At 68.5% G+C, this 57,187-nt stretch carries 49 protein-coding genes (2 of these 49 running past the window's edge); 30 read left to right on the top strand and 19 right to left on the bottom strand.

What is annotated here, in order from left to right; genetic code table 11:
* Together BKY59_RS01995 and BKY59_RS01990 are read right to left on the bottom strand one after the other, a co-directional pair.
* Window positions 1-794: the 5' portion of a bifunctional riboflavin kinase/FAD synthetase gene (locus BKY59_RS01995; RefSeq protein WP_076068413.1), read on the bottom strand. It extends 136 nt beyond the left edge of the window; only the first 794 of its 930 coding nucleotides appear in the window; its start codon is at window positions 792-794; its stop codon lies beyond the left edge, outside the window.
* A 66-nt stretch (window positions 795-860) separates the two neighbouring features.
* Window positions 861-1,376 carry a dihydrofolate reductase gene (locus tag BKY59_RS01990; RefSeq protein ID WP_076068412.1) on the bottom strand — a complete coding sequence of 172 codons (516 nt, stop codon included), beginning with the start codon at window positions 1,374-1,376 and terminating at the stop codon, window positions 861-863.
* Window positions 1,377-1,466: 90 nt separating this feature from the next.
* Between BKY59_RS01990 and BKY59_RS01985 the strand changes: the two genes are divergently transcribed.
* The 4 genes from BKY59_RS01985 to BKY59_RS01970 all read left to right on the top strand — a co-directional run bounded on the left by BKY59_RS01985 (window position 1,467) and on the right by BKY59_RS01970 (window position 3,935).
* On the top strand, window positions 1,467-1,715 hold the full coding sequence (locus BKY59_RS01985; protein WP_076068411.1) for an exodeoxyribonuclease VII small subunit: 249 nt from the start codon (window positions 1,467-1,469) through the stop codon (window positions 1,713-1,715).
* A complete protein-coding gene (locus BKY59_RS01980; protein WP_076068410.1) occupies window positions 1,705-2,628 on the top strand; it encodes a polyprenyl synthetase family protein in 924 nt (307 codons plus the stop codon). The genes BKY59_RS01985 and BKY59_RS01980 overlap by 11 nt, the downstream gene beginning before the upstream one ends.
* Before the next feature lie 19 nt (window positions 2,629-2,647).
* Window positions 2,648-3,151, top strand: coding sequence for a pantetheine-phosphate adenylyltransferase (coaD, locus tag BKY59_RS01975; protein ID WP_076068409.1), 504 nt, complete (start codon window positions 2,648-2,650; stop codon window positions 3,149-3,151).
* Between the two features lie 79 nt (window positions 3,152-3,230).
* Window positions 3,231-3,935 (top strand): peptidylprolyl isomerase, encoded by a 705-nt coding sequence (locus BKY59_RS01970; RefSeq protein ID WP_076068443.1) that lies wholly within the window; start codon window positions 3,231-3,233, stop codon window positions 3,933-3,935.
* A gap of 294 nt (window positions 3,936-4,229) precedes the next feature.
* On the opposite strand, the gene BKY59_RS01965 is transcribed toward BKY59_RS01970, so the two are convergent.
* From BKY59_RS01965 to BKY59_RS01940, 6 genes are all read right to left on the bottom strand, one after another.
* Complete coding sequence (locus BKY59_RS01965; RefSeq protein WP_240499920.1) at window positions 4,230-5,216, bottom strand: FAD:protein FMN transferase; 987 nt, start codon at window positions 5,214-5,216, stop codon at window positions 4,230-4,232.
* 9 nt (window positions 5,217-5,225) lie between these two features.
* Window positions 5,226-6,062 carry a DUF4198 domain-containing protein gene (locus tag BKY59_RS01960; RefSeq protein ID WP_076068408.1) on the bottom strand — a complete coding sequence of 279 codons (837 nt, stop codon included), beginning with the start codon at window positions 6,060-6,062 and terminating at the stop codon, window positions 5,226-5,228.
* Between the two features lie 15 nt (window positions 6,063-6,077).
* Window positions 6,078-6,557 (bottom strand): DUF2271 domain-containing protein, encoded by a 480-nt coding sequence (locus BKY59_RS01955; protein ID WP_076068407.1) that lies wholly within the window; start codon window positions 6,555-6,557, stop codon window positions 6,078-6,080.
* 11 nt (window positions 6,558-6,568) lie between these two features.
* Window positions 6,569-7,210, bottom strand: a complete 642-nt coding sequence (locus tag BKY59_RS01950; protein ID WP_076068406.1) for a PepSY-associated TM helix domain-containing protein — start codon at window positions 7,208-7,210, stop codon at window positions 6,569-6,571.
* Between the two features lie 355 nt (window positions 7,211-7,565).
* Window positions 7,566-8,366, bottom strand: a complete 801-nt coding sequence (locus BKY59_RS01945; RefSeq protein ID WP_076068405.1) for an SDR family NAD(P)-dependent oxidoreductase — start codon at window positions 8,364-8,366, stop codon at window positions 7,566-7,568.
* Window positions 8,367-8,441: 75 nt separating this feature from the next.
* A complete protein-coding gene (locus tag BKY59_RS01940) occupies window positions 8,442-9,323 on the bottom strand; it encodes a LysR family transcriptional regulator (RefSeq protein ID WP_076068404.1) in 882 nt (293 codons plus the stop codon).
* Between the two features lie 98 nt (window positions 9,324-9,421).
* On the opposite strand from BKY59_RS01940, the gene BKY59_RS01935 reads away from it, so the two are divergent.
* Genes BKY59_RS01935 through BKY59_RS01915 form a run of 5 tightly spaced genes read left to right on the top strand, consistent with a single transcriptional unit; the run spans window position 9,422 to window position 15,437 of the window.
* Complete coding sequence (locus BKY59_RS01935; protein WP_076068403.1) at window positions 9,422-10,588, top strand: acyl-CoA dehydrogenase family protein; 1,167 nt, start codon at window positions 9,422-9,424, stop codon at window positions 10,586-10,588.
* A complete protein-coding gene (locus BKY59_RS01930) occupies window positions 10,585-12,186 on the top strand; it encodes a carboxyl transferase domain-containing protein (RefSeq protein ID WP_076068402.1) in 1,602 nt (533 codons plus the stop codon). The genes BKY59_RS01935 and BKY59_RS01930 overlap by 4 nt, the downstream gene beginning before the upstream one ends.
* Before the next feature lie 4 nt (window positions 12,187-12,190).
* Window positions 12,191-14,143 (top strand): acetyl/propionyl/methylcrotonyl-CoA carboxylase subunit alpha, encoded by a 1,953-nt coding sequence (locus BKY59_RS01925; RefSeq protein ID WP_076068401.1) that lies wholly within the window; start codon window positions 12,191-12,193, stop codon window positions 14,141-14,143.
* On the top strand, window positions 14,143-14,595 hold the full coding sequence (locus tag BKY59_RS01920) for a MaoC family dehydratase (RefSeq protein ID WP_076068400.1): 453 nt from the start codon (window positions 14,143-14,145) through the stop codon (window positions 14,593-14,595). The genes BKY59_RS01925 and BKY59_RS01920 overlap by 1 nt, the downstream gene beginning before the upstream one ends.
* The gene (locus tag BKY59_RS01915; protein ID WP_076068399.1) at window positions 14,592-15,437 is read left to right on the top strand and encodes an HpcH/HpaI aldolase/citrate lyase family protein; all 846 of its coding nucleotides are present in this window, start codon (window positions 14,592-14,594) and stop codon (window positions 15,435-15,437) included. The genes BKY59_RS01920 and BKY59_RS01915 overlap by 4 nt, the downstream gene beginning before the upstream one ends.
* Window positions 15,438-15,707: 270 nt before the next feature.
* On the opposite strand, the gene arsC is transcribed toward BKY59_RS01915, so the two are convergent.
* Window positions 15,708-16,151 carry an arsenate reductase (glutaredoxin) gene (arsC, locus tag BKY59_RS01910; RefSeq protein WP_076068398.1) on the bottom strand — a complete coding sequence of 148 codons (444 nt, stop codon included), beginning with the start codon at window positions 16,149-16,151 and terminating at the stop codon, window positions 15,708-15,710.
* Between the two features lie 258 nt (window positions 16,152-16,409).
* Here arsC and BKY59_RS01905 point away from each other — a divergent pair, with 258 nt between their 5' ends.
* The 6 genes from BKY59_RS01905 to BKY59_RS01880 are packed head-to-tail and all read left to right on the top strand — an operon-like array spanning window position 16,410 to window position 22,287.
* Entirely contained in the window at window positions 16,410-19,232 is a 2,823-nt protein-coding gene (locus tag BKY59_RS01905) for a monovalent cation/H+ antiporter subunit A (protein WP_076068397.1), read from the top strand.
* On the top strand, window positions 19,232-19,588 hold the full coding sequence (locus tag BKY59_RS01900) for a Na+/H+ antiporter subunit C (protein WP_076068396.1): 357 nt from the start codon (window positions 19,232-19,234) through the stop codon (window positions 19,586-19,588). Before BKY59_RS01905 ends, BKY59_RS01900 begins: the two co-directional genes overlap by 1 nt.
* Window positions 19,585-21,102 carry a monovalent cation/H+ antiporter subunit D gene (locus BKY59_RS01895; RefSeq protein ID WP_076068395.1) on the top strand — a complete coding sequence of 506 codons (1,518 nt, stop codon included), beginning with the start codon at window positions 19,585-19,587 and terminating at the stop codon, window positions 21,100-21,102. The genes BKY59_RS01900 and BKY59_RS01895 overlap by 4 nt, the downstream gene beginning before the upstream one ends.
* The gene (locus BKY59_RS01890) at window positions 21,099-21,590 is read left to right on the top strand and encodes a Na+/H+ antiporter subunit E (protein WP_076068394.1); all 492 of its coding nucleotides are present in this window, start codon (window positions 21,099-21,101) and stop codon (window positions 21,588-21,590) included. Before BKY59_RS01895 ends, BKY59_RS01890 begins: the two co-directional genes overlap by 4 nt.
* Window positions 21,587-21,856 carry a K+/H+ antiporter subunit F gene (locus BKY59_RS01885; protein WP_076068393.1) on the top strand — a complete coding sequence of 90 codons (270 nt, stop codon included), beginning with the start codon at window positions 21,587-21,589 and terminating at the stop codon, window positions 21,854-21,856. Before BKY59_RS01890 ends, BKY59_RS01885 begins: the two co-directional genes overlap by 4 nt.
* Entirely contained in the window at window positions 21,853-22,287 is a 435-nt protein-coding gene (locus BKY59_RS01880) for a Na+/H+ antiporter subunit G (protein ID WP_076068392.1), read from the top strand. The genes BKY59_RS01885 and BKY59_RS01880 overlap by 4 nt, the downstream gene beginning before the upstream one ends.
* Before the next feature lie 240 nt (window positions 22,288-22,527).
* On the opposite strand, the gene BKY59_RS01875 is transcribed toward BKY59_RS01880, so the two are convergent.
* The gene (locus BKY59_RS01875; protein WP_083671823.1) at window positions 22,528-25,008 is read right to left on the bottom strand and encodes a glycoside hydrolase family 2 TIM barrel-domain containing protein; all 2,481 of its coding nucleotides are present in this window, start codon (window positions 25,006-25,008) and stop codon (window positions 22,528-22,530) included.
* A gap of 437 nt (window positions 25,009-25,445) precedes the next feature.
* On the opposite strand from BKY59_RS01875, the gene BKY59_RS01870 reads away from it, so the two are divergent.
* On the top strand, window positions 25,446-27,011 hold the full coding sequence (locus BKY59_RS01870) for a pectate lyase family protein (RefSeq protein WP_240499919.1): 1,566 nt from the start codon (window positions 25,446-25,448) through the stop codon (window positions 27,009-27,011).
* A gap of 44 nt (window positions 27,012-27,055) precedes the next feature.
* Here the strand turns inward: BKY59_RS01870 and BKY59_RS01865 are convergent, their stop codons facing one another.
* Window positions 27,056-27,904, bottom strand: a complete 849-nt coding sequence (locus BKY59_RS01865; protein WP_076068391.1) for an IclR family transcriptional regulator — start codon at window positions 27,902-27,904, stop codon at window positions 27,056-27,058.
* 214 nt (window positions 27,905-28,118) lie between these two features.
* On the opposite strand from BKY59_RS01865, the gene ribB reads away from it, so the two are divergent.
* The 7 genes from ribB to BKY59_RS01830 all read left to right on the top strand — a co-directional run bounded on the left by ribB (window position 28,119) and on the right by BKY59_RS01830 (window position 37,731).
* On the top strand, window positions 28,119-29,243 hold the full coding sequence (ribB, locus tag BKY59_RS01860; RefSeq protein ID WP_076068390.1) for a 3,4-dihydroxy-2-butanone-4-phosphate synthase: 1,125 nt from the start codon (window positions 28,119-28,121) through the stop codon (window positions 29,241-29,243).
* 379 nt (window positions 29,244-29,622) lie between these two features.
* The gene (locus BKY59_RS01855) at window positions 29,623-30,465 is read left to right on the top strand and encodes a TorF family putative porin (protein WP_076068439.1); all 843 of its coding nucleotides are present in this window, start codon (window positions 29,623-29,625) and stop codon (window positions 30,463-30,465) included.
* A 116-nt stretch (window positions 30,466-30,581) separates the two neighbouring features.
* Entirely contained in the window at window positions 30,582-30,671 is a 90-nt protein-coding gene (gene kdpF, locus BKY59_RS01850) for a K(+)-transporting ATPase subunit F (RefSeq protein ID WP_076068438.1), read from the top strand.
* Window positions 30,672-30,687: 16 nt separating this feature from the next.
* Window positions 30,688-32,391, top strand: a complete 1,704-nt coding sequence (kdpA, locus tag BKY59_RS01845) for a potassium-transporting ATPase subunit KdpA (protein WP_076068389.1) — start codon at window positions 30,688-30,690, stop codon at window positions 32,389-32,391.
* A gap of 14 nt (window positions 32,392-32,405) precedes the next feature.
* A complete protein-coding gene (gene kdpB / locus BKY59_RS01840) occupies window positions 32,406-34,442 on the top strand; it encodes a potassium-transporting ATPase subunit KdpB (protein ID WP_076068388.1) in 2,037 nt (678 codons plus the stop codon).
* 11 nt (window positions 34,443-34,453) lie between these two features.
* Window positions 34,454-35,047 carry a potassium-transporting ATPase subunit KdpC gene (kdpC, locus tag BKY59_RS01835; RefSeq protein ID WP_076068387.1) on the top strand — a complete coding sequence of 198 codons (594 nt, stop codon included), beginning with the start codon at window positions 34,454-34,456 and terminating at the stop codon, window positions 35,045-35,047.
* Entirely contained in the window at window positions 35,044-37,731 is a 2,688-nt protein-coding gene (locus tag BKY59_RS01830) for a sensor histidine kinase (RefSeq protein WP_076068386.1), read from the top strand. The genes kdpC and BKY59_RS01830 overlap by 4 nt, the downstream gene beginning before the upstream one ends.
* A 266-nt stretch (window positions 37,732-37,997) precedes the next feature.
* On the opposite strand, the gene BKY59_RS01825 is transcribed toward BKY59_RS01830, so the two are convergent.
* Both BKY59_RS01825 and BKY59_RS01820 read right to left on the bottom strand, forming a co-directional pair.
* Window positions 37,998-39,089 carry a glycosyltransferase family 4 protein gene (locus BKY59_RS01825; RefSeq protein WP_076068385.1) on the bottom strand — a complete coding sequence of 364 codons (1,092 nt, stop codon included), beginning with the start codon at window positions 39,087-39,089 and terminating at the stop codon, window positions 37,998-38,000.
* Entirely contained in the window at window positions 39,086-39,991 is a 906-nt protein-coding gene (locus BKY59_RS01820) for a UDP-2,3-diacylglucosamine diphosphatase (protein ID WP_076068437.1), read from the bottom strand. The genes BKY59_RS01825 and BKY59_RS01820 overlap by 4 nt, the downstream gene beginning before the upstream one ends.
* 258 nt (window positions 39,992-40,249) lie before the next feature.
* Between BKY59_RS01820 and BKY59_RS01815 the strand changes: the two genes are divergently transcribed.
* Both BKY59_RS01815 and BKY59_RS01810 read left to right on the top strand, forming a co-directional pair.
* The gene (locus tag BKY59_RS01815; RefSeq protein WP_076068384.1) at window positions 40,250-40,909 is read left to right on the top strand and encodes a class I SAM-dependent methyltransferase; all 660 of its coding nucleotides are present in this window, start codon (window positions 40,250-40,252) and stop codon (window positions 40,907-40,909) included.
* A gap of 22 nt (window positions 40,910-40,931) precedes the next feature.
* Entirely contained in the window at window positions 40,932-41,543 is a 612-nt protein-coding gene (locus BKY59_RS01810) for a hypothetical protein (protein ID WP_076068383.1), read from the top strand.
* A 69-nt stretch (window positions 41,544-41,612) separates the two neighbouring features.
* Here BKY59_RS01810 and BKY59_RS01805 read toward each other — a convergent pair whose 3' ends face one another.
* Window positions 41,613-43,274, bottom strand: coding sequence for an aminotransferase class III-fold pyridoxal phosphate-dependent enzyme (locus tag BKY59_RS01805; protein ID WP_083671822.1), 1,662 nt, complete (start codon window positions 43,272-43,274; stop codon window positions 41,613-41,615).
* Window positions 43,275-43,309: 35 nt separating this feature from the next.
* On the opposite strand from BKY59_RS01805, the gene asd reads away from it, so the two are divergent.
* Complete coding sequence (gene asd / locus BKY59_RS01800) at window positions 43,310-44,221, top strand: archaetidylserine decarboxylase (RefSeq protein WP_076068435.1); 912 nt, start codon at window positions 43,310-43,312, stop codon at window positions 44,219-44,221.
* Window positions 44,222-44,471: 250 nt separating this feature from the next.
* Complete coding sequence (locus BKY59_RS01795; protein WP_076068434.1) at window positions 44,472-46,478, top strand: TonB-dependent receptor plug domain-containing protein; 2,007 nt, start codon at window positions 44,472-44,474, stop codon at window positions 46,476-46,478.
* Window positions 46,479-46,637: 159 nt separating this feature from the next.
* Here the strand turns inward: BKY59_RS01795 and BKY59_RS01790 are convergent, their stop codons facing one another.
* Window positions 46,638-47,558, bottom strand: a complete 921-nt coding sequence (locus BKY59_RS01790; protein ID WP_240499917.1) for a LysR family transcriptional regulator — start codon at window positions 47,556-47,558, stop codon at window positions 46,638-46,640.
* Between the two features lie 122 nt (window positions 47,559-47,680).
* On the opposite strand from BKY59_RS01790, the gene BKY59_RS01785 reads away from it, so the two are divergent.
* A complete protein-coding gene (locus BKY59_RS01785) occupies window positions 47,681-49,813 on the top strand; it encodes a malate synthase G (RefSeq protein ID WP_076068381.1) in 2,133 nt (710 codons plus the stop codon).
* Window positions 49,813-50,337: a gamma carbonic anhydrase family protein gene (locus BKY59_RS01780; protein ID WP_076068380.1), complete on the top strand. Its 525-nt coding sequence runs from the start codon at window positions 49,813-49,815 to the stop codon at window positions 50,335-50,337. Before BKY59_RS01785 ends, BKY59_RS01780 begins: the two co-directional genes overlap by 1 nt.
* Window positions 50,338-50,513: 176 nt before the next feature.
* On the opposite strand, the gene BKY59_RS01775 is transcribed toward BKY59_RS01780, so the two are convergent.
* Complete coding sequence (locus BKY59_RS01775; protein ID WP_083671821.1) at window positions 50,514-52,088, bottom strand: S10 family peptidase; 1,575 nt, start codon at window positions 52,086-52,088, stop codon at window positions 50,514-50,516.
* A 32-nt stretch (window positions 52,089-52,120) separates the two neighbouring features.
* Window positions 52,121-53,905: a DUF885 domain-containing protein gene (locus BKY59_RS01770; protein WP_076068379.1), complete on the bottom strand. Its 1,785-nt coding sequence runs from the start codon at window positions 53,903-53,905 to the stop codon at window positions 52,121-52,123.
* 197 nt (window positions 53,906-54,102) lie between these two features.
* On the opposite strand from BKY59_RS01770, the gene BKY59_RS01765 reads away from it, so the two are divergent.
* On the top strand, window positions 54,103-55,506 hold the full coding sequence (locus BKY59_RS01765; RefSeq protein WP_076068433.1) for an amino acid permease: 1,404 nt from the start codon (window positions 54,103-54,105) through the stop codon (window positions 55,504-55,506).
* Between the two features lie 169 nt (window positions 55,507-55,675).
* Here the strand turns inward: BKY59_RS01765 and BKY59_RS01760 are convergent, their stop codons facing one another.
* Together BKY59_RS01760 and BKY59_RS01755 are read right to left on the bottom strand one after the other, a co-directional pair.
* Window positions 55,676-56,803, bottom strand: coding sequence for an alpha/beta fold hydrolase (locus BKY59_RS01760; protein WP_076068378.1), 1,128 nt, complete (start codon window positions 56,801-56,803; stop codon window positions 55,676-55,678).
* A 124-nt stretch (window positions 56,804-56,927) separates the two neighbouring features.
* Window positions 56,928-57,187, bottom strand: the 3' portion of a protein-coding gene (locus BKY59_RS01755; RefSeq protein ID WP_076068377.1) for a YciE/YciF ferroxidase family protein. Its footprint extends 256 nt past the window's final position; 260 of the gene's 516 nt are visible here — the last part of the coding sequence; its start codon lies beyond the right edge, outside the window — the gene reads right to left on this strand; the stop codon is at window positions 56,928-56,930.

Below are 57,187 nucleotides of genomic sequence, written 5' to 3'. Positions count from 1 at the left end.
TCGCCGGTGAAATCGAAGAAATGCGGTTCGAGCAGTTCCTTGGGCGGCGTGAACTGCGGGCGGATGCCGAGGTTGGCGACCCCGTCCAGCACGCGTCCGTCGGGCAAGTGGCCGCGGACCGCGTAGATCCCGTAGGCGGGGCGCAGATATTTGCCCATGTCGAGGTTGGCGGTGGGGTAGCCGATCGTGCGGCCGACCTTGTCGCCGTGCTGAACGACGCCCTCGATCGCGTAGGGGCGGGTCAGCAGCCGCGCGGCATCCCGTGGCCGCCCGGCGCGGAGCGCATCGCGGATGCGGCTGGACGAGATCGGGCCGCCGTCGTCCGCGACAGGGCCAACCGCCTCGCTGCGCAGGCCGGCGGCCGCGGCGCGTTCGGCCAGGATGGTGGCGTCGCCCGAGCGGCCCGCGCCGAAGGTGAAGTCGGCACCCGTCACGACGCAGGCCGCGCCGACCCGGTCGCGCAGCCAGTCGGCGATGAAATCCTGCGCGGTGACGGCGGCGAGCGCGGCGTCGAACCCGAATATCAGCATCGCGTCCGCGCCGGCGTCGGCAAACAGTCGCTGACGCTGATCGAGAGTGGTGAGGCGGAACGGTTCGGCCGTGGGGCGGAAGTAGCGGACCGGATGCGGATCGAAGGTGGCGACGATCAGCGGCCGGCCTTCCGCCGTCGCGATGGCGCGCGCGCGGGCGACGACCGCCTGATGGCCGAGATGGAATCCGTCAAAATTGCCCAGCGCCACGACGCCGCCGCGATAGGGGGCGGGGATGAGTTGGTCGCTGGTCAGCCTCTGCATGACCGCGCGCTATAGGTAGCACCGGCGGCGGGGACAATGGTCGGGTGGTGGCAACGGCCCACGCGGTCAGCGATGACGCAGGTAGGTGGCGAAGGCGTAGGCCGGGTGCGCCCCCTCGGCCGGATGTTCGGTGCGCGCATCCTCCCGCCAGATCGCCGGATCGGGCAGCGGGACGAAAGTGTCGGCGGCGGGTGTGGCGTGAACGTGGGTCAGCTCGATCCGGTCGGCGAGCGGTTCGAACAGCGTATGGATCTCGGCCCCGCCGATCACCGACAGTCGGTCGTCCTGGCCCGCGGCGGCCAGTGCATCTGCAACGGTCGCGACCGGTTCGGCACCCGGCGACCCCCAACCCCGGTCGCGGGTCAGCACGATATGGCGCCGGTGGGGCAGGAGGCCGGGCAGGCTGTCGAACGTGCGGCGGCCCATGACCATCGGCGTGCCGGCGGTTACGCGCTTGAAATGCCGCAGGTCGGCCGGCAGGTGCCAGGGCAGCGTGCCGTCGCGCCCGATCGCGCCGTTGGAGGCGCGTGCGAGGACGAGGGTGATGTATGGGCGACTGGGCGGTGCGGGGCGGTCGGTCATTCCCCGCGACCCTATGCGGGCGCGAAAGCCGCCGCAAGTCCGCGCGAGAGCCCGCTTGACCGCGTGCCGCCCATCGCCAATACGACCGGAATGGCGGAACAGACGGACAGCATCGGCGACCTTTCGTTCGAGGACGCATTGAAGCGACTGGAAGCGATCGTGCAACGGCTGGAAGGCGGCGAGGCGTCGCTGGACGAGTCGATCCGGCTGTACGGCGAGGGCGACGCGTTGAAGCAGCAGTGCGAGGCGCGGTTGCAATCGGCGCAGGCCAGGATCGAGCGGATCGTGGCGGGCGCGGACGGCAAACCGACGGGAACGGCGCCGTTCGATGGTGACTGAGGCCGCCAACGACAGGTCGGCAGACATCCTGCCCGCTGCGATCGCCGCGGTCTCGGCGGAGATCGACGCCTTCTTCGATACCCTGCTGGCGGTGCCGGACGACGGGCGGGCGCGATTGTACCAGGCGATGCGGCATGCCGCGATCGGCGGGGGCAAGCGCTTGCGGCCGTTGCTGGTGTCCGCCACCTGCGCGCTGTTCAACGTGGACCGCGAACGCGCGATCCGGGTGGGTGCGGCGATCGAGTGCATCCACGTCTATTCCCTGATCCACGACGACATGCCGTGCATGGATGACGACGACATGCGGCGCGGCAAGCCCACGGTCCACAAGGCCTATGACGAGGCGACCGCGGTGCTGGCGGGTGATTCGCTGCACGCGCTGGCGTTCGAGCTGCTGGCCGATCCGCTGACCCATCCTGACCCGTTCGTGCAGGTCGAACTGATCGCCGAGCTGGCGCGGGCGAGCGGTCCGGCCGGCATGGCGGGCGGGCAGATGATGGACCTGGCGGCCGAGACGGCGGGCGCGGCGTTCGACCTGGCCGCGGTGACCCGGTTGCAGCAGCTGAAGACCGGCGCGCTGATCGGGTTCTGCCTGGAGGCAGGCGCGATCATGGGGCGCGTCCGGCCGGAGGGGCGGACCGGCCTGCGCGGCTATGCGCATGATATCGGGCTGGCGTTCCAGATCGTCGACGACCTGCTGGATGCGGAAGGCGATGCCGCCGCGGTGGGCAAGGCGGTGGGCAAGGATGCGGGGGCCGGCAAGGCGACGTTCGTGTCGCTGATGGGCGCGCCCCGGGCGCGTGCGCAGGCCGCGATGCTGGTCGATCAGGCGATCCGGCACCTGCACCTGTTCGGCGCGGAGGCGGACCTGCTGCGCGCGATCGCGCGGTTCGTTCTGGACCGTGACCGGTGATGGCCGGGGGGATGCAGCGATGACGCGTGTCGGGGTCTATCCGGGCACGTTCGACCCGATCACGCTGGGCCATATGGACATCATCCGCCGCGGCGCGAAGCTGGTCGACCGGTTCGTGGTGGGGGTGACGACCAACCCGTCCAAATCGCCGATGTTCACGATCGAGGAACGGCTGGCCAGCGTCAGGCGCGAGGTGGCGACGGTGCGCGGCGACATCGAGGTCGTGGCGTTCGACTCGCTGCTGATGGATTTCGCGGAGAAGATGGGGGCCAGCGTCATCGTCCGCGGCCTGCGCGCCGTCGCCGATTTTGAATATGAGTATCAGATGGCCGGCATGAACCAGCAGATCAACAATCGCGTCGAAACGGTGTTCCTGATGGCGGATGTCGCACTGCAACCGATCGCGTCGCGGCTGGTGAAGGAGATCGCGCTATACGGTGGCGAGGTCGGCAAGTTCGTGCCGCCGGCGGTGAACCTGGAGATCCGCGGACGCGTGGACGCGATCGGCCGCAAGGGCAGCTGATCTTCGGGCTTTGACATTCAGGCTTTGGACAGCCGGGCACCGGTAGGGCACGGCCGAATTTTCGGGATACGGGATGACGATGCGTAACAGGTTCCTTCTCGCCGCGATGGCCGGGCTGCTCTGTTCGGGCGGCGCGCTGGCGCAGGCGCGGCCCGAGCAGACGGAGGCGACCGTACCCAAGGCGTTGCCCAAGATCCCGCAGGCGACCCCGGTCGAGGCGTTCCTGCCGCCGCCGCTGACCGCGGAGAACACGTTCAACCTGGACCTGTCGACCGGCGGCCGCGTCGTGATCCAGCTGCGGCCCGACAAGGCGCCGGTGAACGTGGCGCGCGTGAAGACGCTGGCGCAGCAGGGTTTCTACAACGGCCTGCCGTTCCACCGGGTGATCGACGGGTTCATGGCGCAGGGCGGCGACCCCAAGGGCGACGGCACGGGCGGATCGCCGCTGCCGGACCTGAAGGCGGAATTCAACGACATGCCGCACGTCCGCGGCGAAGTGTCTATGGCGCGCAGCCAGCAACCGAACAGCGCGAACAGCCAGTTCTTCATCATGCTGGCCCCGAACCTGGGGTTGGACGGCAACTACACCGCGATCGGGCGGGTAGTGTCCGGCATGGAATATGTCGACCTGATCGAAAAGGGCGAGCCGCCGGCCAACCCGTCGCGGATCGTCCGCGCGACGCTGGGCGCGCCGTTCGTGGCTTCGGCGGAGCCTGCAGCTGCGCCCGCGCCGGTCGCGGTGCCTGCGGCGGAACCGGTGCCGGTGCCGCCCGCCGGGAACTGAGTTCGGACGGGGTTGGCCGGATCAACCTTGCGCCGGGGCCAACCTGGCTGTCATCCTGGACTTGATCCGGGATCCCGCTTCGTCTGTGCCGTTGCAAGGTCGTTAGACCCCGGATCAAGTCCGGGGTGACGGGTAGACGCCGGGGTCCCAAATCGATCTACTTCCCGTCCATGCCGAGCGTAGTCGGGCACTTCCACGAGCGTAGCCGAGGGGCGCGGTTGGCCGTCTCGGCTGCGCTCGACGGGTCCCTCGACTTCGCTCGGGATGGACGGTTCTTGTCGAAGTCATCGTGCTTTAGATGCCGACGCCGTCGTCCAGCATGGCCGCCAGCGCCGGGCTCAGATACTCGGTCGTCCCGCCCTCATTGAACGTAACGATCCGTGCGGCCAGACCCTGCTCGCGCGCGAAGGCAATTCCCGCCTCCGCACCCAGCACGGTCAGCGCAGTGGCGAAGGCGTCTGCCGCGGCGGCGCGGGGGTGGAGGACGCTGACCGAGACGACCGCGTTGGCGACCGGGCGACCGGTGCGCGGGTCGAGCGTGTGGGGACCGCGGACATAATCGCCCGATGTCGCCACCGCGAGGCCGTGCAGGGCGACGCGCAACGGGGCGGCGGCCGTGCCGGGCGGTATCTCCAGATCCACCCACCAGGGTTCACCGTCCGGGCGGATGCCGCGGCCGACCAGCTCGCCGCCGACCTCGATCAGGCAATCGCGCAAGCCCAGCCCGGCCAGCAGATCGGCGACCGCATCGGCGGCATGGCCCTTGGCGATGCCCGACAGGTCGAGCGCAAGCCCGCCGGGTTGGCGCAATCGCCGGCTGCCAGGGTCGAATTGCAGATGTTTCCAGGTGGACACGGCAAGGGCCGCGGCGATCAGGTCCGGGGTCGGCGGCGGGGTGGGGCCGGGCGGTCCGTATCCCCACAGGTCAACCAGCCGGCCCATGGCGGGATCGAACGCGCCGCCGCTTGCCGCCGCGATCGTCAGACCGGTCGCCATCACGCCGGCGAAGTCGGGCGGCAATGCGAGCCAGCGGCCGGCGGGGGCGGCGTTGAAGCGGCAGAGCAGCGAGGACGGGTCCCAATGGCTCATCTCGGCAACCAGCCCGGCCAGCCTTGCGACGATCTTTTCCTCGACAGCGGCGGGGTCGGTCGTGCGAGGACAGGCGAACAGTATGCGCCAGCCGGTGCCCATCGTCGCGCCGGTCAGCGTCACGACGGGAATGGCGGAGTCGCGCCGGTCGAACGCGTCCGGCACGATCAGCAGGGGCAGCGCAATCCGCATGTGGGCGGATCAGGGCGTCAGCACTTCGAGCGTGGTGGTGTAGGACAGCCGGCGTTCGGTGGCGCGGGGCGTCGTGGTCTTCGCATCGGTCAGGTTCGCATTCAACCAGTACATGCCCGCGGTCGGCCAGGTCACCGCCACGACGCCGTCCGCGCCGGTGGTCAGTTCCATGCCGCCTTCGGCATCGCGATACCGCTTGCCGCCGGGGATCACGCTGATCTTCAGCCCGGCGGCGGGCCTGCCGTCCACCAGGAAACGGAACCGCGCGGCCTGGCCGGCGACCAGTTCGTCGGGATGGGTGACGGGGGCAAATTCCAGCCCCTTGCCCGTCGTGGCAAATACCGTTGTCGTAGGCGCGCCGGCGGTGACGAAGATCTCGTTTCGGCCGGCCACCTCGGTCAGCTTCACGTCGGTGGCGTTGGCGGGAATGTCCGCGACGGTCAGCGGGGCGGGCGCGCCGGGTAGCGGCGGACCGCGCCGGCCGATGCGCTTTTCGACGCCGCCGACCTTGAAACTGCCCATCACGGCGGCGTTCTGCGACCCGATCTTCCAGGTGCCGGGCTTGTCGAGCCTGACGTCGAAGACCGACCGATAGCGCCCGGTCGCGCCGTTCTGAAGCTGGCCGGCGGTGCCGTCGGGCTGCCACACCTTCATGTTTTCCAGCCGGCCGGGCTGATGATCGAAGAAGAACAGGTCGTTCGACACGGCCGCATCGACCGTCACCCAGCTGTCGGTGCCGGAAAAGACCGTGCCGGACGGGAGCAGCCACATCCGGTGCGCGGACAGCGTGGCGGGGAGCGACAGCAGGGCTGCGGCGGCGAGCAGGCGGCGGGCGAGGCTATGCATCAGGGTCGCTCCAGATCAGCGGGCGGAAAGGGTGACGGCGCCGAGTTCGGTCTTGCCGGTGGCCTGCGCGGCGCCGTTCGGCACCGTCACCGGCACGGTCACGAGTTCACGCCCGCCGGTTTCGCGCGCGGCCTCCACGTTCAGGACATAGGCGCCCGGTTTCAGGTCGGTCGGCAGCGTAAGGATGTAGCGGCCGGGCGCGCGGGTGGCACCACTGACGCCGTTGGCGGGCAGCGCCAGGCTGCGGCCGCCCTTGCGCCACCAGGCGCGCAGGTCGGACAGCCATTTGGTGCCGGGCTCGTTGCCGCCCTTCCTGACATCGTACCACACGGCCAGCGTGCGGGCGGCACCCCCGCCGGCGGGTTCCAGCCAGATCGCCATGTAGGGCTTGTGATATTCGGCGACGGGGAGCCGCGGGATGGTGACGCTGATCGTGCCCGCGGTGGCGGGGGCCGCAACGACCCCGGCGACGAGCAGGAATGACGATGGACGCATGACGGGACCCCTCAATGGACGAACAGGATGGCAATGACGACCGGGACGGCAAGCCCGGCCGCGACGATCGGCCAGGTCAGCCGACGGTGCCGCGCATGGAGTTGCAGCAGCAGCAGGCCGGTCAGCGTGAACAGGATGCAGGCGGCGGCGAAGATATCGATGAACCAGAACCATGTGGCGCCGGCGTTGCGGCCCTTGTGCAGGTCGTTCAGGTAGGAGATCCAGCCGCGATCGGTGGTTTCCGCGCTGATCCGGCCGCTGGCGCGATCGATGCTGACCCACGCGTCGCCGCCCGGCCGCGGCATCGCGACATAGACGTCGCCCTCCGACCATTCGGCCGGGCGACCGGCGGGATTGAGCCCGACCGCGTGATCGACCGCGGCCGCGACCGGTGGCGGCAGGGGCGCGTCGGCAGCAGGGGCGGCGGGCAGCGCGGCGCGCAGCGGTGCGGGCAGGACGCCTGTGCTGGTCATCACAACGGGCTTTGCGGCGATCGACCCCGCATGGTTCAGCGTGATGCCCGTGATCGAAAACAGTAGCATCGCGACCAGTGACACGGCCGCACTGACCCAGTGCCAGCTGTGCAGCTGTTTCAGCCACCAGCCGCGCCACTTGCGCTTGGCCTTGAGCGGACGGGCGGGGGCAGGCTGGATGACGGATACCTCGGGCGGAGCGGCTTATGCTCTAAGGCCGCTAATGCGAGGCATTGTCAACTCCTCACCGTCCGATCCAGTGAATCAGATCTGTCGTAATCAAGTTTCACAGACGCTGCTTTCGCGTCATCCGTCGTCGTCCTGACGAAGGTCAGGAAGCATTATCACTCCGGCTGTGGCTGGCCTCGCGGGAGTGATAATGGATCCCGGATCAAGTCCGGGATGACGACGGCAAGGGCGGAAATGGTCGAAACCGACCCTCACCGATCATGCCCCGGCTCAGGTCATACGCGGTTCGTTCGAACCGAACCGAACATGTGCTGCCAACCAGCCCCGGGGCATGCTGGTCCGAGCCCTACATCAGCGTGTCGATCACCCCGCCGTCCACGCGGAGGGCGGCACCGGTGGTCGCGGATGCCTGGTTCGACGCGACGTAGACGATCATGTTGGCGACCTCATCGACCGTGGCGGCGCGGCGGATGATCGAACTCGGCCGGTGGTTGTTGACGAACTCGGCGGCGACGTCGGCGATCGGCAAGCCAGTCCGCGCGCGTTCTTCCTCGAGCATCGCCTCCACCCCTTCGGACAGCGTCGGGCCGGGCAGGACGGCGTTCACCGTGACGCCGGTGCCCGCCATCCGCTTCGCCAGGCCGCGGGCCAGCGCCACGTCAGCGGTCTTGCTGACACCGTAGTGGATCATTTCGACGGGGATGTTGAACGCCGATTCGGACGCCAGCATGATGAAGCGTCCCCAGCCCTTGGATTCCATGCCCGGCAGATAGGCGCGTGCCAGCCGGACGCCGGCCATGACATTGACCTGCCAGTGCCGGTCCCATGTCGCGTCGTCGGTATCGAAAAAGTCGGCGGGTTGGAAGATGCCGAGGTTGCTGACCACGATGTCGGCCGCCGGGATCGCCTTGACCAGCCGGTCGTGCCCGTCGCTGGTCGCCAGATCGGCCGCCACCCCGCGCACGTCGCCGCCCGGGCCACCCGGTTCGCCCTTCAGCCGCGCGACGGCGGCCTCCACCTTCTGAAGGGTGCGGCCGTTGATGACGACGCCGGCCCCCGCGTCGCGCAGACCGGCGGCGATGGCATAGCCGATCCCCTCCGTCGAACCGGTTACGATCGCGGTCTTGCCGGTCAGGTCGATATGCATGGGTCAGTCCGATCATGGTCGTTCGGGCAGGCAACGCACCGGATCGTCAATCGGCTGCCTCCTGTCGCGATCGGGTCAGGCCAGCCCGTGATCCGTCTCGGCATGGGCCGAGCGGATCGCGGTGCCGAACAGCCGGAAGCCCTCGCTGTCCGCCAGTCGCGACGCGGCGGCGGGGGCGACCATGAATCCCATCCTGCGGCAAAGATCGAACCCGGCGAGTGCGGGCATCGCAATACCCGGATCGGCGAAGCAGCGCGGCATGACGGTGACGCCCAGTCCAGCACGGATATAGGCGACCGCACGGTCGTCGCTGGTGGTGCGGGCGGCCATGAACGGGCGGACGCCGCGCAGCGTGAAGAAACGGCTGACGTCGGCCAATGCCTCGCACTGGCGGCGCACGATCATCGGTTCGGCGGCGATATCCTGCGCATCGACCATGGTGCGGTCGGCGAGCGGGTGATCGGCGGCCATCGCCACGGCGTAGGATTCGGTGAACAGCGGGTCGGCATCGTCGTCCAGACGGCAGAGCAGGGCGTCCAGCGCGCCGCGTTCGAGCCGCGGCCGCAGATCGCGCGCGCGGCCCTCGACGATCTCCAGCCGGTCGGGTGTGCCCGCGGCGCGTGCCGCACGGAGCGCCCGTTCGATCCAGCGCGACGGCAGCGTGGGCACGATGCCCAGCCGGACGTGGCGGACGGCGGCGGTGTCGCGCACCGACCGTTCGGCGGCGGCGAATTCCGCCTCGATCCGCCGGGCATGGCCCGCGAAGCGCGTGCCGGCGGCGGTCAGTTCGACCCGCCGGTTGGTCCGGTGGAACAGCGGGCAGCCGAGCAGCGATTCCAGCTTGGCGATGCCGACCGACAGCGTGGGTTGCGACACGCGGACATGCAGCGCGGCGCGCGTGAAATTGCCCTGATCGAGGACGGCCAGGAAATAGCGCAGCAGGTAGCGATCGATCATAGACCGGACCTATGCCATGCATCGCGTGGTTTCAATTTCTGCGCGGACGGCCGAAGTGCTAGACCGACGGAAAATAGAACAATGTCCGGAGAGGCCGCATGGCACCTGATTTCGACTTCGCACTCGGTGAGACCGCGGACATGATCCGCGAAACGACGCAGCGTTTTGCCGCCGAACAGATTGCGCCGCTGGCAGCAAGGATCGATGCGGACGACTGGTTCCCGCAAGAGTTGTGGCCCGCCATGGGTGCGCTCGGCCTGCACGGCATCACGGTGGCGGAGGCGGACGGCGGGCTGGGGCTCGGTTATCTGGAACATGTCGTCGCGGTGGAGGAAGTGTCGCGCGCGTCGGCATCGGTTGGCCTCAGCTACGGCGCGCACAGCAACCTGTGCGTCAACCAGATCAGCCGGTGGGGCAATGCGGCGCAGAAGGCGAAATATCTGCCCAAGCTGATTTCCGGCGAGCATGTCGGGAGCCTGGCGATGTCGGAGGTTTCGGCCGGGTCCGATGTGGTCTCGATGAAGCTGCGCGCGCGCAAGACCGATGGCGGCTATGTGCTGGACGGGACGAAGTTCTGGATCACCAACGCGGCCTATGCCGACACGCTGGTCGTTTATGCCAAGACGGGCGAGGGGAGCCGCGGCATCACGGCGTTCCTGATCGAGCGCGACATGGCCGGCTTCAGCATCGGGCAGAAGATCGACAAGATGGGCATGCGTGGATCGCCGACCGCGGAGCTGGTGTTCAACGGATGCGAAGTGCCGGCCGACGCGGTGATGGGGCCGGAGAATGGCGGCGTCGGCGTGCTGATGTCGGGGCTGGATTACGAGCGCGCGGTGCTGGCCGGGATCCAGCTGGGCATCATGCAGGCGTGCCTGGACGTGGTGATCCCCTATGTTCGCGAGCGGCAGCAGTTCGGGCAGGCGATCGGCCAATTCCAGCTGATCCAGGCGAAGGTGGCCGACATGTATGTCGCGCTCAATTCGGCGCGGGCCTATGTCTATGCGGTGGCGCGGAGCTGCGACGCGGGGCGCACGACGCGGTTCGATGCGGCCGGTGCGATCCTGCTGGCGAGCGAGAATGCGGTGAAGGTGTCGCTGGAATCGATCCAGGCGCTGGGCGGGGCGGGCTATACCAAGGACTGGCCGGTCGAGCGTTATATGCGCGACGCCAAGCTGCTCGACATCGGGGCGGGCACGAACGAGATCCGGCGGATGCTGATCGGTCGCGAACTGATCGGGGCGCCGCCGAAGGTGATGCAGTGAGCGCACCGGTCCTGACTTCCGCGCTCTCGCCGGAGACCGAAGGGTTTCGCGCGAACGCGGCGCATAACCGGGCGCTGGTCGAGCGGCTGCGCGGCGATGTCGCGAAGGCGGCGCTGGGCGGGAGTGCGGCGGCGCGGGAGCGGCATGCGGGGCGGGGCAAGCTGTTGCCGCGTGACCGGGTGGAGCGGTTGCTCGATCCGGGATCGCCGTTTCTGGAGATCGGCCAGCTCGCCGCGAACGGATTGTATGACGATGCGGTGCCGGGCGCGGGGGTGATCGCGGGCATCGGGCGCGTCGCGGGGCGGCAGTGCATGATCCTGTGCAACGATGCTACGGTGAAGGGCGGGACCTACTATCCGCTGACCGTGAAGAAGCATCTGCGCGCGCAGGAGATCGCGCAGGAGAACCGGTTGCCGTGCCTTTACCTGGTCGACAGCGGCGGCGCGAACCTGCCGCATCAGGCGGAGGTGTTTCCGGACCGCGAGCATTTCGGGCGGATCTTCTTCAACCAGGCGCAGATGTCGGCGCTCGGCATCCCGCAGATCGCGTGCGTGATGGGGAGTTGCACCGCGGGCGGGGCCTATGTGCCGGCGATGTCGGACGAGACGGTGATCGTACGCGGGCAGGGGACGATCTTCCTGGCCGGGCCACCGCTGGTCAAGGCGGCGACGGGCGAGGTGATCTCAGCCGAGGAGCTGGGCGGGGCGGATACGCATGGCCGGCGGTCGGGCGTGGTCGATCATGTCGCGGAGGATGACGATCACGCGCTGGCGATCGTGCGCGATATCGTGTCGATGCTGCCGCCGCAGGTGCCGGCGCCGGTGAACGTAGCCGAGCCGCGGCCGCCGGCGTTCGATGCGAAGGAGCTGTACGGGATCGTGCCGGCCGACGTGCGGGCGCCCTACGATGTGCGCGAGGTGATCGCGCGGATCGTCGATGCGTCCGAGTTTCACGAGTTCAAGGCGCTGTACGGGACGAGCCTCGTCTGCGGGTTCGCGCATGTTCATGGGATGCCCGTCGCGATCCTCGCGAACAACGGTGTGCTGTTCAGCGAGAGTGCGCAGAAGGGCGCGCATTTCATCGAACTGGCCTGCCAGCGGCGGATCCCGCTGCTGTTCCTGCAGAATATCTCCGGCTTCATGGTCGGCGGGCGGTACGAAGCGGAGGGGATCGCCAAGCATGGCGCGAAGCTGGTCACCGCGGTCGCGACCGCGACCGTGCCGAAGATCACGATCCTGATCGGCGGCAGCTTCGGCGCGGGGAATTACGGGATGTGCGGGCGTGCGTACGGGCCGCGCTTCCTGTTCAGCTGGCCGAACAGTCGGATCAGCGTGATGGGCGGCGAGCAGGCGGCGTCGGTGCTGGCGACCGTCCACCGCGATGCGGACAACTGGACCGCGGAAGAGGCGGAGGCGTTCAAGGCGCCGGTCCGTGCAAAGTACGAGGACGAGGGCAACCCGTGGTACGCGACCGCACGGCTGTGGGACGACGGAATCATCGATCCGGCGCAGACCCGCGACGTGCTGGGCCTAGCGCTGGCCGCGACGTTGAATGCCCCGATTCCCGAACGCACCGCGTTCGGCGTGTTCAGGATGTAGCCGCATGATCGCATCGCTTCTGATCGCCAATCGCGGCGAGATTGCCTGCCGGATCATCCGGACCGCACGGGCGCTGGGGATCCGCACGGTTGCCGTCTTCTCGGAAGCCGACGCGCAGGCGCTGCATGTCGCGCAGGCCGACGAGGCCGTGCATATCGGCGCATCGCCGGCGCGGGAGAGCTATCTGGTCGGCGAGCGGATCATTGCCGCGGCACTGTCGACGGGGGCGGAGGCGATCCACCCCGGCTACGGTTTCCTGTCGGAGAATGCCGATTTCGCGGAAGCCGTGATCGAGGCCGGGCTGGTCTGGGTCGGGCCGCGACCGGACAGCATCCGCGCGATGGGGCTGAAGGATGCCGCCAAGCAGCGCATGATTGCGGCGGGCGTGCCGGTGACGCCGGGCTATCTGGGTGCGGACCAGACGCCGGCGCGGTTGCGGGCGGAGGCCGATGCGGTCGGCTATCCGGTGCTCATCAAGGCGGTGGCGGGGGGCGGTGGCAAGGGGATGCGGCGCGTGGACGAGCCGGCCGCGTTCGACGATGCGCTCGCCTCCTGCCAGCGCGAAGCGGCGGCGGCATTCGGCAATACCGACGTGCTGATCGAGAAGTACATCCTGTCGCCACGCCATATCGAGGTGCAGGTGTTCGGCGACACGCATGGCGACGTCGTCCACCTGTTCGAGCGCGACTGTTCGTTGCAGCGGCGGCACCAGAAGGTGATCGAGGAAGCGCCCGCGCCGGGCATGGATGCCGAGACGCGCGCGGCGATCTGCGACGCGGCGGTGCGTGCGGCCAAGGCGGTCGAGTATGTCGGGGCGGGGACAATCGAGTTCATCGCGGACGCGAGCGAGGGGCTTCGGGCGGACCGGATCTGGTTCATGGAGATGAATACGCGGTTGCAGGTCGAACATCCGGTGACCGAGGAGATCACCGGTGTCGACCTGGTCGAATGGCAGCTGCGCGTGGCAAGCGGGGAGCGGTTGCCGAAGCGCCAGGACCAGCTGGCCATCAATGGTTGGGCGATCGAGGCGCGGTTATATGCCGAGGACCCGGCGACGGGGTTCCTGCCCAGCATCGGTCGGCTCGACTATCTCGATCTGCCGAACTTCCATCGCGGTCGGAAGGCCCGGATCGAGACAGGCGTCCGCCAGGGCGATACCGTGTCGACATATTACGACCCGATGATCGCCAAGCTGGTGACGCATGCGCCGACGCGGGCGCAGGCAATCGACAATCTGGAGCGGATGACGGCACGAACCCGCTGCTGGCCTGTGAAGACCAATGCGGGTTTCCTGACGCTGGCGCTGCGGAATGCGCGGTTCGCAGCCGGGCAGATCGACACCGGGCTGATCGCCGCCGAGGGGGCGGCGCTGATTCCCGTTGCCCAGCCGTCCGACGCAGTACTGCAGGTCGTTGCGCGATCCGTTTTCGAGGATGGCACCGGCGGCAGCGGGCCCGGTCGTCGTCATGCCGGGCGGCACGCCGACCATAACGGGCGGGGGGGACAGGGCTTCCGACTCAATCGCGATGCCGCGCCCACGGTGGTGCGGCTTGCGGAAGGGGGGAAGGCGCATGACGTGCTGCTCGCCGAACGCCAGGGTGCGGGCGAGCACGGTCTGGGTGGCGGCGGGCCGAAGGCGGTGCGGATCGACGCCGGGTGGGCCGTGACGGAGGACGGCGTCACCCGACTATTCACGGCGTATCGGCCGGGCGGACCACAAGGCATCGGCGCGAGCGACGGGGCGATCCTGTCACCCATGCCGGGGCGGATCATCGCGGTGGACGTGGCCGAAGGGATGGCGGTGACGAAGGGGCAGAAGCTGGTGACGCTGGAGGCGATGAAGATGGAGCATGGTCTGACTGCGCCGTTCGATGGCGTCGTCACCGCGCTCCATGCGGTCGACGGCGGGCAGGTGAGCGAGGGCATGCTGCTCGTGCAGATCGAGAAGGACGACTGATGGCCGGGCGCTGGTATGACGAATGGCAGGTGGGCGACCGGATCGCGCACGAGATCCGCCGGACGGTGACCGAGACCGACAATCTGCTGTTTTCGACGATGACGCATAATCCGCAGCCGTTGCATCTGGATGCGGAGGCCGCGAGGGCAAGCGAGTTCGGGCAGATCGTCGTCAACGGCACCTTCACCTTCGCGCTGATGGTCGGCCTGTCGGTCGGCGATACGACGCTGGGCACGCTCGTCGCCAATCTGGGCTATGACGCGCTGGTGATGCCCAAGCCGGTGTTCATCGGCGATACGATGCGCGCCGAGACGGTGGTGACCGCGCTGAAGGACAGCCGGTCGCGGCCCGAGGCGGGGATCGTGACATTCACGCACGAACTGACCAACCAGCGCGACGAGGTCGTCTGCCGCTGCCTGCGGACCGCGCTGCTGCGGCGGCGGCCGGCATGAGGTTGCGGTCGCTGCTGTTCGTGCCGGGCGACCGGCCGGAACGGTTCGCGAAGGCGGCGGCGAGCGGGGCGGATGCGATCATCCTGGACCTGGAGGATTCGGTTTCGGCGGCGCGCAAGGCGCTGGCGCGCGGGGCGGTGGCGGACTGGCTGGCGGGGCCGGCGGACGGACCGCGCGACGTGGTGCGGATGGTGCGGATCAACCCGCTAGATGCCGGAACGCTGGACGCGGACCTGATGGTCGCGCGGCACGCCGACGCGATCATGGTGCCGAAAGTTACCGGGCCGGCCGAAATCCTGTCGCTGGTGCGTGCGGTCGGGGCGGATTGCCCGCCGATCCTGCCGATCGCAACGGAGGTTCCGGCCGCGATCTTCACGCTGGGCGAATATGCTTCGGTTGCGGAACGGCTGTGCGGACTGACCTGGGGGGCGGAGGACCTGCCCGCCGCGATCGGGGCCGCGACCAGTCGGGAACCGGACGGATCCTATACCGCGCCCTACCAGATGGTCCGCGCACTGCTGCTGTTCGGGGCGCATGCCGCGGGGGTGACGGCGATCGAGACCGTCTATCCCGCGATCGGCGACGGCGCCGGCCTGGCGGCCTATGCGGCGCGGGGATACCGCGATGGTTTTACGGGCATGATGGCGATCCACCCGGCGCAGGTGCCGGTCATCAACGCGGCCTTCACACCCGACGCCGAAACGGTCGCGCGGGCGCGGGCGGTGGTCGACGCCTTTGCCGCGCAACCCGGCGTCGGCGCGTTGCAGCTGGACGGACGGATGATCGACGCGCCGCACCTGCGCCAGGCAATGGCGACGCTGAACAATGTCGACCCGGCCTGAGCGCCGCGACTCGGGCAACCTGTGTCCTGTAACAATGTTATCGAATGGATTTCCGGCTGCATCCTGCCGCACGAGCGTGCGCTGCGGCAGTGATCGCGGGGTCTCGACCCGGACGATCTGGTGCGGGACGCTCAGCGATCCCGGCCGATGCGGATGCCCTTCCGCGCCGGGAGGTGCAGCCATGGGGAGGTCGCGCGCGATGACGTTGGCGTAAGATCATGGCCGGGCGGACGTCGGGCTGCGCGGTTCCACCCGAAGCCGTAGGCGGCATCAGGCGACGCGTCTGCCCGACGCATCGACGACCGGTTCGCCGTCCTCCTTGGCGAACGCGTCCCGTTGCGGTTCGGGCAGCAGGTCGAGGACCGTCTCCGACGGCCGGCACAGCTTCACGCCGAGCGGCGCGACGACGAGCGGGCGGTTGATGAGGATCGGGTGGTCCAGCATCGCATCGAGCAGCGCATCGTCGGAGAGCGCGGCGTCGTCCAGGCCCAGTTCGGCGAAGGGCGTTCCCTTCTCGCGCAGCAGATCGCGGGGCGCCATGCCGGCCCGGCGGATCAGATCGACAAGCAGCGCGCGCGACGGGGGCGTCTTGAGATATTCGACGACGTGCGGTTCAATGCCGGCGTTGCGGATCAGGCCCAGCACGTTGCGCGACGTGCCGCATGCGGGGTTGTGATAGACAATGATATCGACGGTCTGGGGTCGGAACGTCATGGGACCTGCTTTCGGCAACCGGGTGCGGGCAAGCCGTCCATGCCAAGCCTTTCGACTGCCGGCAAGCTGGCGCGCAGATTGGACTGCGGCCCTTCCGGCTTCGCACGGGATGGACGGTTCCGAACCCAATCATCGGGTTGGCGTACCCGGTATTTCGTGCGTCTTCGGAGGATATCGTACCGTGGCGACGGTCGATGACGGGTCGCTATTCCGGCGCGTGATGGAGTACGGGTCGGCTGTGCCGAGAGACCAGATTTGATGATCCTGTTCGTCCTGACGATCTTGCCGTTCCTGGCCGCCGGGGCGCTGGCGGCCTGCGCGCGCGCGGGGCGCGGGGTGCAGTTCGCGATCGCGATCGGGACGAGCGTCGCCGGGTTCGTACTGTTGGCGGCGGCGGCACCGACCGTGCTGGCGGGTACGGTGATCGTGAACAGGATCGCCTGGATCCCGGCGATCGGGCTCGATCTCGGCCTGTGGCTCGATCCGCTCGGCCTGCTGTTCGCGGGGCTGATCCTGGGGATCGGGTCGCTCGTCACGGTCTATGCGCAGGGGTATCTGGCAAAGGATGAGGCGACCGGACGGTTCCTTGCCTGCCTGATGCTGTTCCAGGGGGCGATGGTCGGGATCGCACTGTCGAACAATGTGCTGCTGATGCTGCTGTTCTGGGAGATGACCAGCCTGTCGTCGTTCCTGCTGATCGGGTTCTGGCGCGACCGGGCCGATGCGCGGCAGGGCGCGCGGATGGCGCTGGCGGTGACCGGCGGCGGGGGGCTGGCGCTGATCGCGGGGCTGCTGCTGCTGGGGCAGGCGGCGGGATCTTATGAACTGGCGACGATCCTGATGCGGGCCGATATCGTGCAGGCGTCGCCGCTCTATCCCGCCATTCTCTTGCTCGTGCTGCTGGGTGCCTTTACCAAATCGGCGCAGTTTCCGTTCCATTTCTGGTTGCCGCACGCGATGGCCGCGCCGACCCCGGTCAGCGCGTACCTCCATTCCGCCACGATGGTGAAGGCGGGTGTGTTCCTGCTGGCGCGGCTGTGGCCGGTGCTGGCGGGGAGCGACTATTGGTTCTACCTCGTCACGACGACCGGGCTGGTCACGATGCTGTTCGGCGCGGGGGTCGCGCTGTTCCGCCACGACCTGAAGGCGATCCTGGCCTATTCGACGATCAGCCAGCTGGGGCTGATGGTCATGCTGCTGGGGTTCGGGACGGGTGCTGCGGCGACCGCGGCGCTTTTCCACATGCTGAACCACGCCGCGTTCAAGGCCGCGCTGTTCATGAATGCCGGTATCGTGGATCATGAGACGGGCACGCGCGATCTCCGCCGGCTGGGCGGGCTCGCCGCGCTTATGCCGGTGACCGCGACGTTCGGCACGCTGGCGGCGGCGGCGATGGCGGGGCTGCCGCCGCTCGGCGGGTTCATCTCGAAGGAGATGATGCTGGAGGAGAGCGCACACATCGCCTTTGCGGGGCAGGCGTTGCTCGTGCCGGTGCTGGCGACGCTGGCCGCGACGCTGTCGGTGGCCTATTCGCTGCGTTATGCGCTCGCCCTGTTCTGTGGACCGACGCGGACGGGTGCCGTGGCGCGGCCGCACGATCCGGGACTGGCGATGCTCGGGCCACCGGTGGTGCTGGTCGCGATCGCGATCCTGCTGGGGCTGTTGCCGATGACGATCGCGGGGCCGCTGGTGACGGCGGCGGGCGGGGCGGTGACCGGCGGCACCGCGCCTGTGCTCCATCTCGCGCTGTGGCACGGCGTCAATCCCGCGCTGGCGATGAGCATCACCGCAGTCGTGGCCGGGGCGCTGCTGCTGTGGCGGCATCGTGCGCTGGCGGCGATACTGCCGGCCGGTGGCCTGCCGGACGCGAAGCGGATGTTCGATGCCACGATGGCCGCCGTCGTCACGCACGTGCGGCGCGCTATGCTGGCGGTGCATGTCGCCTCGCTGCAACGCTATCTGTTCATGCTGTTCGCGGTGGCGGTGCTGCTGGGGATCGACGGCACGATGACGCCCGGCGGCATGGCTACCGGCACGCGGACCACGCTGCCGGCATCGCCGGTCGCGATCGTCGCGTGGTTCGCGCTGATCGCGGCCACGCTGGCGGTCGTCGTCGCGCACCGGCACCGGTTCCTGGTGCTGGTGTTCATCAGCGTCATCGGGCTCGTCATGGCGTTGCTGTTCGTCCGGCTGTCCGCCCCGGACCTGGCGCTGACCCAGATCGCGGTGGAAGTGGTGACGATCCTGCTGCTGCTGCTCGCGCTGCACCTGTTGCCCAAGACGCCGCGACGGCTGTCCGGCACGCCCCGCCGGCTGCGCGACGGGGCGCTGGGCATCGTGGCCGGCATCGGTACGGGATGGACGGCATGGGCGATCATGACCCGCCCGGTGCGGGATTCCGTCTCCGCCTATCACTGGGCCAACAGCTATTCCGGGGGCGGCGGCACCAATGTGGTGAACGTGACGCTGGTCGATTTCCGTGCATTCGACACGATGGGGGAGATCATCGTGCTGGGCATTGCCGGGCTGGCGATCTACGCGCTGCTCGAACCGGCCGCGCGGGGGGCCGCCGGCCGCCGGTTGCGCGCGTGGCGCAAGGACATGCCGCATTCGCCCGAGCGCCACCCGATGATGTTCGTGATGGCGACGCGGCTGCTGCTGCCGCTGGGGTTGCTGGTCGGGATATACATCTTCCTGCGCGGGCATAATCAGCCGGGAGGCGGCTTCGTCGCCGCGCTGCTGTTCGCAATTGCGATCCTGTTGCAATATCTCGCGTCCGGGTTCGACTGGACCGACGAGCGGCGACGGATCGGCGAGCATCCGCTGATCGCGTCGGGCGTGCTGATCGCGGTCGCGACGGGGCTGGGGTCGCTGGCGTTCGGTGCGCCGTTCCTGTCGAGCAGCTTCGGCTATTTCCACCTGCCGCTGATCGGCGAGTTCGAACTGGCGACCGCCATGCTGTTCGACACCGGCGTCGCCTGCGTCGTGATGGGGGCCGTGATGATGGCGTTGCAGCAGCTGAGCCATGTCGCGCAACGCGCGGCCCGCGCCAGCGATCGGCATGACGAGGATGCCGCATGATGAGCCTCGAATTCCTGATCGCCAGCGCGATCGGCGTGTTGACGGCGGGCGGCGTGTATCTCGCGCTGCGTGGGCGGACGTTCCAGGTCGTGCTGGGGCTGACCTTGCTGTCCTATGCGGTGAACCTGTTCCTGTTCGCGATCGGCCGGCTGGTGGTCGATCGGCCGCCGCTGTTCGCGAAAGGCGTGACCGACCATGCCGATCCGCTGCCGCAGGCGCTGGTGCTGACCGCGATCGTCATCACGTTCGGCATGACGGCGCTGGTGGTGGTCCTGTCGCTGCGCAGTTTCCTGGAAAGCGGGTCGGACCAGGTGGACGGGATCGCCGACGGTCGCGACGAAGGGGACGCGGCGTGACCGCGCTCGATCATCTGGTGATCGCGCCGATCGTGATCCCGACGATCGTCGCGCCGCTCGCCCTGCTGGCGATGCGGCGGCGGAGGCGCGTTGGCGTGGCGCTGTCGCTGGCGGGATGTGTCGCGATGCTGGGCGCCGCACTCGCGCTGTTCGGGGTGGCGCAGGACGATGCGATCCGCGCCTATCCGCTGGGCGGCTGGCCCGCGCCGTTCGGCATCGTGCTGGTGATCGACCGGCTGACGGCGATCATGCTGGTGCTGGCGGCCGCACTGGCGCTGGTCGTGATGGTGCATGCGGTGGTCACAGCGATGGACCGCAAGGGCTGGCATTTCCACCCGCTGTTCCATTTCCAGCTACTGGGGTTGAACGGCGCGTTCCTGACCGGCGACCTGTTCAACCTGTTCGTGTTCTTCGAAGTGCTGCTGATCGCGTCCTACGGCCTGATGCTACATGGGCAGGGGGCGGCCCGGCTGAAGGCGGGGGTCGGCTATGTGATCGTCAACATCGTCGGATCGGCGCTGTTCCTGATCGCGCTGGGGCTGCTCTACGGCCTGACGGGTACGCTCAACATGGCCGACCTGGCGCGGCGGGTGGCGGCGTTGGGAATGGCGGATCAGGGGTTGGTGCGGATCGCCGGGCTGCTGTTGCTGACCGTGTTCGCGCTGAAGGCCGCCGTCGTGCCGCTGCATCTGTGGTTGCCGCGCACCTATACCGCGACGGCGCCGGTGGTGGCGGCACTGTTCGCGATCATGACGAAGGTCGGGGTCTATGCGATGATCCGGACCGTGCCGCTGATCTTCGGTGCGGGCGCGGGGGCCGCCGCCTGGGTGCCGGCGCCCTGGCTGATGCCCGCCGCCGTCCTGACCGCGATCGTCGGCTTTGCCGGCGTGCTGGCCGCGCGGGGGATGCGCGAACAGGCGGCGTTCGGGTTGCTGGGATCGACGGGTACGCTGCTGCTAGCGGTCGCGTGCTGGACGGAGGCCACGACGGCGGCGGCGCTGTTCTACCTGGTGCATGCGACGCTGGCAGGGGCGGCGCTGTTCCTGATGGCGGATGTAACGCAGCGGCGGCGCGGCCCCTATGCCGACGCGGCCGTCGCCGGCCCGCGTTTCGCCGGGCAACAGGCGGCGGGCCTGCTGTTCCTGGCCGCCGCGATCGCCGCGGTCGGCCTGCCGCCGCTGTCCGGCTTCGTCGGCAAGCTGTTCATCCTGCAGGCCGTGGCCGGGACGCCCTATTGGTGGATCCTGTGGGCGACGGTGCTGGGGACGACGCTGATCGGCGTGATCGGGTTCGCGCGGAGCGGCAGCGCGATCTATTGGAAGGCGGACGGCGCGGATCCGGTCGCCGGCCCCGTGCGGTCGCGGGCCGACTTCGCCGCGCCGCTCGCGCTGGTGGCCCTGCTGGGCGTCCTGACATTGGGTGGCGGCTGGGCCACGGCGCAGGCGCAGGCGGCGGCGGCGCAGCTGTTCGCGCCGCACCGCTACAGCCTGGCCGTGCTGGGTCCGGCGCGATGATGCGGTGGCTGCTGCCCCATCCGGCCTTGTCGGCGATGCTGCTGGTCGTCTGGCTGCTGATGGCCAATGCGGTGACCGTCGGCGGGGTCGTGCTGGGGGCGGTGGTGGGCGTGGTCCTGCCCAAATTCACCGAACCGTTCTGGCCGGATCGGCCGCGCGTGCGGTTCGGCCGCGCGCTGGCCGGATATGTCTGCATCGTGCTGTACGATATCGTCGTCGCGAATTTTCAAGTCGCCCGGCTGATCCTGTTCCGGCGCAACCGCGACCTGCGATCCCGCTGGCTGACCATCCCGATCGCGCTGACCACGCCGGAGGCGGTGACCGTCCTGGCCGGCACGATCAGCCTGACGCCGGGCACGGTATCGGCGGACATATCGGCAGATGGCCGGCACCTGCTGGTCCATGCGCTGGACGTGGCCGACCCCGACGCGGAAGTCGCGCGGATCAAGGCGCGGTACGAAGCACGGCTGCTGCGGGTGTTCGCATGACCGAATGGGCGCTCCGCATCGCATCGGTCGCGGTCGCGATCGCGCTGCTGTGCAACGGCTGGCGGCTGTTCCGCGGGCCGACGCCGGGCGACCGGATCATCGCGATCGACACGATGGTCATCAACGTCATCGCGCTGATCGTGCTGATCGGCATGCTGGGCGGCAACACGACCTATTTCGAGGCGGCGCTGCTGCTGGCGATGGTCGGGTTCGTCAGCACCATCGCCTATTGCAAGTTCATCCTGCGCGGGGACATCGTCGAATGAACGGGATGGTCGACGGCATGCTGGCCGGGCTAATCCTGCTGGGCGGGGCGTTCGTGCTGATCGGCAGCTGGGGACTGGTCCGCCTGCCGACGACCATGGAGCGGCTGCATGGGCCGACCAAGGCGACGACGCTGGGGCTGGGGTCGCTGCTGCTTGCGTCGGTCGGCTATGCGCTGGCGCGACATGGGATCTGGAGCGCGCACGAACTGCTGATCGCGCTGTTCCTGTTCATCACCGCGCCGATATCGGCCAACATGATCGCCAAGGTCCACCTGCATCGCGCGCGCACCGACCCGTCGCACGAGCCGACCGGCATCGCGGGACCACCGCCGGGTATCGGCGAAGGGGACTGGGCGACGTTCGCCGGGGCGCGGGGTGAGACGGAGGCGGGCGAGGTCGTCAGCGTGGTCGAGGAGGATGACGCCCGATAACGCATCAGGTTGGGACCGGCGACGGAGCGGGGGGCGCTTATTATTCCGACGTGGGGGAGACATGTGCTGCCTTCTCCACCGTCATCCCAGCGGACGCTGTGGTCCATTATCACTACAGTTTCGGTCGGACACGGCCGTAGTGATAATGGATCCTGACTTCCGTCAGGATGACGGTCGTGAGGGGCGTAATCGTCGTGACGGTCGTGATGGTCGTGGCGACACAAGTCACAACTGAGGCAGTCAGCGCGTCGCGGTCAGCTGCACGGTTCCCGGCAGCAGGCCATCGGCGGTAGCGATGACGTCGAACCGCCCCGTTCCGGCACCGCGGACCAGGGCGACCGCGACGCCGTCCTGGACGGCGCGGTCGGGCGTGGGGAAGGGCGTGTGGTCGGTCGAGGAGGCGTTGTCGGTCGCGACCAGCGATCCGGCACCGGTAACCTTGAAGTGGAGCCGGTGGGTCGCGTCGGGCACCGTGACGCCGCCCGCATCCACCACCCGCGCGCGGACATAGGTCAGGTCGTCGAACGCCGAACCCACCGTCGGCTGATCCGCCACCAGATCGATCCGTACCGGCCTGCCCGCGGTCCGCAGGCTGTCGGACACGCCCGCCCCCCCCGCATCGCGGCACAGCGCGCGCACCGTACCGGGCACGTAGCGGACGCTCCAGCGGCGGGGCGAGGCATCCCGGTTGATCGGCAGCGTGCCGAGCGATCGGTCGTTGAGGAAGGCCTCGACCCGCTGGCAGTTGCTGTAGACCTCGATCGTCTCGTCATGGGGCCGGCGGTCCTGGGGCGTCCAGTCGTCGAACAACGCGACCTTCGGCCTGGGCGTGGCGACGGCGATCATGGTCGGCAGCGCCGGCTGGTTCGGGCCGCCCGCGCCGTCGGTCGCCGGGCCGGCCGCTGTCGGATCGGCATTGCGGACGACGTGGACCACCGGGCGATCCGACCACCAGCTTTCGCGTTCCATGCCGGTGATCTTCTGCCGGCCGGTGCGGTCGAGCAGCCCCGACGGGCTCTGGATATTCGGCCAGCCGGATCGGTTAGCCTCGCCCAGATAATCGATGCCGGTCCACAGGAACATGCCGGAAAAGGGCGCATAGTCGCGCACCGGCAGCCAGTTCGAGCGGTTATGCGCATTTTCGGTGCCGACGATGCTGCGTTTCGGGTTCTGCCGGCTGGCGGCGATCAGTTCGTTCTCGCGGTAGTTCTGGCCGACGACGTCCAGCATGTCGGCCAGGCCATTCTCATAGTCCTTTGTCACGTTGGGGCGGAACAGCGCCAGGGTGACCGGGCGGGACGGATCGGTGGCATGCACGATGTCGAGGATGCTGCGCAGGGCCGCCTTCGCCTGCACCGGATAGGCGGTGTCGTGGATCTCGTTGCCGGCGCTCCACAGGATGATGCTGGGATGGTTGCGGTCGCGCCGCACCATGTCGAGCGTATCGCGCTTGTGCCAGTCACCGAAGAACAGATGGTAATCCTCCGGTGTCTTCGCGACGTTCCACTGATCGAACAGTTCGTCCATCACGAGCAGGCCGAGCTGATCGGCAAGATCGAGAAATTCGGGGGCGGGGACGTTGTGCGCGGTCCGGATCGCGTTGACGCCCTGTGATTTCAGCGCCGTCAGCCGTTGTCGCCAGACGGCCAGCGGAACCGCCGCGCCGACCGCGCCGCCGTCCTGATGCAGGGCCACGCCCTTCAGCTTCAGGTTGCGGCCGTTGAGCCAGAAACCGGTTGCGGGATCGAACCGCGCCGCGCGGATGCCGAACGGCACGACCTCATCGTCCAGGACGGTTCCGTCGGCGGCCAGCACGCGGACGGTGGCGCGGTACAGTGCGGGATCGCTGATGTCCCAGCGGCGCGGGCTGGCGATCGCGACGTCCGCCGGCACGGTCAGAGCGCGGCCGGCGGCGATGCTGGTGGCCGGCGTAACATGGCGCGCGACTTCGCGTCCGTCCGGGTCGGTCACCGCCACTTCGATCCTGACCGCCATCGGCATGGAAGCATCGTTACGCACGTCGATCGCCATCGCCGCGGTCGCGCGAACCGCGGTGATCGTCGGCGTGCGGACATAGGCGCCGCCCTGCGGAATGTGGACGTCGCCCGTTTCGATCAGGCGGACGTGGCGATAGAGGCCGGACCCGGTGTACCAGCGCGACGAGGGTGCCGCCGATGTATCGGCACGCACCGCGACCATGTTGCGCGCGTCCGCCCGAAGGTGGCGCGTGATGTCGTAGCGCTGGCCGACATAGCCCATCGGGCGATAGCCGACATGGTGGCCGTTCACCCAGATGCCGCTGCGTTCCATGATGCCGTCGAATTCGATGAAGGTTCGCCGGCCTGCGCGCGGTTTCACGTCCAGCATGCGGCGGTACCAGGCGACGCCGCTGGGCAGGAAGCCGTTTTCGCCCGCCGCCTTCGCGTCCCGGCGGAACGGCCCGGCGATCGCCCAGTCGTGCGGGACGGACACCGGTTGCCAGGCGCGGTCGTCCAGGCCCGGCCGTTCGGCGCCCTCGGGATCGGCCTGCACGAAGCGCCAGCCGTCGGCGAGTGGCGTTACCGTCCGCGGGGCGGCGAAGGCGGTGCCGGTCAGCAGGAGGCTGGCGACCAGCGCCCCGACGGCGGCACGACAGGAGACGTGCAGACGTTCGTCCGGATAAGTCGCCTGCGGCCGGCCACGGCCGGGTCCGTTCCGCGACCTGCGGGGGGTGTGACGCATGCGCGGTTCCTCTCCATTCGATGCCCGTTGTCCGGGCTTTCCATGCGATCCGGGCTCATGACCGCGTCCGCCGATCAGCGGAGGTCATGCCCGGCTTGAGACACGGAGGAACATTCCAACATTCGCACGGCAGTTTCAATATGTGACCGGACGTTATCTTTGGGGCAATCGTCTTTTCCAGATGGGCAGTATTCGTCCCGACAGTCCTCGGTCGCTTTTGACCGGGCCGCGAACGTCGGCCACGAACATGAATATCGATCCGCACGATGCCCCAGCTGGACAGGCGACGCTGTGCCGGGCCGGCGACCAACTACTTCGTTCCGGTCGAACGACCACCCATTGACACCGGTGGACATTATGCGCGACCATTACCGATGCCAGAGACGGGGCGGCTTTTGCGGCCGACACCCGATCGGTGAGGGAGAAGGATGATGAGGGTGCGTGGATTCCGCTTGCCGCTACTGTCACTGACGGCCGTGCTGATGCTTTCGGCGTGCGGCAAGGAGGCCGGTGACCTCCCCGCGCCGCCGGTGGCCGGTCCCGCGCCGACACCGACACCAACCCCGCCACCCACGCCGACACCCACCCCCCCGCCGACACCGACACCGACGACGGTTTCCTCGCTCGGTGCGGACGGATGGGCATCGACCCAGGGCGGCACCACCGGTGGCGAAGGCGCGACGGCCGCCAAGACCTACATCGTCACGAACCGCAACGAACTGCTCCAGGCGCTGTACGGCGGCACCGCGACGATCGCCGACGACGGCAGCGTGACGGGTACGCTGGATGCAAGCCCGAAGATCATCCGCGTCAGCGGCACGGTGAGCCTGAACGTCGACCGCCAGCTGCGCGAGCAGACCGGCGACGACTATGTTCGCGCTTCCTGCGCGTCGGCCACTTATGGATATTCGACCGAAACGGCATTGTATGCCGCTTATTACGCGGCGTTCCGCCCGTCCGTGTGGGGCAGTACGCGCGCGGTATCCGGTGCGCCGGAAAGCGCCCGGGCCTGTGCCGCCGTGCAGCAGCGCCGGGTCGTGCAGATCGCCATCCCGTCCAACACGTCGATCCTGGGCCTGGGCGGCAGCGCACGGATCATCAACGGCAATCTGAACATCGGCCCGAGCAGCGCCGCGCCGGTCGAGAATATCGTGATCCGCAACATCGCGTTCGAAGATTCGTTCGACTTCTTCCCGCAATGGGACCCGACCGATTCGACCGGGCGCTGGAACTCGGCCTACGACATCATCTCCGTGCAATATGCGCGCAAGGTGTGGATCGACCATAACAGTTTCAGCGACGGCGCACGGACCGACGACCGTTTCCCGTCGGTGTGGACCGAGACGGTGGGCGGGGTCGATTTCTCCGGTGCCGATTTCAAGGTGCAGCATCATGACGGGCTGGCCGATGTCACGCGCAACGGCGATCTGGTGACGATGTCGAACAACCTGTTCTTCAACCACGACAAGGGTTTCCTGATCGGCGGTACCGACACGGCCAACCCGGCCGCGGAAAACCCGACCGCGTTGCGCGTCACCTTCCACGACAATATCTTCCGCAACCTGCGCCAGCGGCTGCCGCGGGTACGCTACGGACAGGTCCATGTGTACAACAACCTGTACGAGGGCGTCCTGGCCGGCAGCGCATATAATTTCCTCGTCGCGCTGACCGTGGGGCAGAGCGGCAAGATCTATGCGGAGAACAACATCCTCCAAATACCGGACGCCGGCGCCACCAACCTGGCCGGCACGTCGATCAGCGCGGCGCGCACGGCCGCCTGCCGCACGATCGGTTATTCGGAAGATCAGTGCGCATCGACCTTCTACGCCAGCGGCACCGTGCTGAACGGGGTCGAGATCGACCTGCAGGCGTCGGTGCTGTCGCGTTTCCCGGCGGTGACGGCCACCCGCTGGTATCCGGCGCTGTTCTACGCCTATCAGGCCCGCCCGACCGAGGGGCTGGCGCAGACGATCCTGGCCAATGCGGGGGCGGGCAAGCTGTAGGGCGCGACGTGCGTGCCCCCGGGGATCACCCCGGGGGCACGCCTTTACGCGGCCGGATTGCCGGACCGCCGGGGTCGCGGCGACCGACGTTTCGTGCCGGAGGCGGCGCCGGCCGGTTCATCGTGTGCCGCGTCCGGCGACCAGCCGAGTGAACGGCTGATCGCCGCGGCCGTCGTGGCGACGTCCGGCGCGATCCGGGCGACGGCGTCGTCGCCGAGATATTGCGCGGCGGTCGCGACGCTGATCGCCGCGACGATCGCGCCCGACGCGTCGCGGATCGGCGCGGCGACCGAGCGTGAGCAGCCGCCGTCGTCGCTGCGGTGCAGGACGATGCCGGCCGCCGCGTTTTCGGCCATGCCCCGCAACCACGCCGCCATCGGCCCGCGGACCGTCATCTGCCCGAACAGCCGCTCCCACGATGCGGCGTCGTCATCGAGCAGCAACGCCTTGCCGAGGCCGGTTTCGGCGATGGGGCGGCGGTCGCCCGGCCGGGTGGCGACTTCCAGCCGCTGCCGTCCGGCGACACGATCGAGATGCAGCGCCTGATCACCGTCGCGGCGGCCAACGAAGACGCACAGGCCGATGCGAGCGGAAAGGGCCGCAATCTCCGGCCGGGCGACGCGCAGCAGGTCGGTCTGTTCCCGCGCCAGCGAACCGAGCCGCATCAGCGCACCGCCCAGCCGGACACCGCCATCCCGCGTGGGGGCAAGATAGCCGCGATCGACGAACGCCCGGACGATGCGCCGCGTCGTGATCTGGGTCAGGCCCATCACGTCCGACAGTTCGGTCACGCGCATCGACCGTTCGGTCACGACGTCGAGCAGGTCCAGCCCGCGCAGCAACGTCTGGCTGCCACGGTTCGTGCGCGGCGGCGCTGGGGGCGTGTTCGTCATTGCGCGCGTTCTTCCGGGCTGCCCTGCGATGTTCGGGCCATCGCCATTTCGCGTGACGGTTGCAAGCCGCGACGTCCGTTGCCGTTCGTTTTCCGCGCACTGGTGGGCATAATGTACCGGACCCCGGCGGGGTGGGCGGTGCGACTTGCGGATATGGCGGTGCGCGCCGATATGCTCGCTTTTCGGCAGCTTGTCTCGAGTCTGGATACTACGGATGAATACCGCGTTGGCGCATATCAGGCATGGTTTCCTCTCGTCGCCGGAGGAGCTGATCGACGAGGCGCGCAACGGGCGGATGATCATCCTGGTCGATGACGAGGATCGCGAGAACGAGGGCGACCTGATCATACCGGCACAGATGGCGACGCCGGACGCGATCAATTTCATGGCGCGGTTCGGCCGTGGCCTAATCTGCCTGGCGATGACAAGCGAGCGGACGACGCAACTTGGGCTGGAACCCATGACGCGTGCGAACGGAACCCGCCACGGCACCGCCTTCACCGTATCGATCGAGGCGCGGGAGGGCGTGTCGACCGGCATTTCCGCGGCCGACCGCGCGCGCACGATCGCCGTCGCGATCGACTCCGCCCATGGCGCGGACGCGCTGGTGTCGCCGGGCCATGTCTTTCCGCTGATCGCCAAGGATGGCGGCGTGCTGGTCCGCACCGGCCATACAGAGGCGGCGGTGGACATTGCGCGGCTGGCCGGCCTGAACCCGTCGGGCGTGATCTGCGAGATCATGAAGGACGACGGCACGATGGCACGGCTGGACGATCTGGTCGCCTTCGCGCAGCACCACAACCTGAAGGTCGGGACGATCCGTGACCTGATCGCCTATCGTCGGCGCTACGACCATCTGGTCGAAAAGCGTGCGGAGGCGGAATTCGCCAGTCATTGGGGTGGCGACTGGAAGGCGATGACGTTCTGGAACCGCGCCACCAACAGCGAGCAGCTGGTACTGGCCAAGGGGGTGATCGACCCGGACAAGCCGACGCTGGTGCGGATGCACGCGCTGTCGCCGTTCGCCGATATCTTCAACGATCTGAGCGGGCGTGGCGGGCTGCTCCAGCGATCGATGGAGATCATCGGCGAGGAGGGCGCCGGCGTGATCGTCATCATCAACAGCACAGACCAGGACGCGTTCACCACCGCACTACGCGTCCGTTCGGGCGAGGCGACCGTCGCGGAGATGGAGGCGCTGCGCGACTATGGCGTCGGTGCGTCGATCCTGACCGAACTGGGCGTCAAGGGCATGATCCTGCTGACCAACACGCACCATACGCTGGTCGGGCTGGACGGCTACGGCCTGTCGATCGAGGGCGAGCGCCGCATCGACTGACGGCGGGCGGGGTGCCGGTCTGTGCCCTGATCCGTCGAACTTGGAATGCCGCCTTTCCGGCGCCATCCTGACGAAAGTCGGGATCCGTTATCACTACGGTTCAGACACCCGCCTGCGTAATGACAGTGGATCCTGATGTCCGTCAGGATGACGGGGTTGGGAGTGGTTCCTGCCATCGCCGGAAACCCTGCACCATGCCGTCCATCCGCTGCGCCTGCGCCTTGCGAGCGAGATCGCGAAGTTGTCGCAAACACTATGCGAAACATATGGCGACGGGTTCCGGCCCGGCTCGAAACCCTATGCGGTGCGGGCCTAATTGACTGTCCTCACGATTCGCCGGTCGACCATGACCCGGGCGGATCGGACGATGGGGACAGAGATGAACGCGTTTCGATTTGCAGCTTTTGCAGTGCTGGCCGGGGTGGCCGTGCCGGCCGCGGCGCAGGATGCCGCGCCGTCGCCGATCACGATCAACGGCGCGGCCGCGATCGTGTCCGACTACCGATTCCGAGGCGTGTCGCAGTCCGACAAGGATATGGCCGTGCAGGCCGGGCTGACCGTGTCGCACGCCAGCGGCCTCTACGTGGGCGCATGGGGGTCTAACCTGTCCGGCTGGGGCACGTTCGGCGGGTCCAACATGGAACTCGACCTGATCGGCGGGTACAAGCACAAGCTGGGCGACAGCGCGACGATCGACGTCGGGCTGGTGTGGTACATGTACCCCGGCGGCGCGTCGAAGACCGATTTCGCCGAACCCTATGCCAAGCTGACCGGCACAGCCGGCGCCGCCACGCTGACCGCCAGCGTTGCCTATGCCCCCAAGCAGCAGGCGCTCGGCCGCTGGTACGCGACCGGCACGGATGCCGCCGCCGGCGTCTATACCGACGCGGGCGACAAGGAGGACAATCTGTATCTGGCGGGCGACGGCGCGGTCGCGCTGACCGGTACGCCGATCACCGCCAAGGCGCATATCGGCCATAGCTGGGGCAATGACGGGCTCGGCCCGAACGCGACCAGCGTGACGCCGACCGGCGACTATTGGGACTGGGCGGTGGGCGCGGACGCGACCTATCGGAACCTGACCCTGAACGTCAGCTATGTCGACACGGACATTTCGCGCCGCGACGCCGCCTATCTCCAGCCCAGCTTCAGCAAGGGGCAGGACGGCACCGGCAGCATCGCCGACGGCACGATCGTGCTGTCGCTGACCACCGCTTTCTGAACGCAAAGGACCGACGATGCAGGACCTGCTCTGGATAGCGATCATGGTCGGACTGGTGGCGGCGACGCTGGCCTATGTCCGGCTGTGCGACGCGGCATGATGTCAAGGACGCGCGCATGAACCTCGATCTCTGGCTCGCCGCGATCACCGCGCTCGGCCTCCTCCTTTACCTCGTGGCGGTCCTGATCCGCCCCGAACGCTTCTAGAAAGGAGCGCATCCTGATGACCATCCAGGGATGGATCCTGATCCTCGGCTTCGTCGGCATCCTGCTGGCGTTGACCAAGCCCGTCGGCAGCTACCTCTTCGCACTCTACGAAGGGCGCCGTACGCCGCTGCACCTCGTCCTCGGGCCGGTGGAGCGCGGCTTCTACCGGCTGTCCGGCATCGATCCGGCCAAGGAGCAGGGCTGGCGGCGCTATACGCTCCACATGTTGACGTTCAACGCGCTGCTGATGCTGCTGACCTATGCGGTGCTGCGCCTGCAGGGCGTGCTGCCCGGGAACCCCCAGGGGTTGCCCGGCCTGTCGGAGCATCTGGCGTTCAACACGGCCGTCAGCTTCACGACCAACACTAACTGGCAGAGCTATGGCGGGGAATCGACGATGTCGAACCTTGCCCAGATGTTCGGCCTGACGATTCACAACTTCCTGTCCGCCGCGACGGGCATCGCGCTGGCGTTTGCGCTGTTCCGCGGTTTCGCGCGGCGGTCGAGCGCCACGATCGGCAATTTCTGGGCGGATGCGACGCGCGTCACGCTCTATCTGCTGCTGCCGTTCTGCGTTGTGCTCACGGTCTTCTACACTGCCAGCGGCGTGCCGCAGACGATGGCCGGGACCGTCGACATCACGACACTGGAAGGCGTCAGCCAGGTGCTGGCGATCGGCCCCGTAGCCAGCCAGGAAGCGATCAAGATGCTCGGCACGAACGGTGGCGGCTTCTTCAACGCGAACAGCGCGCACCCGTTCGAGAATCCGACCGCGCTTACCAACCTCATCCAGATGCTGTCGATCTTCGTCATCGGGTTCGGTCTGACCTGGACGTTCGGCAAGGCGGTCGGCAACACGCGGCAGGGCTGGGCGATCCTGTCCGCCATGGTCATCCTGTTCCTGGCGGGTGTTACCGTCACTTACTGGCAGGAAGCGGCCGGCAACCCAATCGTCCACCAGCTGGGCGTCGCGGGCGGCAACATGGAGGGCAAGGAGGTCAGGTTCGGCATGGCCGCGTCCGCGCTGTTCGCGGTCGTCACCACGGCCGCATCCTGCGGTGCGGTGAACGGCATGCACGACAGCTTCACGGCGCTTGGCGGCATGATCCCGCTGCTGAACATCCAGCTGGGCGAGGTCGTGATCGGCGGCGTCGGCGCGGGCATCTACGGCTTCCTGCTGTTCGCGATCCTGGCGGTGTTCGTCGCCGGACTGATGGTCGGCCGCACGCCGGAATATGTCGGCAAAAAGATCGAGGGGCGTGAGGTGAAGCTGGCGGTGCTGGCGATCGCCATCCTGCCGCTCGTCATCCTGGGCTTCACGGCGCTCAGCGCGGTCCTTCCATCGGGGCTCGCCGGGCCGCTGAACAAGGGGCCGCACGGCTTCACCGAGATCCTGTACGCGTTCACCAGCGGCGTCGGGAACAACGGCTCGGCCTTTGCCGGCCTGACGGCCAACACGCCTTATTATGACGGGCTGCTGGGTGTCGCGATGTGGCTGGGGCGGTTCTTCGTGATCGTCCCGATGCTCGCCATCGCGGGCTCGCTGGCGTCCAAGACCCACACGCCGGAAAGCGCCGGGTCCTTCCCGACGACGGGCGCGCTGTGGGTGGGCCTGCTGATCGGGATCATCCTGATCGTCGGTGGCCTCACCTTCCTGCCGAGCCTGGCGCTCGGTCCCATCGCCGATCATCTTGCGATGATCAGCGGCAAAACAATCTGACGGGACAAGCCCTGATGGCACGCACGCAAACCAAATCGCTGTTCACGGCGGACCTGATCGGTCCGGCGATCGGTGACGCCTTCCGCAAGCTGGACCCGCGCCAGCTGATCCGTAACCCGGTGATGTTCGTCACCGCCGTCGTCGCCGCGCTGATGACCGTCCTGCTCGTGATCGGGCAGGACGGGCTCACCACCGGTTTCAAGCTGCAACTCGTCGTCTGGCTCTGGCTGACGGTGCTGTTCGGCACCTTTGCCGAGGCGCTGGCCGAAGGGCGCGGCAAGGCGCAGGCCGCGTCGCTGCGCGCGACCAAGTCCGAACTCCAGGCCAAACGGCTCAAAGGTGATGGCCGCGCCTATGACGAGGTTGCCGCCAGCGCGCTGCGTGTCGGCGACATCGTGCTGGTCGAGACGGGCGACCTGATTCCGTCCGACGGCGACGTCGTGTCGGGCGTCGCATCGGTCAACGAAGCGGCCATCACCGGCGAAAGCGCGCCGGTGATCCGCGAGGCGGGCGGCGACCGGTCGGCGGTCACCGCGGGCACGCGCGTCATCTCCGACGAGATCCGCGTGAAGGTGACGGTCAACCCGGGCGAGGGGTTCCTCGACCGCATGATCGCGCTGGTCGAGGGGGCCGAGCGCCAGAAGACGCCGAACGAGATCGCGCTGACGCTGCTGCTGGTCGGCCTGACGATCATCTTCCTGATCGCGGTCGGCACCATTCCGGGCTTTGCCAGCTATGCGGGCGGCAGCGTGCCGGTCGCGATCCTGGCGGCGCTGCTCATCACGCTCATTCCCACGACGATCGCGGCGCTGCTGTCCGCCATCGGCATTGCGGGGATGGACCGGCTGGTGCGGTTCAACGTGCTCGCCAAGTCCGGCCGCGCGGTCGAGGCGGCAGGCGACATCGACGTCCTGCTGCTCGACAAGACCGGCACGATCACGATCGGCGACCGGCAGGCCAGCCAGTTCCGGGCGGTGTCCGGCACCAGCGCCGCCGAACTGGCGGAGGCGGCACTGCTCGCCAGCCTGGCCGACGAGACGCCCGAGGGCCGATCGATCGTGATCCTGGCGCGCGACCGCTTCGGCGTCTCCACCACGGCACTGCCAGACGACGCGGAGGTCATACCGTTCACCGCGCAGACCCGGATCTCCGGCGTGCGGACCGGCGGATCGCTGATCCAGAAGGGGGCGGTCGACTCGATCCTCAAGGCCAATGCGGGGGCGGGTCAGACCGCAACCGCGACCGAACTGCGCCGCATCACCGACGAGATCGCGCGGGCGGGCGGCACCCCGCTGGCGGTGGCCCGCGACGGCCGCCTGCTGGGCGCGATCTTTCTGAAGGACGTGGTGAAGGCCGGCATCCGCGAACGGTTCGGCGAACTGCGCACCATGGGCATCCGCACCGTGATGATCACGGGGGACAACCCGCTGACCGCCGCGGCGATCGCGGCCGAGGCCGGGGTGGACGATTTCCTGGCGCAGGCGACGCCGGAGGACAAGCTGGCGCTGATCCGCAAGGAACAGGAAGGCGGGCGGCTGGTCGCGATGTGTGGCGACGGCACCAACGACGCACCGGCGCTGGCGCAGGCCGACGTGGGCGTGGCGATGAACACCGGCACGCAGGCCGCGCGCGAGGCCGGCAACATGGTCGACCTGGACAGCGATCCGACCAAGCTGATCGAGATCGTGGGGCTGGGCAAGCAGCTGCTCATGACGCGCGGGGCGCTGACGACCTTTTCGGTCGCCAACGACGTCGCGAAATATTTTGCGATCATCCCGGCCATGTTCGTCGTGCTGTACCCCGGGCTGGGCGTGCTGAACGTGATGCGGCTGGGGTCGCCCGAAAGCGCCATCCTGTCGGCAATCATCTTCAACGCGGTCATCATCCCGCTGCTCGTGCCGCTCGCGCTGAAAGGCGTGGCGTACAAGCCGATGGCCGCCGGCCCGCTGCTGGCGCGCAACCTCGCCGTCTACGGGCTGGGCGGGCTCATCGCGCCGTTCGTCGGTATCAAGATCATCGACCTGGCCGTTCGCGGCCTCGGTCTCGCCTGAAGGAACATCTGATGGGCAACGACTTCACCAGCGCGCTGCGGCCCGCTTTCGTCATGACGATCCTGTTCGCGCTGCTGCTCGGGATCGGTTATCCGCTGGCCATGACCGGGATCGGACAGACATTCTTCCCCGTCCAGGCCAATGGCAGCCTGGTCATGGAGGGCGGCCGCGCGATCGGTTCGACCGTCGTCGGCCAGGCGTTCGTCGCCGACCGCTATTTCCAGACGCGGCCGTCCGCGGCGGGCAAGGGCTATGACGGGCTTGCCTCGTCCGGATCGAACCTCGGCCCGACGTCGCAGGCGCTGGTCGACCGCATCACGCCCGACGTCGCGAAACAGCGTGCTGCGGGCAACACCGCGCCGCTGCCCGCGGACCTCGTGACCGCGTCAGGGTCCGGTCTCGACCCCGATCTGTCGCCTGCCGCCGCACTGGCGCAGGTGGAACGCGTGGCCAAGGTGCGCGGCATGCCGGCAGAACGGCTCCGTGCGCTGGTGACGGCGCATGTCGAGTCCCCGGTAATGGGCATATTGGGTGACGCGCATGTGAACGTGCTGGCGCTGAACCGCGCGCTCGACGCGACCGGCGTGACCGGCGCGACCCGTTGAAGGACGACGGCCGCCCCTCGCCCGACGCGCTGCTGCGACAGGCGGCGCAGGAGGGGCGCGGCCGGCTGAAGATCTTTCTCGGCGCCGCACCCGGCGTCGGCAAGACGTTCGAAATGCTGTCCGAAGGGGCCGAACGCCGGCGGGCGGGGGTCGACGTGGTGGTGGGCGTGGTCGAAACCCACGGCCGCGCCGAAACCGCGGCGTTGACCCGCGATCACGAGATCATCCCGCGCCGCGCCACGCCGCACAGCAGTGGCGGGCACGACAATCGTGCACTGGACGAAATGGACATCGACGCCGTCCTGGCCCGTGCCCCTGCGCTCGTCCTGGTCGACGAACTGGCGCACACCAACGCGGCGGGCAGCCGCCACCCCAAACGCTATCAGGATGTCGAGGAGCTGCTGGCGGCCGGCATCGACGTCTATTCCACGATCAACATCCAGCACGTCGAAAGCCTGAACGACGTCGTCGCATCCTTTACCCGCGTCCGCGTGCGCGAGACGGTGCCCGACAGCGTGCTGGAGGCCGCCGAGATCGAGGTGGTGGACATCCCGCCCGACGAGCTGATCGAGCGGTTGAAGGCGGGCAAGGTCTATCTTCCGCACGAAGCGACCCGCGCGCTGTCGCATTTCTTCTCGAAGTCGAACCTGTCCGCACTGCGCGAGCTGGCGTTGCGCCGCGCGGCCCAGGCGGTCGATGCGCAGATGCTGGACCATGTCCGCGCGCTGGGCGTCGGCGGCACCTGGGCCGGCGGCGAACGGATCGTCGTGGCGGTGGGCGAGATGGCGGGCGCCGACGGGCTGGTCCGCGCGGCCAAGCGGATCGGCGATGCGCTGCATGCGCCCTGGACCGCGGTCTATGTCGAAACGCCGCGCGCGGCCACGTTCGGCGATGCGGACCATCGCCGGCTGGCCGCGGTCATGAATCTGGCGACCCAGCTGGGCGGGGCGGTCGCGACCGTGCCCGCCGCATCGGTGCTGGACGGGCTGAAGGCGTTTGCCGGCGAGGCGCGCGCCACCCAGCTGGTGGTCGGCAAGTCAAGCCGGTCGCGATTGTTCGAACTGCGCCACGGGTCGGTGGTCGATCGGCTGGTGCGCGAGATGCCGGGCGTCGCGGTGCATGTCATGCCAACCGTCGCGGACGCCACGCCGGCCGCGGCACGCAAGAAGGCGGTCGGCCAGTGGGGCAGCCGGGCGGGCTATGGCTGGACGGTCGGCATGGTGGCCGCGGTGACCGCGGTGGCGAGCGGCCTGTTCCACATCCTCGACCTCGGCAACGTGGCGCTGCTCTACCTGCTGCCCGTGATGGCGGCGGCCAGCCTGTTCGGGTTGCGCACCGGGCTGTTCGCGGGGGTGCTGGCGAGCCTTGCCTATAATTTCTGGTTCCTGCCGCCGACCGGCACGCTGTCGATTAGCAATCCGGAAAATATCGTGTCGATCCTCGTCCTGCTGGGCATCGCGTTTGCGACCAGCCAGCTGACATCGCGCGTGCGGGCGCAGGCCGATCTGGCGGCGGCGAGTGCCAGGACCAACGCGGCGCTGACCGGGTTCCTGCGCCAGCTGACCTCGATCAACGAGCCGGTGGCGCTGGCCCGCGCGGTCTGCGAGGAGGTCGGCCGGCTGTTCGACCTGCGTACCGTCATACTGGTTGCCGAACCGGCGGGGCTGGTGGTGCAGGCCGCCAACGGGCCGGAATATCGGCTGGAGACGATGGAGATGGCGGCCGCCATGTGGTCGTTCGACAATGGCGTGCCGGCCGGGCGCGGGTCGGGCACGCTCGCGGCGTCCGAATGGTTCTTCCAGCCGCTGCGGTCGGGCGACCGGACGCTGGCGGTGCTGGGCCTGGCGCGCGAGGAGGGCGGCGACCCGATCCGGTCGGACCGTTTCCCGCTGCTGATGAGCCTGGTCGACCAGGCGTCGCTCGCGCTGGAACGGCTGCGGCTGGAGGTGGAGATGCGCGACGTCGATGCGGTGCGCGAACGCGACCGGTTGCGCGCCGCGCTGCTGTCATCGGTCAGCCACGACCTGCGCACGCCGCTGACGTCCGTCATGGCGGCGGCGGCGGACCTGTCGCGCGGGGTCACGCCCGAATTGATCGACACGATCCAGACGGAGTCGGCGCGCCTCAACCGGTTCGTCGGCAATCTGCTCGACATGGCGCGGGTGGAGGCGGGTGCCCTGCGGTTGCGGATCGAGCCGGTCGACCTGACCGATGCGGTAGCGGCGGCGGTGCATGATACGCGTCGCGCGCTGGAGGGGCATGCAATCCGGCTGGAGGTGCCGCCCGACCTGCCGCTGGTACGGGTCGATCCGCAACTGCTGCATCACTGCCTGATCAACCTGCTCGACAATGCGGGGCGCTATGCCGATCCCGGTACGCCGATCATCGTGCGCGGCGAGCATCGCCACGGCGTGCTGCGGCTGTCGGTGATCGACACCGGACCGGGCCTGCCGCCGGGGCGCGAGCAGGAGGTGTTCGAGACGTTCCGCCGGCTGGAGGGGTCCGACCGTGCGATCGGCGGGACGGGACTCGGCCTTGCCATCGTGAAGGCGTTTTCAGAGGCGATGGGCATGTTCGTGGAGGCCGCCAACCGCGACGAACGCGACGGCGCGCGGTTCAGCCTGTGTTTCCCGACGCGCCTGCTGGTGCGGGATGGGGAGGAGGACGGCCTGGTCTCGGAATGATGTCCGCTGGGCGGCCGACGGTAACGCGTGGGGTTAGTCGTCGCTAATCGAAGCCGTTTGGGGCGGCGATCAAGCCGGTGCCATCCTGATGGACATCAGGATCTATAATCACTCCGGCAGTTATTGATCTGCCCTCAAACCAAGTGCCGCTCAGCGACACGATCGCGACGCGATCGGGCGGCTGCCTGGCCGGATGCGTAACGATAATGGATCCTGACGTCCGTCAGGATGACGCATGACAAGTAGCAGCGCCGACTCTCGATCGTTCAGGCGGCAACAGGTGCCGGTACTGCACCAACGCGTGCCGGGGCGCTGCGCGACGCCCGTTCGCGTGGGCAAAGCCCCGCCAAGAACTGGTCCGTGCTGGCGGCCCAGCTGAAGCCGCGACCATAGTCCGCGCATGCTTCGGGGTCGGCTTGAAGTGCGCGATCGATGGCTAGGTCGAGCAGCGGGTCGAGTGCGCCGATCGGGCGCGTGCCGCCGGTCAGCCCGGTTCCGCCTTCGCCGATGACGTCGAGCGGACCCGGGACCGGAAAGGCGGCGACCGGAACGCCGCTGGCGAGCGCTTCGACCATCACCAGCCCGAACGTGTCGGTGCGGCTGGGGAACACGAGCACGTCGGCTGCGCGATAGGCCGCGGCCAGATCGGCACCGTGCAGCGCGCCCAGGAACAGAACGTCGGGATGCGCGGCGCGCAGGGCCACGAGCGCGGGGCCGTCGCCGACCACGACCTTGGTACCGGGCCGTTCGACAGCCAGGAACGCGCCGATGTTCTTCTCCACCGCGACCCGGCCGACATGCAGCATGATCGGGCGGGGCAGGTCGGCCAGCGTCGCCGGGGTCGGCCCGTCCGGCACGAACAATGCGAGATCCACGCCGCGCGACCAGCGGTGCGTGCGGGCAAGGCCGCGGCCCTGCAATTCCTGTTCGAGCCGGGCGGTGGCGGCAAACACGCGCGCCGCCGGCCCGTGGAATCGGCGGAGCAGCGGCCAGAACCAGTCCGCCGGCAACCGCGTGCGCAGCGCGACATAGTCCGGAAAACGGGTGTGGAACGACGTGGTGAACGGCATGCCGTTGTCCAGGCACCAGCGCCGCGCCGCCCAGCCGATCGGCCCTTCGGTGGCGATGTGGACCGCATCCGGATCGGCCGCCGCCAGCCGCGCCGCGACGCCGCGCCCGCACCCCAGCGCAAGCCGGATTTCCGGATAGCTGGGGCAGGGAACAGTCCGGAACAGGTCGGGCGTCAGCGGCACGACGTCGTGGCCGCGGGCGCCCAGTTCGGTCGCGGTGGTGCCAAGCGTGCGGACGACGCCGTTCACCTGCGGTGCCCAGGCGTCGCTGGCCAGCGCGATCCTCATGCGGAGGTGGTCAGTGCGGGTCGCCGGGCCTCGGCGCGGCGGGCGGACAGCGCGCTGCGCGCATGTTCGTGCCAGTCCAGCACCTCCATGCGGCCGTCCTCATGTTCGACCAGCGCGGTACAGCTTTCGACCCAGTCGCCGTCATTATAGTAGGTCAGGTCGCCGAACTGGCGGATTTCGGCGGTGTGGATATGGCCGCAGACGACGCCGTCGACACCGCGTTCGGCCGCGGCGTGGGCGACGGTTTCCTCGAACCGGCTGATGAACTGGACCGCGTTCTTCACCTTGCGCTTGGCATAGGTGGACAGCGACCAGTAGGGCAGGTCCAGGCGGCGTCGCACGGCATTATAAACCGCGTTCGCCTTCAGCAAAAAGGTGTAGGCCGAGTCGCCGAGGAAGGCGAGCCAGCGCGCATAGAGCACGACCGCGTCGAACGCATCGCCGTGGACGACCAGCAGCCGCCGCCCGTCCGCGGTCACGTGGATATCCTCCGGCAGCAGTTCCACGCCGCCGAATTCCAGACCGACATAGTCGCGGAACGCCTCGTCATGATTGCCCGGCAGATAGACGACGCGCGTGCCGAGGGTGGCCATCTTCAGGATGCAGCGCACGACGTCGTTATGCGCCTGTGGCCAGTACCAGCCCTTCTTGATCTGCCATCCGTCGACGATGTCGCCGACCAGATAGAGCGTGTCGCACTCGATCGCATGCAGAAAGTCGAGCAGCAGGACCGCGTTGCAGCCGGCGGTGCCGAGATGGAAGTCGGACACGAAGACGGTGCGGAAGCGCAGCTTCGGCTGGGCGGGCGGCGCGCCGGCCGGATCGTCGCCGGACAACCAGTCGGGCAACGGGATGCGCGGCCGCCCACGATTGCCACCCGTGTTGGCGGGTCGATCCCGCATCGGTGCCAGCTTCGCCGTCCTGTCGTCGAACATGGTCGCCATGGCGTGTCCCCGTCGCTGCCCGCCGGCCCGGTCGCCGCCGCGGTCGATCCCTGATTAGGCGATCTTCGCGTCGTGCGGGTTTCGGCAGCATGACGGCGCTGTCATCGTCCTGAAGCGTTCGCTTCATCCATTCGCAACCGCGCCGTCATGGTTCCGCGCCACCGTGATCGGCGGCCGACCTTCTGGCCATGAGCGACGACAAGGTGCGTGGGCGATATGGACAAGGCACTCGACAAGCGGGTCGTCACGGCGGCCTATGACCGGTGGGCACCCGTGTACGACATGGTGTTCGGCCCGGTGTTCCGGCGCGGGCGACGCGCCGCGATCGTGGCGGCCGAACAGGTCGGCGGGCGGATATTGGAAGTGGGCGTCGGCACCGGCATATCGCTGCCCGACTATGCCGCGAGCAGCACGCTGTTCGGCGTCGACATATCGGAGGAGATGCTGGAGCGCGCGCGGACTCGCGTGGCCGAACTGGGCCTCGCCAATGTCGAGGGCATCCAAGTGATGGATGCCGAGGCGCTGGATTTCCCGGACGCCGCGTTCGACGTGGTCGTCGCGCAATATGTCGTCACCGCGGTGCCCAATCCGGAACGCGCGCTCGACGAATTCGTGCGCGTCGTGCGGCCGGGCGGGCTGATCGTGATCGCCACGCGGATCGGCGCGGAAGGCGGCCTGCGTGGCGGGATCGAGAAAGCTTTGATGCCGGTCACCAGCCGGCTCGGCTGGCGGACCGAATTCGCCTGGGAACGCTACGCCCGCTGGGCCGGCAATGCCGGGGTCGAACTGGTCGAACGCCGGCCGCTGCCGCCGCTCGGCCATTTCGCACTGATCTGTTTCCGGCGGATCGACGTGCCCGTCGCCGTCGCCGCCTGACCCCCCCTGGAGGACGCCGCACATGACCGCATTCCTGGCTTCGCTGCGCGAACAGCGGTGGGACGATCACCGATATTATCATCACAGCCTGGTCAACCAGGCGCTGCATTTCGTCAGCGCGACGACGTTCCTGTGCGCCTATGTCGTGCTGTTCGTGGATCCCGCGCTGGCCAGCCTGCTCGGCTGGCTGGTGGCGATGACGACGCGCCAGTCGGGGCATTTCTTCTTCGAACCCAAGGGGTACGACCACGTCAACGACGCCAGCCACGATCACAAGGAGAAGATCAAGCTGGGGTATAACCTGTTCCGCAAATGGGTGCTGGTTGGCATCTGGGCGGCGACGCCGATCCCGCTGCTGATCGATCCGACGCTGTTCGGGCTGTTCACGGCGCATGACGGCTTCGTCCAATTCGCGCGCCATCTGGGGCTGGTGTGGCTGGGTCTGGCGGTGGCGGGGCTGCTGTTCCGCATGGTGCAGCTGTTCGTCCAATATGACGTGCCGACCGGTGTCACCTGGGTGACGAAGATCCTGACCGACCCGTTCAGCGATTTCTGGCTGTACCGCAAGGCACCGCTGCGGCTGCTGCGCGGCGAGACGATCGATGCGCGGCTCGTGGAGGCGGCGCGGCATTGAGGCGTTGCCTTCCGCCCCTCATTCACCAAACGAACCCGGAAATCTGGTCCTGTCGGAGGAAATTCGGTTCTATCCCTTTCGCCCGAACCGCGCGGCCAGTGTTTCGCGCAAGACGCGGCGGCGGACCTGCCTTGGGCTGATGCCGGGGGCGACCCACCACCAGCCGTCCGCTTGGCACGCGCGGGCGGCCGCGACGAACCGGTCGGCGACGGCCGCGAACGCCGCGTCGTCATAGTCCAGGCTGAAGATCAGCCGGCCGGTCCCGACCCAGCTGAGCGCCAGCCCTTCGGCGCGGAGATAATATTGCAGCATCCAGTTGTAGCGCGAGGGCAGGTCGTACAGCACCGTCCACACGGTGGACATGTTGGCGACGCGTACCGGCAGCCCGGCCGCCGCGAGCCGCGCGTTGAGGTTGGCCGCGCGCGCATCCCACCGCGCGTCGATATCGTCGTACAGCGCCTGGACCGCCGGCGTTTCGATCCGGTCGAGGAACGCAGCCATCGCGCCCATGACATAAGGGTGGGCGTTGAACGTGCCGCGCGCGAAGCAGATGTCGACCGGCCGGTCGTCGCGGTACCGCTGCATCAGGTCCGCCCGGCCGCACAGCACGCCGACCGGCAGGCCGCCGCCCAGCGTCTTGCCATAGGTGACCATGTCTGGCCGGACGCCGAAATAGGCCGCGGCCCCGCCGGGGGCGAGGCGGAACCCCATGAACACCTCGTCGAAGATCAGCACGATGCCACGCGCGGTGCAGACGGCGCGCAGGCGGCGCAGCCACGCGGTATAGGCGTCGCGATCGAAGGCGGCGCGGCGGCTGTTGTCGATCAGCGTGCCGTCCGACGGGGCGGCACCGTTCGGGTGCAGTGCCTGCAACGGGTTGACCAGCACGCAGGCGATGTTGCGGCGCGTGGCCAGCACCTTCAGCGTGCGTTCCGACATTTCGGCCAGCGTGTAGGTGCCGTCTGCGGGCGTCGGGTTGCCGATCCCGGGCTGCACATCGCCCCACCAACCATGATAAGCCCCGCAGAAGCGGACCAGGTGACTGCGGCCGGTGTGATAGCGCGCGAGCCGAACGGCCTGCATCACGGCCTCCGTCCCCGACATATGGAACGACACCTCGTCCATGCCGGAAATGGCGCGCAGCCGGGCGACATTGCCCTGCATCACCGGATGATAGGCGCCCAGCACGGGGCCGAGCCCCTCCACCCGCGCGGTGCCGTCGGCGATGCAGTCGCGGTAGAAGCCGTAGCCGAACAGGTTGACGCCGTAGGAGCCGGTCAGATCGAAATAGCTGTTCCCGTCCAGATCGGTGACCTGGGTGCCCGCGGACGACGCCAGGAACGCGCCGACCGGCAGGCGTTCGCGCACGATCCGCGCGAACTGGAACGGGACGCGGTAGCGGCTGGTGAAGCGCAGGTCGGACAACCCTTCGCGCAGCGTCGCGGTTTCGGCCAGCGTGCGCGGGCAGCGGGCGCGGAACAGGTCGGACAACCGTGCGACCCCGGCGGTGCGCGCCGCGACGACCGCGTCGGGCGCATCGTCCGCGCGGAAGAAGCGATCCTCGCCATAGTCGTAGAATGGTATCTGGCCCGCGACGCGCCGCCCCATGCGGGCATGGCCGGCGAGCGAGCGGTGCTTGGCGCGCGACAGGGTCAGGCGCGGCCCACCCTTGTACAGGGCGGTGCCGACGACGGCGCCGGCACCGACGAAGCTGAGAAGGGTCATGTCCATGACCGCGACCGTTATGACCGAACCGGGAAATGTTGATGACAGTCCGCGCCGCGATCACCCGTTTCCTGATGCAGGAGAATCTGAATTTCCTGCTGACCAACCGCCTGCCGCGGCGGTTCGCGACGACCCTGATGGGGCGGATCAGCCGGATCGAACAGCCGCTGGTCGCGCGCGCGAGCATTGCGGCGTGGCGGTTCTTTTCCGACGTCGACCTGACCGACGCGGCCGAAAGCCGGTATCGCAGCCTGCATGCCGGTTTCACCCGCGCGCTAAGGCCCGGCGCGCGGGTGGCCGACCCCGACCCCGCCATCGTCGCCAGCCCGTGCGACGCGATCGTCGGGGCCTGCGGACGCATCGAGGGGGACATGCTGCTGCAGGTCAAGGGTTCGCCCTACACGCTGACCGAGTTGCTGGGCGACGCGGTGCTCGCCGCACCGTACCGCGACGGCAGCTACGTGACGCTGCGGCTGACCGCCGGGATGTACCACCGGTTTCACGCGCCGCACGACGCGGTGGTGGAGGAGATCCGCTATCTGTCGGGCGACACCTGGAACGTGAACCCGATCGCGCTGAAGCGGGTCGAGCGGCTGTTCTGCCGCAACGAGCGGGCGGTGCTGCGGCTGCGGTTGCGGCAGGGGGGGTGGCCGCTGCTGCTGGTGCCGGTCGCCGCGATCCTGGTGGCCGGGATCCGGCTGCACTGCCTGGATACGGAAAAGTTGCTGCGCGAGGGCGGGCCGCGGCGGATCCCGTGCGCCGTGTCCGTCGTCAAGGGGGCGGAGATGGGTTGGTTCGAGCATGGATCGACCATCCTGCTGTTCGCGCCGAAGGGCTTCGCGCTGTGCGCGACGGAGGGAACGCAGATTCGTGCGGGCACGGCGCTGATGCGGTTACCGGTCCGGGATGAGGGGGTTGCGGGGCGGCAGGGGGATTTCGGGTTCGGCGGTTGAGAGGGTCGTGATGCCCGTCACAACCTCTCAACCGTCATTCTGACCGACGTCAGGATCCATTATCATTACGCTTGGGGGTAACCCGCGACCGTCGTGATAATGGATCCCAGCGTCCGCTGGGATGACGGTGGCGGTGTGGGTGTTTCAGCTATGAGCCGTTCGCCTCGTAATCGGCGGTTCCACCCCGCATTCTGTGGCATGGGGCGCGCATGTCCGGGCCTTCCGTCCGAGTCCCGAAAGCCTGTTCCCGATGCGTCGTTTCCACATCCTCACCATCATCGCGTTGGTCGCGCCGTTGCCGGCGATCGCGCAGACATCCACCACGACGACCGACGAGATCGTCGTGCTGGGGTCCGGCCTGCCGTTGCCGCCGGGGACGCCGGCTTATGGATCGACCGTCATCGGGCGGGACCGGCTGACGGGCGAGGCGTCGGACCGCGTCGAGAATGTGTTGAAGGACGTAGCGGGGTTCCAGCAGTTCCGGCGGTCCGACAGCCGGTCGGCCAACCCGTCGGCGCAGGGCGTGACGTTGCGCGCGCTGGGTGGCAACGCGTCGAGCCGGGCGCTGGTGCTGCTGGACGGGGTGCCGCTGGCCGATCCGTTCTTCGGCTATGTCCCGTTCAGCGCGCTGGTGGGCGACCGGCTGTCGGGCGTGCGGATCACCCGCGGCGGCGGGGCGGGGCCGTTCGGCGCGGGTGCGGTGGCCGGCACGATCGAGCTGGTCAGCGCAACCCGGGCGGACCTGCCCGACTACTCCGCCAGCGCATTCTACGGCAGCCGCGATGCGTCGAGCGTCTCGGCGGCGATCTCGCCCGATCTGGGCGGGGGGTTCGCGACGCTGTCGGGCCGGTACGAACGGGGCGACGGGTTCTTCACGACGCCCATGGCACAGCGCGGACCGGCGACCGTGCGGGCACGCTACCGCGACTGGTCGGTCGGTCTGCGGACTGTTGCACCGATCGGGGCGGATACGGACCTGCAGTTCCGTGGCCTGGTCTATGACGACAACCGCACGTTGCGGTTTCGCGGTGCGGACAGCCGTTCGGAAGGGCAGGATGCCAGCATCCGGCTGGTCCACCGCGGCGCGTGGCAGGTCGATGCGCTCGCCTATGTCCAGGCGCGCAATTTCAGCAACCGGGTGATCAGCGCGACCAATTTCCGGCTGACGCTGGACCAGCGCAACACGCCGTCGACGGGGCTTGGTGGGAAGATCGAGCTGCGCCCGCCGGTCGGCCCCGATCATGTGCTGCGCATCGGGGTGGATGCACGGGCAGGCGAGGGGGGGTTGTCCGAGGATGCGTACAGCGCGGTCACCGGACTGGTCACCACCCGGCGCAATGCGGGCGGTCGGACCAGCACGGCCGGGTTGTTCGTGGAGGATGACTGGACGATCGGCCGGATCGTCCTGACCGGCGGGGTGGGGGCCGATCGCTGGACGATCGACGACGGGTTCTTCCGGGAAAGGTCGGCGGCCGGGGCGGTGGTCAGCGACCAGCGGTTCGCGAACCGCGACGGTGTGGCCGCGACGGGCCGGGCGGGGGCGGTGCTGCGCGCCACCGACGCCGTGGCGCTGCGCGTCGCGGGCTATACCGGGTTCCGGGTGCCCACGCTGAACGAGCTGTACCGGCCGTTCGTGGTGTTCCCGGTCACGACGCAGGCGAACGCGGCGTTGGGGCTGGAGAAGCTGCGCGGGGTGGAAGGGGGCGTGGACCTGACCCCGGCGCGGAACGTGCGGATCGGCGTGACGGCGTTCTACAACCGGCTGAACGATGCGATCGCCAACGTGACGATCGGCACCAACCTGCGCCAGCGGCGCAACGTGGACGCGGTGATCGCCAAAGGTGTCGAGGTCACTCTTGCGGCCGGGCTCGGCGAGGTCACGATCGATGCGTCCTACGCCTATAGCGACGCGCAGGTCCGGGGATCGGGCCAGTCCGCCGCGCTGGACGGGTTCGCGCCGTCGCAGAGCCCGCGCCATGCCGGCAGCGCGACAATCGCCTGGACGCCGGCGGTCAACTGGTCGCTGTCCGGCACCGCGCGTTATGTCGGGCGGCAGTTCGAGGACGACCTGGAAACCGACGCGTTGCCGGACGCATTCACGTTCGATGCGGTCGCGCGGGTCGGCATCACGCGGCGGGTGGCGATCGTGGCGCGGGCGGAAAATCTGTTCGACGCGGCGGTGGTGACGCGCAACCAGGCGGGGTCGATCGACCTCGGAACGCCGCGGACCTTGTGGATCGGTATTCGGCTGAACTGAGGTAGGCCTCGCCTTTCACGAGATACAGCATCTGACCGCGCGACTGTCATCCTGACGAAAGTCAGGATCCATTATCACTCCGGCTGTGGCTGGCCCCGGACGAAGTGATAATGGATCCCGGATCAAGTCCGGGATGACGACGGTGATGGTCGGGCCTGTTTAAAACCGGGTCTGATATCCGTCGGCGCGGTCGTCGGCGCCCCAGGGCGGCGGATCGAAGGTCCCGCGCAGGAAGGTGATGAAGGCGGTGACCGCCGGGGGCACGGCGGGCGACCGGGGGTGGACCGCGTAGATGCCGAGATCGGTCGGCCCCGCCCAGTCGGGCAGGACGCGGACCAGCGCGCCGCAAGCGATCGCGTCGCCCACGTCCCATAGCGACCGCAGCGCGATGCCGATGCCGGCGACCGCCAGTTCGCGCACGATCTCGCTGCTGTTCGTGCGAACATGGCTGTTCCCGTCGACCGCCCGGCGCAGGCGGCCGTTGACGAGCCGCCAGGGGAGTTGCCCGGTGGCGGCCAGCAGCCGGTGGTTCGCCAGCGCGGCGATGTCGGCGGGCGCGCCGTGCCGGGCGAGATAGGCGGGCGCGGCGCAGAGCACGCGGCGGCTGTCCGCAAGCCGGTGTGCGGTCAGGCCGGCGGGAATGTCGGCGGTGATCCGGACCGCGAGATCGATCCGCGCGGACAGCAGGTCGACATTGGCGTCCGACAGGTCGAGATCGAGTTCGACGCGCGGATGATCGCCCAGGAAGGTGGCGAGATAGGGCGCGATATGCAGCCGGCCGAACGAAGTTGGCGCGGAAACGCGCAGCGGCCCGACCGGTTCGTCGCGCACGCCGTTCAGCCGGTTCTCTGCCGCGCGGATCGCCGCCAGGATCGCCAGCACGTCGCCGTGGAACCGCGCACCGGCATCGGTCAGCGCCAGCCGGCGCGTGGTCCGGTGGACGAGCCGGACGCCCAGCCGCGCCTCCAGCCGGGCAAGCCGCTTGGAGACCATCGCGGGCGACATCGACAGCGTGCGCCCGGCGGCGGACAGGCTGCCGGCCTCCACGATCCGGGCGAACAGGTCATAGTCCGGGTCCACCGCATCTGTTCCTGTCGGGAAAAGCTGTTTCGATCTTTCGCCCGCTACCGGCATGACCGGCGGGGGTCTATAACGGAGACTGACCGCGCGGACAGCCGCAGCGGAGCAGAGAGAGGTGCCGCATGACCGAGACCTATCAGGACCGCGCCGGATTACGGGTCGCGACCATCCTGGCGGACTTTGTCGAGACGCGCGTCCTGCCGGGGACGGGCATTGCGGCGGAGCCGTTCTGGCAGGGTGTGGCCGATCTCCATGCGCGGTTCGCGCCTGAGAATGCCGCGCTGCTGGCGGTGCGTGACGCGATGCAGGCGCGGATCGACGCGTGGCACGACGCCCGCGCCGGCCAGCCGATCGACCAGTCGGAGTATCAGCTTTTCCTGCGGGAGATCGGTTATCTGGTGCCGGAACCCGCGCCGTTCGCGGTGGCGCCGACCGGCGTCGACGAGGAGGTGGCGGTGCTGGCCGGGCCGCAGCTGGTGGTGCCGATCCTGAACGCGCGCTTCCTGCTGAACGCCGCGAATGCGCGCTGGGGCAGCCTGTACGACGCGCTGTACGGTACGGACGCGATACCGGGCACGGCGACGGGCAAGGATTATGACGCCGTCCGCGGCGCGCAGGTGATCGCCTGGGCCAAGGCGTTTCTCGATACCGCCGTGCCGCTGGCCGATGGCACATGGGCGGACTGGACGGGCGGCGAACCGGCGCTGGCCGATCCGGCGCAGCTCGTCGGGCGGGCGGCCGATACGCTGCTGCTACGCAACAACGGGCTGCATATCGAACTGGTGATCGACCGCGATCATCCGATCGGCCGGACCGATCCGGCCGGTCTGGCGGACGTGGTGCTGGAGTCGGCGCTGTCGACCATTGCGGATCTCGAGGATTCGATCGCGGCGGTCGATGCCGCGGACAAGGTCGCCGCCTATGGCAACTGGCTGGGCCTGATGCAGGGGACGCTGGAGGCGGTGTTCGAAAAGGGCGGGCGGACGATGACCCGGCGGCTGGCCCCCGACCGGCATTATGTCGCGGTGGACGGATCGGACCTCGCGCTGCCGGGGCGCAGCCTGATGTTCGTGCGCAATGTCGGCCACCTGATGACGACGCCGGCCATATTGCTGCCGGACGGGGCGCAGGCACCGGAAGGAATATTGGATGTGATCATGACCAGCCTGATCGGGCTGCACGACCTGGGCCGCGCGGGGGCCGTTGATGACAGGATGGGCCGCAACAGCCGGGCCGGGTCGATCTACATCGTGAAGCCCAAGATGCACGGACCGCACGAGGCGGCGTTCACGAACCGGCTGTTCGACGCGGTGGAGGACCTGATCGGCCTCACCCGCCACACGATCAAGGTCGGCGTGATGGACGAGGAACGGCGGACGTCGGCCAATCTGGCGGCCTGCATCGCGGCGGTGAAGGACCGTATCATGTTCATCAACACCGGGTTCCTGGACCGGACCGGAGACGAGCTGCACACGTCGATGCGGGCCGGGCCGATGCTGCGCAAGGGTGACATGAAGGCGAGCGACTGGATCGTCGCCTATGAGGACCGCAACGTCCAGATCGGGCTGGCGTGCGGCATGGCGGGCCGGGCGCAGATCGGGAAGGGCATGTGGGCAGCGCCGGACCGGATGGCGGACATGCTGGACCAGAAGATCGGCCATCCGCGGACCGGCGCGAACACCGCCTGGGTGCCGTCGCCGACCGCCGCCACGCTGCACGCGACGCATTATCACGCGGTCGACGTGGTCGCGCGGCAGGCGGAACGGGCGGCCGAACCGGTCGCGTCGCTCGACCGGCTGCTGACCGTGCCGCTGGCGCGCGGGCAGAACTGGAGCGCGCAGGAGGTGCGCGACGAACTGGACAATAATGCGCAGGGTATCCTGGGCTATGTCGTGCGCTGGGTGGATCAGGGGGTCGGCTGTTCCAAGGTGCCCGATATCCACGATGTCGGGCTGATGGAGGACCGCGCCACGTTGCGGATCAGTTCGCAGCACATGGCAAACTGGCTGCTGCACGGCGTGGCGACCGTGGCGGAGGCGGAGGCGGCGCTGACCCGCATGGCGGCCAAGGTCGATGCGCAGAACAGGGACGATCCGCTCTACCGGCCGATGGCGGGGGCGGAGGACAGCCTGGCGTTCGCGGCGGCGCGCGCGCTGGTGTTCGAAGGGGTGGGCCAGCCCAGCGGCTATACCGAACCGCTGCTCCACGCCTATCGCGCGCGGGCCAAGGCGGGGCAGGCGGGGGCGGGCGGCTGATGGCGGTCTATGCGATCGGCGGGGTAGGCCCCACGCTGGGCGAGGGCGTGTGGATCGCGCCATCGGCCGACGTGATCGGCGATGCGTGGCTGGGCGACGATGTGGGCATCTGGTTCGGCGCGGTGGTGCGGGCCGACAACGGCCCGATCCTGATCGGGGCGGGAACGAACATCCAGGAAGGGGCGATGCTCCATTCCGATCCTGGTGCGCCACTGACGATCGGGCGGGGCGTCACCGTTGGGCATCATGCCATCCTGCATGGCTGCGCGGTGGGCGACAACGTGCTGATCGGCATGGGGGCAACCGTGCTGAACGGCGCGGTGATCGGCGAGGATTGCCTGGTCGGTGCGGGCGCGCTGGTGACCGAGGGCAAGGTTTTTTCGACTGGGCAGTTGATCCTGGGCAGCCCGGCGCGCGCCGTCCGCCCGCTGTCCCCCGACGCAATCGCGGGATTGCGTGCGTCGGCCGTCGCCTATGTGGCACGGGCGCGCGACTATGCGGCCGGGCTGGTGCGGATCGACTAGGGCGAGAGGAATTTCGGCGATTAACACCAGATCCGTCCATGCCGAGCGCAGTCGAGGCACCTGTCCTCGAGCGCAGCCGAGGGGCGCTGTTGCTCGTCTCGGCTGCGCTCGACGGGTCCCTCGACTTCGCTCGGGATGGGCGGATCAAGCTGGATCCATCGCGGACTGAGCGGGCGTCAGGGGGCGGTGGTCGCGCTGTCGTAGAAGGCGTCGAGGTCGCGCTTGAACAGCGGCATTACCGCGGGTTTGACATAGACCATGTGCCCGGCCTCGTAGTAGCGGAAGGTCAGGTTGCCGCGCAGCGACCGGTCGAGCTGCATATGGCCGAGATCATATTCCGCGCCGAAGAACGGCGTCGCCATGTCGTAATAGCCGTTGAGCGACAGGACCTTCAGATAGGGATTCTGCCGCATCGCGGCCGACAGGTCGAGCGCGGTATTGGCAAGCGCCATCGCCGCGCCGCCGCCGCGTCCGCCGGGGGCGGCGTGGCCCTGGTTCCAGTTGGCGCCACCCAGTTCGGCGTAGAAGTTCGGACGGTAGCTGAGCGGGGTGCGGTAGCCGAGCGTCCCGAACAGATAGCTGTTGAGCGCACCGACATAGGGGCCGCTGATCGCCGCGTCGGTCGCGTCATATTCGGGATCCTCACCGACCGGATCGGCATCGATGCCCAGGAAACGCGAATCGAGCCGGCCGACGGTGCGGCGCCGGTCGCGCATCAGTTCCTTGCGGAACCGGGACAGCGTGACGCGCAGATCGGACCGGATCAGATAGTCCGTCGACAGGCCGGTATAGGCGGACAGTTGCCGTGCCACCGCATCGCGTTCCGCATCGGGCAGGGCATCGCCCTTGGCCAGCGCGTTGGCATAGGGGCCGATCGCCCATTGCCGCACCTCGCTCAGGAAGGGTTCGAGCGTCGCCGGGCGGTTCGGCAGCCGGTCATGATACCAGGCGGTAGCGGCGTATGTGGGCAGGTAGGTCAGGTGGATCTGGTCGTAGCCCGGCTGGCGCACGCCATAATTCAGGATGGACGACAGCAGCACGACGCCGTTCATCTGGACCCCCCGCTGTTGCAGCGCATAGGCGAGGCCCGCGGCGCGCAGCGTGCCGTAGCTTTCGCCGAACAGGAATTTCGGGCTGTCCCAGCGGTTGGCGATGGTCAGGTAACGGATGATGCCGCGCGCGAAGGCGTCGATATCCTTGTCGACGCTGGCGAAGTCCTTCACCTTCGCCCTGCCGATCGGCCGCGACAGGCCGGTGCCGATCGCGTCGAGGAACACGATGTCGGTCTTGTCGAGCATCGAGAAGCGGTTCGGCACGATGCGGTAGGGGGCGGGCGCGGTGGTGGTGGTGTCCGCGATCTGCACCTGCACCGGGCCGATCGACCCCATGTGCAGCCACATGCTGGACGATCCCGGCCCGCCGTTGAACGTGAAGGTGACCGGGCGCGGCCGCGCGCCCTTCGCCCGATCCGCGACATAGGCGACGTAGAACATCGACGCGATCGGTTCGCCTTCCTCGTTACGGATCGTCAGCGTGCCGGGGGTGGCGGTGTAGGCGATGCTGCGCCCCGCGACGGTGACGGCACCGCGTTTCGGCTGCGCATCCTCGACCGCCGAGGCGGCGGCGACGTCAGGGTCCTTGTCGGCCGGCGCATCACGGCCGGGGGGCGGCGCGTCCGGGCGGGGTTGCGCCGGAAGCGGGCCGCCGATCAGCGCGGCGAGCGACAGCGTGGCGAGGAACTTGGCGGACATGCGGCCTCCGATATTCTAAGGGGGAAAGGGCGTCAGGAGGTCGGAACGTCGAGCGTATTCCGTCCGCCGCCCGCAATCCACGCATCGATCTTCTGTTCGAGCAACGGCAGCGGGACCGACCCCAGGTTCAGGATGAGGTCGTGAAACCAGCGCTGGTCGAAGCGCGCGCCGAGCGTCTTTTCGGCGTCCGCGCGCTTTCGCCGGATCGTCATTTCGCCCAGCTTGTACGCCAGCGCCTGACCCGGCCAGCTGATGTAGCGATCGACCTCCGTCTCGATCTCATGCTGCGACAGGGCGGTATGGTCGGAGAGGTAGGCGATCGCCCGCGCGCGGGTCCAGCCCTCGTGATGGAGGCCGGTGTCGATCACCAGCCGGCAGGCGCGCCACATCTCGTACGACAGCCGGCCGAAATCCTCATAGGGCGTGCGGTAGATGCCCATCACCGTGCCCAGCCATTCGGTGTAGAGGCCCCAGCCTTCGCCATAACCGGAGAAATAGGTAGAGCGGCGGAAGGCGGGGCGGTCCGGCCCCTCCAGCGCGATGGCGGCCTGGAGGCTGTGGCCGGGATTGCATTCGTGCAGGGTCAGCGCGGGGATCTGGTACAGCGGCCGCGACGGCAGGTCGTACGTATTCATCATGCAGCTTTCCAGCCCGCCGCGACCGCCGGTGTAATAGGGGGCGATCGCATCCGGCACCGGGCGGATGGTGAAGCGGTAGCGCGGCAGGAAACCGATCGTGTGTTTGAGTTCGCCGTCGACCCGCTTCACGACATAGGCCGACACGCCCATCAGTTCGTCCGGCGTGCGCGCATAGAATTGCGGGTCGGTGCGGAGGAACGCCTGGAACTGTGCGAAGCTGCCCTTGAAGCCGCTACGCGCCATCGTCGCGCGCATGTCGGCGTCGATCCGCGCGACTTCCTTCACGCCGATCGCGTGGATCTGGTCGGCGGTCAGGTTCAGCGTGGTATATTCGCGGATCTGGCTTTCATACCATGCCTTGCCGTGCGGCATCGCTTCCGCCGCCAGCGTCGTGCGCGCGCCGGGCAGATATTCGGTGCGGTAGAAGGCGAGCAGTCGGGCATAGGCGGGGGCGACCGACCGCGCGATGACGCCGCGTGCCTCCGCCCGCATCGAATCCTGCTCGGCGGGGGTCATGGTGGCGGGCAGCGTGGCGAAGGGGGCGTAGAACGGATTCGCCGCGACGTCGGTCGTGACAAAAGGCGTGATCGACGTGTCCCGCCCGGTCAGCGTCACGCGCGGCACTGTGAAGCCGCGTTTCAGGCCGGCGCGCATGTTGACGATCTGTTCGTCGAAGAAGCGCGGCAGATCCCGCATCCGGGCGATATAGCGGCGGTAGCCCGCCGCATCCCGATAGCCGGCGCGTGGTGACAGGCCGGACCAGAAATTGCTGTCCGAATTGAACGGCATTTCCCAGTCGCGGAACGTGGCGTTCGCGACGAACGCCGTCAGGCTAGTGCGGAAGACGGCGGCGTTGACCTGTTCCTCCGCCCCCAGCCGGTCGACCGGGATGCGGTCGAGCGCGGCGAGCGTCTGACGCCAATAAGCGAGCCGCGCCAGCTGGCTGGCCGCATCGACGCGCGGGAAATGATCGGCGTCCGCCCCTTCCTCGTCCCGTTCGGGCCGGGCGAATTCCCGCTGCCGCCACTGCCATTCCGCTTCGTAGAGCGCGCGTAACTGCCGATCGGCGTCGGACGCGGCGGGTGGCGTCGCGGGTGTCGGTACCGGTGCCGGCGCGGGCTGAGCCGCCACCGGCGCGGCGATGGAGGACAGCAACAGCACGAGCAGGGTCTTGGGCATCGGAAACTCCGGCGGCTGTCTGAACGGGATGTCACCAGCGTATCGTCGCCGCCGGCGATGATCTACCCGTCGCACGGCTTTCGCGGCAAAATATTATACGATACGCGGCATGTTCCGTCGCCGCGGCGTGTGCCCTATCGTCCAATTACGCGACGATCCGGGCCGGCGGCCCGGCCAAGTCGACAAGGGGGGTGCATATGAGTTTCCTGGGACCGATCAAGCCGATCGACCAGACCCGCGGCGATCCGGCGCATCGGTTGCGCGCGACGCTGAGCTGGCCGCATCTGGTTGCGCTGGGCGTGGGGGCGATCGTCGGCACCGGCATCTATACGCTGACCGGCGTGGGGGCCGAGCGGGCGGGGCCGGCGGTGCTGCTGGCGTTTGCGATCGCGGGCGCGGTCTGCGCCTGTGCGGCGCTGGCCTATGCCGAACTGGCGACGATGATCCCGACCGCGGGCAGCGCCTATACCTACACCTATTCGGTGTTGGGGGAGACGCTGGCCTGGGTCGTGGGGTGGAGCCTGATCCTGGAATATTCGCTGGCCTGTTCCACGGTCGCGGTCGGATGGTCGGGCTATCTGATCGGCTGGCTGCAATCGGCCGGCGTCGTGCTGCCGCCGCTGTTGCTGGCCGGGCCGCATGGGGGCGGGATCGTCAACCTGCCGGCGGTGCTGGTTTCGTTGGGCGTGGCGGGGATGCTGATGGCCGGCACGCGCGAAAGCGCCACGCTGAACATCATGCTGGTCATCATCAAGCTGGTGGCGCTCGCCACCTTCGTCATCATGGCGCTGCCCGCCTTTTCCGCGGACAATCTGCACCCGTTCATGCCCTACGGCTTCGCCAGCCATGTCGAGGGCGGCCAGACGCGCGGCGTGATGGCGGCCGCGGCGATCGTGTTCTTCGCCTTTTACGGCTTCGATGCGGTCGCCACATCGGCCGAGGAAGCGAAGAACCCGGGGCGCGACCTGACGATCGGGATCATCGGATCGATGGCGGTCTGCACCCTGATCTACATCCTGGTCGCGCTGGCCGCGGTCGGTGCGCTGCCCTACACGGCGCTGGCCGGGTCGTCCGAACCGCTGGCGCTGGTGCTGCGCTCGCTGGGCCATCCGGTGGCGTCCTATCTAGTCGCGGGAGCGGCGCTGGTGGCGTTGCCGTCGGTCATCCTGGTGATGATGTACGGGCAGAGCCGGGTGTTCTTCGTGATGGCGCGCGACGGCCTGTTGCCGCAGGGGCTGGCGCGTGTGTCGGGACGGACCGGATCGCCGGTGCTCATCACCGGCATCACCGGCCTGTTCGTGGCGGTGATCGCGGGCTTCTTCCGGCTGGACGAGATTGCGGAGCTGGCCAATGCCGGTACGCTGATCGCGTTCATCGCGGTGGCGGCGTGCATGATGATCCTGCGCCGCCGCGCGCCGGATCTGGTGCGCGTGTTCCGGTGCCCCGCACCCTATCTCGTCGGCACGCTGGCGATCGCGGGGTGCCTGTACCTGATGGTCAGCCTGCCGGGGACGACGCTGGTGCGGTTCGTCGGCTGGAACATGCTCGGGCTGCTTGCCTACTTCGCCTATGGCCGGCGGCACAGCCTGATCCGCGGCTGAGGCAGGACACTTCGGGGTGATTCATACCGGACCGGTCCACGCCGAACGCAGTCGGAGCACCTTGAGAGGAGGTTAGCCGTCTCGGCTGCGCTCGACTTCGCTCGGGATGGACGGTTCCGCTTAAGCCTCAGGCTTGAACGGACGGCGGGCGTGGCGGGCCGGGGCTGGATCACCGCTCCGGCGAAGACTCCGTCCTGGCGAGCAGGGCGATCAGATCGGCTTTCCAGTTCGCCGCCCAGGTATGCGTGCCGTGGCCATGTGTGTCGGCGGTTTCGGGGATCAGCCGGAACTGCGCATTCTTCATCCGCGCCACCGCGCGGGCGGGGAAATCCAGACCGCGCGGGTTGATGAAATCGTCGGCCGAATTGATCCACGTCATCGGCGCGGTGATGCGTTCCAGCCCCGGCCAGGGATCGTAGGTCCGCGACGATTCGAACTGGTAGATCATGTCGTTGGCGTCGCGGCTGGCGATATCCTTCGCGACCCGATCGCGGACATAGGCCTCGGCCGGTTCGCGCGTCGGGTAGAGTTTCTGGAGGTTGAGCGGCGCACCGCCGGCGATGGTCGAGATCGACGCCGCGGTACGCAGGCCGAGTACCGGCTGGGTACGATATTCGCCGCCGGCCCAGGCGGGGTCCGCCTTGATCCCGTCGACCACCATCTGCCGCCACATGCGGTTCAGCCCGGCGATCTGGGCCGGCTGGCAGGCGAGCGGCAAAAGCGCGCGGGCACCGTCCGGATAGGTTTCGCCCCACAGGAACGCGTGCATGCAGCCCATCGACGTCCCGATCAGCAGCCGCAACCGACCGACGCCCAGACTGTCCAGCAGCAGGCGTTGCGACCGGACCATGTCGCCATAGTCATAATGCGGGAACCGCATGCGCAGGCCGTCGGACGGCTTGGACGACAGGCCGTGGCCGATATTGTCGGGTAGGATAATGTAGTAGCGCCGGATATCGAGCGGCTGGCCCGGGCCGTACAGTTCGTCGGCAAATTGCGGGCTGAGGAACTGTTTGCCCGATCCGCCGGTGCCGTGCAGCACCATCACCGCGTTGACGATCTTCCCGTCAGCAGTACGGCGTGGCATGCCGAGCGTGGTGTAGTGGAGGCGCAGCGCGGGCAAGGTGCGGCCTTCGGTGAACTTGAACGTGCCAAGCGCCATGTCACCCTCGGTCGTCGGCCAGGCCTTCGAAGGCGCGGCGCGGGCCTGCGAGGCGATCGGTGCGGCGGGGGGTGGGGCCGGGGACACGGTGGGCGCTTGCGCGGCGAGGATCAGGGCGAGCGTCAGCGGAATCATGCACGGCTCCGGAATGGATCAGTCGGCGGCCGGCAACGGTAGCGGATCGTGCGGATATGCGAACCGGAAAACGGGTTCCAGAAATCGGAGGGTGGGGCCGCCTGATCAGGCGGCCCCCGTTCGGTCAGGCGGTGACCTGTTCCGCCTTCGGGTTGATGCGCGATTCGGCCATCGCGGTCAGCTTGTCGTCGGTGGCATATTCCTCGTCCAGCGTGAGCTTGAGGATCGCCGCGCTGTCTTCGCGTCCGAGCTGGCGCGCCCATGAGATGAGCGTGCCGTAACGCGTGATCTCATAATGCTCGACCGCCTGGGCGGCCGCGATCAGTGCGGCGTCGAGCACGGCCTTGTCCGCGATCTCGCCGGCGACCTCGTTCGTCTCCTTGA

Origin of the sequence: Sphingomonas montana (assembly GCF_001956315.1) — a bacterium.
In the GTDB taxonomy this organism is placed as follows: domain Bacteria; phylum Pseudomonadota; class Alphaproteobacteria; order Sphingomonadales; family Sphingomonadaceae; genus Sphingomonas_R; species Sphingomonas_R montana.
This window is presented reverse-complemented; position numbering and strand designations above follow the sequence as displayed.

Excerpts from the sequence above, each read along its gene's own strand:
- BKY59_RS01990 (WP_076068412.1), bottom strand. The coding sequence starts at position 1,376 with ATGACCGACCGCCCCGCACCGCCCAGTCGCCCATACATCACCCTCGTC.
- BKY59_RS01985 (WP_076068411.1), top strand. The coding sequence starts at position 1,467 with ATGGCGGAACAGACGGACAGCATCGGCGACCTTTCGTTCGAGGACGCA.
- BKY59_RS01980 (WP_076068410.1), top strand. The coding sequence starts at position 1,705 with ATGGTGACTGAGGCCGCCAACGACAGGTCGGCAGACATCCTGCCCGCT.
- coaD (WP_076068409.1), top strand. The coding sequence starts at position 2,648 with ATGACGCGTGTCGGGGTCTATCCGGGCACGTTCGACCCGATCACGCTG.
- BKY59_RS01970 (WP_076068443.1), top strand. The coding sequence starts at position 3,231 with ATGCGTAACAGGTTCCTTCTCGCCGCGATGGCCGGGCTGCTCTGTTCG.
- BKY59_RS01965 (WP_240499920.1), bottom strand. The coding sequence starts at position 5,216 with ATGCGGATTGCGCTGCCCCTGCTGATCGTGCCGGACGCGTTCGACCGG.
- BKY59_RS01960 (WP_076068408.1), bottom strand. The coding sequence starts at position 6,062 with ATGCATAGCCTCGCCCGCCGCCTGCTCGCCGCCGCAGCCCTGCTGTCG.
- BKY59_RS01955 (WP_076068407.1), bottom strand. The coding sequence starts at position 6,557 with ATGCGTCCATCGTCATTCCTGCTCGTCGCCGGGGTCGTTGCGGCCCCC.
- BKY59_RS01945 (WP_076068405.1), bottom strand. The coding sequence starts at position 8,366 with ATGCATATCGACCTGACCGGCAAGACCGCGATCGTAACCGGTTCGACG.
- BKY59_RS01940 (WP_076068404.1), bottom strand. The coding sequence starts at position 9,323 with ATGATCGATCGCTACCTGCTGCGCTATTTCCTGGCCGTCCTCGATCAG.
- BKY59_RS01935 (WP_076068403.1), top strand. The coding sequence starts at position 9,422 with ATGGCACCTGATTTCGACTTCGCACTCGGTGAGACCGCGGACATGATC.
- BKY59_RS01925 (WP_076068401.1), top strand. The coding sequence starts at position 12,191 with ATGATCGCATCGCTTCTGATCGCCAATCGCGGCGAGATTGCCTGCCGG.
- BKY59_RS01920 (WP_076068400.1), top strand. The coding sequence starts at position 14,143 with ATGGCCGGGCGCTGGTATGACGAATGGCAGGTGGGCGACCGGATCGCG.
- BKY59_RS01915 (WP_076068399.1), top strand. The coding sequence starts at position 14,592 with ATGAGGTTGCGGTCGCTGCTGTTCGTGCCGGGCGACCGGCCGGAACGG.
- arsC (WP_076068398.1), bottom strand. The coding sequence starts at position 16,151 with ATGACGTTCCGACCCCAGACCGTCGATATCATTGTCTATCACAACCCC.
- BKY59_RS01905 (WP_076068397.1), top strand. The coding sequence starts at position 16,410 with ATGATCCTGTTCGTCCTGACGATCTTGCCGTTCCTGGCCGCCGGGGCG.
- BKY59_RS01900 (WP_076068396.1), top strand. The coding sequence starts at position 19,232 with ATGAGCCTCGAATTCCTGATCGCCAGCGCGATCGGCGTGTTGACGGCG.
- BKY59_RS01890 (WP_076068394.1), top strand. The coding sequence starts at position 21,099 with ATGATGCGGTGGCTGCTGCCCCATCCGGCCTTGTCGGCGATGCTGCTG.
- BKY59_RS01885 (WP_076068393.1), top strand. The coding sequence starts at position 21,587 with ATGACCGAATGGGCGCTCCGCATCGCATCGGTCGCGGTCGCGATCGCG.
- BKY59_RS01880 (WP_076068392.1), top strand. The coding sequence starts at position 21,853 with ATGAACGGGATGGTCGACGGCATGCTGGCCGGGCTAATCCTGCTGGGC.
- BKY59_RS01875 (WP_083671823.1), bottom strand. The coding sequence starts at position 25,008 with ATGCGTCACACCCCCCGCAGGTCGCGGAACGGACCCGGCCGTGGCCGG.
- BKY59_RS01865 (WP_076068391.1), bottom strand. The coding sequence starts at position 27,904 with ATGACGAACACGCCCCCAGCGCCGCCGCGCACGAACCGTGGCAGCCAG.
- ribB (WP_076068390.1), top strand. The coding sequence starts at position 28,119 with ATGAATACCGCGTTGGCGCATATCAGGCATGGTTTCCTCTCGTCGCCG.
- BKY59_RS01855 (WP_076068439.1), top strand. The coding sequence starts at position 29,623 with ATGAACGCGTTTCGATTTGCAGCTTTTGCAGTGCTGGCCGGGGTGGCC.
- kdpF (WP_076068438.1), top strand. The coding sequence starts at position 30,582 with ATGAACCTCGATCTCTGGCTCGCCGCGATCACCGCGCTCGGCCTCCTC.
- kdpA (WP_076068389.1), top strand. The coding sequence starts at position 30,688 with ATGACCATCCAGGGATGGATCCTGATCCTCGGCTTCGTCGGCATCCTG.
- kdpB (WP_076068388.1), top strand. The coding sequence starts at position 32,406 with ATGGCACGCACGCAAACCAAATCGCTGTTCACGGCGGACCTGATCGGT.
- kdpC (WP_076068387.1), top strand. The coding sequence starts at position 34,454 with ATGGGCAACGACTTCACCAGCGCGCTGCGGCCCGCTTTCGTCATGACG.
- BKY59_RS01825 (WP_076068385.1), bottom strand. The coding sequence starts at position 39,089 with ATGAGGATCGCGCTGGCCAGCGACGCCTGGGCACCGCAGGTGAACGGC.
- BKY59_RS01820 (WP_076068437.1), bottom strand. The coding sequence starts at position 39,991 with ATGCGGGATCGACCCGCCAACACGGGTGGCAATCGTGGGCGGCCGCGC.
- BKY59_RS01815 (WP_076068384.1), top strand. The coding sequence starts at position 40,250 with ATGGACAAGGCACTCGACAAGCGGGTCGTCACGGCGGCCTATGACCGG.
- BKY59_RS01810 (WP_076068383.1), top strand. The coding sequence starts at position 40,932 with ATGACCGCATTCCTGGCTTCGCTGCGCGAACAGCGGTGGGACGATCAC.
- BKY59_RS01805 (WP_083671822.1), bottom strand. The coding sequence starts at position 43,274 with ATGGACATGACCCTTCTCAGCTTCGTCGGTGCCGGCGCCGTCGTCGGC.
- asd (WP_076068435.1), top strand. The coding sequence starts at position 43,310 with ATGACAGTCCGCGCCGCGATCACCCGTTTCCTGATGCAGGAGAATCTG.
- BKY59_RS01795 (WP_076068434.1), top strand. The coding sequence starts at position 44,472 with ATGCGTCGTTTCCACATCCTCACCATCATCGCGTTGGTCGCGCCGTTG.
- BKY59_RS01785 (WP_076068381.1), top strand. The coding sequence starts at position 47,681 with ATGACCGAGACCTATCAGGACCGCGCCGGATTACGGGTCGCGACCATC.
- BKY59_RS01780 (WP_076068380.1), top strand. The coding sequence starts at position 49,813 with ATGGCGGTCTATGCGATCGGCGGGGTAGGCCCCACGCTGGGCGAGGGC.
- BKY59_RS01775 (WP_083671821.1), bottom strand. The coding sequence starts at position 52,088 with ATGTCCGCCAAGTTCCTCGCCACGCTGTCGCTCGCCGCGCTGATCGGC.
- BKY59_RS01770 (WP_076068379.1), bottom strand. The coding sequence starts at position 53,905 with ATGCCCAAGACCCTGCTCGTGCTGTTGCTGTCCTCCATCGCCGCGCCG.
- BKY59_RS01765 (WP_076068433.1), top strand. The coding sequence starts at position 54,103 with ATGAGTTTCCTGGGACCGATCAAGCCGATCGACCAGACCCGCGGCGAT.
- BKY59_RS01760 (WP_076068378.1), bottom strand. The coding sequence starts at position 56,803 with ATGATTCCGCTGACGCTCGCCCTGATCCTCGCCGCGCAAGCGCCCACC.